Below are 57671 nucleotides of genomic sequence, written 5' to 3'. Positions count from 1 at the left end.
ATCTGTGTTTAGATCGCCTTAGTCGTCAAATGGTGGAGAGCCACACCAACGAATCGGATCCTACTTTGTTAACTCAGTTGGTTAAGGTGAGGAGTTGGGTATCCGAAACCAAAACCGGTGATTTGGGTGATTGCGACGAGATTGCAGAAGATAGCCTCATTATTCCAACCATTACGTCCACTAATGATAATTGCTTGGGGAAAGAGTGCCCTAGCTACACCGACTGTTTTGTACTTAAAGCCAGAAAAAATGCGATGGATGCCGATGTTGTGGTAGTCAATCATCATCTATTTCTTGCAGACCTTGCGATCAAAGAGACGGGCTTTGGTGAACTGATACCAGAAGCGGATGTTTTTATTTTCGATGAAGCTCATCAACTTCCAGATATTGCGAGCCAATATTTTGGTCAATCTGTCTCCAGCCGACAAGTTCAAGAGTTGGCAAAAGATATCGAAATAGCCTATCGGACAGAAGCCAAAGACATGCGTCAATTGCAAAAGGTGGGTGACAGGCTTACTCAATCGGCTATGGATTTACGTATCGTTTTAGGTGAACCAGGTTTTCGTGGAAATTGGCGCGAAGCGTTAAATTCACCAGTGGTCGCGAGGGAATTGACACGCTTGCAAGATGCACTGGACCTAGCCGTTGATGTTCTCAAAATCGCCTTAGGTAGAAGCCAACTGCTTGATACTGCTTTTGAACGGGCGAATACGATAAAAGGTCGAATTAATCGAGCTTGTGATGTCTCCATTATGGGGTATTCATACTGGTTTGATACCACGCCACGCCACTTTAGTTTGCATATCACCCCACTGTCGGTTGCCGATAAATTTCATGAGCAGATTGAATTAAAACAGGGAAGTTGGATTTTTACCTCAGCGACGTTAGCAGTGTCTGATGATTTTAGTCACTTCACCTCGCGACTTGGATTAAAGCCAACCGCGCAGTTTTCGCTGCCTAGCCCTTTTGATTATCAGCAACAGGCGAGGCTATGTGTTCCTCGTTATTTACCCGAACCTAACAGTGTAGGGCTTGCCGATAAATTAGTTGAAATGCTTGCACCATTGATTGAAGAGAACCAAGGCCGCTGTTTCTTCTTGTGCACTTCCCATAGCATGATGCGAGAGTTGGGCGAACGGTTCCGTGACACCCTGACGATTCCTGTTCTGCTGCAAGGTGAAACCAGTAAACAGAAAACACTGGCGGAATTCATGGAGCTTGGTAATGCACTATTAGTGGCCACCGGAGCATTTTGGGAAGGTATAGATGTTAGAGGTGACACACTTAGCTGTGTTATCATCGATAAATTACCCTTTACGGCACCTGATGATCCTTTGCTAAAAGCAAGAATTGAAGATTGCCGATTGAAAGGTGGGGAGCCTTTTGCACAGGTTCAATTGCCCGATGCCGTCATCACCTTGAAGCAAGGGGTTGGGCGATTGATTCGAGATAAAACCGATCAAGGGGCTTTGATTATTTGTGATAATCGATTAGTGACGAGAGACTATGGTGGCACTTTCCTAGCTTCTCTTCCGCCTATCCCACGAACACGAGATTTAGGTGTTGTAAGAGATTTTTTAAGTGAGATCTCCACCACTGAAAATACAACTTTAGACATAACAGATAAATAACTTGAGATATTGATGAGCGCGAAAATTCTTGCTTTGGACACATCAACAGAAAACTGTTCTGTTGCACTTATGGTAAACGGACAGACTTACGTTCGTAGTGAAATCGCACCGCGAGACCATACAAAAAAGATCCTACCAATGGTGGATGAAGTACTCAAAGAAGCGGGTATTTCGCTGAACGATTTAGATGCACTTGCGTTTGGGCGTGGGCCAGGTAGTTTTACCGGTGTAAGAATTGGTATCGGAATTGCGCAAGGATTAGCGTTTGGTGCCGATCTTCCTATGATCGGAATTTCAACGCTTGCCGCGATGGCTCAAGGTACATACCGTGTGAATGGGCATACCAATGTTGCTTGTGCGATTGATGCTCGAATGAGTGAAGTTTACTGGGGACGTTTTACTCGTCAAGATGATGGTAACTGGGGTGTTGCGGATTCTGAATGCGTGATCCCTCCAGCGGATCTAGTAGAACACACTCAATCCGATTCATTAACTTGGGGTCACTCAGGTACTGGATGGGACGCATATAGCGACGAATTCTCTGGTTTAGCACTTCAACTTGAAAAAAGTGACGTTCTTTTCCCTGAAGCTCAAGATATTGCTTTCCTAGCGCAGTTCGAATGGGAAAATGGCAATACCGTTCAGGCTGAAGAGGCAAGCCCGGTCTATTTACGAGACAAAGTGGCGTGGAAAAAGCTTCCAGGTCGAGAGTAGTCTATATACTGTAAGTGAGGGCGAGCAAAACTTGTCTTCACTTTCATTTTCGACTTTAGTTAAAACTATAGCCGAGAGCTTTGCTGCATAGGGTATTTATGGCATCAATTAATGGCTTACCTCCTTCGATTGTCCCTAATACAAAGAAAACGACAAGAAAGAACGAGGTAAAAAAAGGACAAGGTAGTACTTCAGTTGGTCAACCAACTAAAGTGGCGAATGCTGTTGCCAACTCAATTAAACATGTCAGCGAATCTGATATCCGTGATGCTCAAATCCAATATGATCTTCCCCCTGAAGGTCGAGCAAGAAAAGCTATGGAACAGTATATGGGTGTGATGAACCAAGCAAAAAGAGAGGAACTTGCTCAGCTGCTTGGCGTCGATATATACATCTAATCACTTTTTATTTTATACATAGGCGATGATTATGCTTATTTCTCAATCCATTCGCAGTTGCTGCATATTACTCTTTTTTGCCATGCTTTCTGGTTGCTCTTCTTTACCTGCTGAGTTAGTTAGCCGGACGGAAACCCCGATTTTAACCTACCAAAACTGGCTTGATACTGATCCGGACACAAAGGCTGATATCCGCATTGGTGGCGTAATTGCGCAAGTAACGAATTTAGAAAACCGCTCTCGAATCGAAGTAGTGAACTTGCCACTTAACTCTGTAGGTAAACCCGATTTGGATGCGGAGCCAAAAGGGCGATTTGTTGCGTATGTCGATGGCTACCTTGAATCGCTTAGTTATGCTCAAGGCCGTCTCATTTCGTTGGTAGGAACCATTGATCAACCTGAATCTGGAAAAGTGGGAGAGTATGACTACACCTTTCCGGTCATGCAGGTTTATGGAAAGCGTTTATGGCGTGTAGAAGAGCGAGTTGTAGTTCAAGACGATATTATGCATTTACACTCTTGCCGTAGTTTATATTGCCGTAGCTTCAATTATGGGCCCAAACAAGGTCGTATTGTTCAAGAAGTAAAATAATGTCGTTTAAGAGTTAAGAGTTAAGAGTTAAGAGTTAAGAGTTAAGAAGCACGAGCCAATTGACGGCTTTCGCATAGCATATATAGCCGTAGGAATTTTTGTGTATCAGTCCACGCAGTACCCAACCGCCAGCGGATCAATCTCTGCCATTGAAATAGGGGAACCATCGACCGCGCTGGTAACCCTCGTCTTTATCCATGGTTGGCTAGATAATGCAGCCAGTTTTGTGAGTGTGTTTGAGCAACTTGCGTCTGTATCGCATATACACGCGATTGCTATTGATTTGCCGGGGCATGGTTTATCAAGCCATAAATCAGCATCCAGCTATTACCCCTTTCATGACTATATTGATGATATTTACCAAGTTTTGCACAAAATATCGCCAAACAAACTGGTGTTGGTGGGACATTCACTTGGTGCATTGATAGCAAGTTGTTATAGTGCCGCCTTTCCTGAACAAGTGGCGGGATTAGTTCAAATCGAAGGCAAGGGGCCTCTTTCTGAATCTCCTCAAAAGAGCGTACAGCGTATGCGAAATGGGGTTCTAAGTAGGCAACGACAACAGCGGAAGCCTTCTCGCCCTTTACGCAGCCAAGAAGATGCCATTATGCTGCGGGCACATGTCAATGAACTGCCACGTGAAACCATTGCACCTATCGTGAAGCGGGGAACCGTACTTAAAGATGGTCATTGGCATTGGAGTCATGACCAGCGGTTAAAGTGCGACTCAATATATCGAATGTCGCCTGAACATGCACAAGTCATTAACATGGCGATTCAATGTGAGCAGCTGATCATTCTCGGTGATAACGGTTTTGACTATTTGTTGAATGATAGCGACACCTTTCATAATGTTCGAGCGAAATTAGTTACAATTCCAGGTGGGCATCATTGTCATTTGGAATATCCAGAACGTGTTTCAGAGCTAATTCTTGGCTTAGTTAACAAAATTTAAACAAGTGTTTGAGTGTTTCGTGCTCAAGTGCTCCGGCTGTGCTGTAATAGTCTGCAATTGATTAATCGCGGCAATAAGACCGTCAGCCCAATTACGAGGAATTTTATTGTGGATAAACCTTGGCTAACACGCTATCCAAATGACGTACCAGAAACAATTAACCCAGATCAATACCATTCATTAATCGATATGTTTGAGCAGTCCGTACAGAAGTATGCGGATCAGCCAGCATTTATGAATATGGGTTCGGTGATGACTTTCCGTAAATTGGAAGAGCGTAGCCGAGCATTCGCTGCATATTTGCAAAATGATTTAAAATTGCAAAAAGGCGATCGTGTTGCGTTGATGATGCCAAACTTATTGCAATACCCAGTAGCGCTATTTGGTGTACTACGTGCGGGTATGATTGCAGTCAATGTGAACCCTCTTTACACCCCTCGTGAGTTAGAACACCAACTCAACGATGCGGATGCAAAAGCTATTGTGATTGTCTCAAACTTTGCAAGCACGTTAGAAAAAGTGGTGGATAACACGCCAGTTAAGCATGTTGTCCTGACCAGCTTAGGACAAATGCTACCAAGAGCGAAGGGAACCATCGTTGACTTTGTGGTGAAATACGTCAAAGGAATGGTGCCAAAATACGATCTTCCTGGTGCAATATCTTTCCGAAAAGCGTTACATAAAGGCCGTCGCCTTCAGTATGTAAAACCGTTCATGACGGGCGATGATATTGCATTCTTACAATACACTGGTGGCACAACTGGTGTGGCGAAAGGTGCAATTCTGACTCACCGTAATATGCTGGCAAATGTCCTACAAGCTAAAGGTGCATACGGGCCAGTGCTTACTGAAGGACGCGAAACCGTCGTCACGGCTCTTCCGCTTTACCACGTGTTTGCGCTGACGGTGAACTGCTTGCTGTTCATTGAGATTGGCGGTAATAACTTGTTGATCACTAATCCACGAGATATCCCTGGCTTTATCAAAGAGCTGCAAAAGAACTCTTTCACTGCGATTACGGGTGTGAATACACTATTTAATGCGCTAGTGAATAATGAAGATTTCCATGAGCTTGATTTTAGTAACCTGCGTTTGGCTGTTGGTGGTGGAATGGCAGTGCAACGAGCGGTTGCTGACCAGTGGAAGAAAATCACAGGTGGTTACTTATTAGAAGGCTACGGGCTGACAGAGTGTTCACCTTTAGTTGCCGCTTACCCTTATGATTTAACTGAATATAATGGATCGATTGGCTTACCGGTTCCTTCGACTGAAGTTCGAATTGTTGATGAAGAAGGTAATCATATTGGTAATGATCAAGTGGGCGAATTGCAGGTTCGTGGCCCGCAAGTGATGCAAGGTTACTGGCAGCGTCCTGAAGCAACTAAAGATGTGATCGATCAAGATGGCTGGTTATCCACTGGCGATATCGTGAAGTTTGATGATGATGGTTTCTTGCATATTGTTGATCGTAAAAAAGATATGATCTTGGTTTCTGGTTTCAATGTTTACCCGAATGAGATTGAAGATGTAGTTGCTCTACACGGCAAAGTGCTTGAAGTTGCGGCAATCGGTCAGCCACATGATGTTTCTGGCGAACTGGTGAAAATCTATGTGGTTAAACGTGATCCTAGCTTAACCAAAGAAGAGATTATCGCACACTGTAGAGAACATCTAACGGGTTATAAAATTCCTAAGATTGTTGAATTCAAAGAAGACCTACCAAAAACCAATGTTGGTAAGATTCTACGTCGCGTGCTTCGAGAAGAGAATGACGCGAGAATCGAGCAATCTTCAAAACCAGCGGCTTAGTTTTTATAGACAGATACCTTTATGAGTAGTGTCTATAGAGAAGCCTTTGTGTAGCGCGACGATTTGAGTAATAAGTACAACACGCTACATAGGTTTAATGATAAAATGCCGGCCGCTAATGCCGGCATTTTTTATTGCTCTTATACAGATAAGAGTTTCGAGAGAGTATTTGTGAATTACCAAATCATTACCGAGTTGAAAGATCTAGAGCGAGTTTGCCAACAAGCCCGTGAAGTTGATGTTGTGATGCTAGATACCGAGTTTGTCCGCACCAGAACCTTCTATCCAATCTTAGGCTTGATACAGTTATTTGATGGTAAAACCTTATCACTTATCGATCCGGTTGCTTTGGATGACATGACACCATTCGTTTCACTGCTGCAAGACACATCAGTTCTGAAAGTGTTGCATGCTTGCGGTGAAGATCTAGAAGTGTTCCAAAACTCATTTGGTTGCACGCCATTCCCAATGGTCGATACACAAGTGATGGCGGCATTTTTAGGCCACGGCTTATCGACAGGTTTTGCGACATTAGTGAATGAGTTTATCGGCATTGAATTAGATAAGAGTGAGTCAAGAACCGACTGGGTTGCTCGTCCTCTTACCACTCGCCAACTCGAATATGCGGCAGCGGACGTATTCTACTTAATGCCGCTTTATGAGAAGTTACTTGAAAAAGTAACCGAGGCAGGCTGGTGGGAAGCCGCGCAACAAGAGTCTGATTTATTGGTCTCTAAGCGAATCAAAAACATTGACCCTGAAATGGTTTATACCAATATCAAAGGGGCATGGCAGCTTACACCACAGCAACTGGCTATTCTGAAGCCGTTAGCAACATGGCGTTATCAAGAAGCGATTCGTCGTGATTTAGCGTTGAACTTTGTGTTTAAAGAGCAAGAACTGTGGACGGTTGCACGATACTCAATGAAGAACCAAAGACAGATGGAACAAGAAGGGATCGACCCTCGCTCTATTCGTCGCCACGGTGCAAAAATAGCGTCAATTATTAGTGCGGCAGAGCAAACGCCAGAAGATGAATATCCAGATGCTATTGAACGTTTGATGGACTACCCGGGCTACAAGCAGATTTTTAAAGTGCTTAAAGATGAAGTAAAGCGAGTGTCACAATCGTCAGGGCTATCACCAGAGTTTTTGGCTTCAAAGAAACAGCTAAATCAATTCTTGAACTGGGTTTGGAAGAAAAACCGAGATTCAGCGAAGTTGCCGGATGTGATGCAAGGTTGGAGATTGGAGATTTTAGGTCAACGTTTAGATAAGTTGCTTGAAGCTTAATTGTACTGAACCCAGAACATAAAAAAGGGTGAAAATGTCGATGACGTTTTCACCCTTTTTGTATCTGTGACTTTTAACGCATTACGTTATTTTGAACGTATTTACTCGCGGTACGCCAAATTACTTTTCGTCGTCTGGTAATTTAACATTCAGTTCTAAAACCGAAATGTCATCGCCTTTGTGCTCAAATGAAAGGTCAACCATTGATGGGTCAACGTCAACGTATTTAGCGATCACTTTAAGAATATCTTCTTTTAGTTGAGGCAAATAAGATGGTGCGGGATCATTATGACTACGGCGCTCTGCAACAATAATTTGCAGGCGTTCTTTCGCCAAGTTAGCGGTTGTCTTTTTTTGTGGACGGAAAAACTCTAATAATGACATGACAAATTAGCCCCCAAATAGTCGTTTGAAAATGCCTTTCTTCTCTTCAACTAGGAAGCGAAAATCTACTTGCTCACCCAATAGACGGGCAACAGCATCGTCATAGGCCATACCAGCATCAGATTGTTCATCAAAAATAACGGGCACACCTTTATTTGATGCATTGAGTACTGCTTGGCTTTCAGGAATAACCCCTAGCAATGAGATATGTAGGATCTCTTCTACATCTTCTACGCTAAGCATTTCACCTTGATTAACACGAGCTGGGTTGTAACGAGTTAGCAAGAGGTGCTGTTTAACAGGTTCTAACCCTTCCTCCGCTCGGCGAGACTTAGAATCAAGAATGCCCAAAATTCGGTCTGAATCGCGAACAGAAGAGACTTCTGGGTTAGTCGTGACGATTGCTTCATCAGCAAAGTATAGCGCCATTAACGCACCTTGCTCGATACCCGCAGGAGAATCACAGATAATAAAATCAAAGCCCATCTCATCCAGTTCAGCGAATACTCGTTTTACGCCATCTTTTGTCAGCGCATCTTTATCACGAGTTTGGGATGCAGGAAGAATGAAAAGATTCTCAGTGCGCTTATCTTTGATCATCGCTTGATTCAGAGTCGCTTCACCGTTGATCACGTTTACGAAATCATAAACAACGCGGCGTTCACAGCCCATGATCAAATCAAGATTTCGTAAGCCAATATCAAAATCAATTACCGCGGTTTTCTTGCCTTTTAAAGCAAGGCCCGATGCGATAGCGGCGCTGGATGTCGTCTTCCCAACCCCACCTTTACCTGACGTTACAACAATAATGCGTGCCATTATTTTATCCTTAATAATTTAAATACTGAGTACATCTAAATGGAGAACGTCATCAGTCATGCTTAGCATCACTTTTTTCTGCCAGTACTCACTTTCAATTTGATCGCTGAGCCAGTAATTTCCTGCAATGGAAACCAGCTCGGCTTGTAAATCGTTACAAATCACTTTTGCTTCTTTTTGACCGCTTGCCCCTGCGATAGCGCGACCACGCAACGTCCCATGAATGTGAATGCTACCATCGGCAATCACCTCAGCTCCGGCACTGACATGGTTCAAAATAACCAGATCGGCATCTTTTGCGTAAACTTGCTGGCCTGAACGAATAGGCGTTCGGACAATTTTTGTGGGAGCCATTTTTGCAGGCGCTTGTGAAGGCGTTTTGCTTGCCGTCATCACTGCGAACCCAGCTTCAGAGGCTAAGTTTTGCTCACGTTTATCTTTGCAGCCAGTAACACCAACAGGAATCATCCCAGCGTTGGTGATGCCTTGCTTCAGTTCCGCGAAATCAATATCGCCTTGAACTTTACTAATGTTTATCACAACAGGAGCAGAAGCGAAGAAAGAGGGGGCTTGAGCCACTTTCTCATTTAAAAAATCAACCGTACTAGCAACTTGATTATCAGATAAATGCAAAACTGATAGAGTAAAGCTGCTACCTTTTAGGTCTGGTGTAGTAGACATCGAAAACTTAAGACCTCAGTGGAATAGGCATTGCCTGAAACTAGGCATGTCATGTTATATTCCCAATTCAAGCACAGCAAGTTATCTTGTTGTCAAATGAACGTTTTATTCTCAAAATTGTATAAAGATTGAGAATTCATAAAGAATCTCTGTATTGGCAGAGAGAATTACTAAAGAAGGCTTGTCATGCTGTGTTCTATTTATAAAAGCTCAAAGAAAGAAGGTACATACTTATACATCCCCAAAAAGGATGATTTTTCACAAGTTCCTGACACTTTGATGCAGATGTTCGGCAAACCTAGCTTTGTTATGGTTATCAAGACGGAAGGCCGTACACTGGCCCAAGTTGATATCGAAAAGGTGAAAGAGTCGTTAGCCTCGGATGGCTACTTCTTGCAGTTACCACCACCGCCAGAAAACTTATTAGAGCAACACAAAGAACGAAAAGCGCAACAACGTAAGAGCTAAAAAAATGAAAGCTAATTAGCTTAAGGAGCCCGTTTGAAATCAGTACTGTCTATCTTGCTTAGTGTAGGGATCGCTAGTCTCTCAACAACTTCGGCCTATGCCGATAGCGATTCCGTAGAAAAACCCAGTTTTGAGCAATATGTTGAACAATTAAAACAGCAAGGTCGTGAGCAAGGGATCTCTGAGCAGATTTTGTCACAAGCGTTTGCTGACGTGACTTACAAACCGAGAGCAGTAACAGCGGATCGTAATCAGCCTGAAAAGAAGCTGACCTTAGATGAGTATATTCCACGAGCAGTGCCAGATTGGAAAGTTAAACAAGCGAAAAACCTTTATAAGCAGCACTACGCCGAACTGAAAAAGATTGGCGATGAATATGGGGTTCAGCCTCGATTCATTGTCGCGTTATGGGGCGTGGAAAGTAACTTTGGTAAATTTACCGGTAGTTATAACGTCATCGATGCATTATCGACTCTTGCTTATGAGGGGCGTCGTGAAGCCTTTTTCCGTAAAGAGACCATGGCAGCATTAACCATTCTAAATGAAGGCCATATTGAGCCAGAAAATTTGAAAGGTTCATGGGCTGGCGCGATGGGGCAACCTCAGTTTATGCCATCTTCATTTTTAGCTTACGCTGCTGATGGTAATGGTGATGGCAAAAAAGATATTTGGAGTAGCGAAGCGGATGTTTTCGCCTCTGCTGCCAGCTATTTAAGCCAATCGGGTTGGGATGATACTTATACGTGGGGAAGGCAAGTACGAGTGCCTCACTCCATCTCTACCGAGCTACAAGGTCGTGATGCAGAGAAGGCCAAAACGCTGGAAGAGTGGCAAGCGTTAGGTGTGACTCGTTATAACGGTAAGCCTCTTCCTAAGCTGGATAAGGCAGAAATTTTCGATAAGTAGTTATTCTACAATCAAAATTTCTAACGCCGTTATCGAGTATTTTAACAAGCTAGGATGACCAGTTATTTACTACGATTGGTATAATCATCCGCTAGATCGAAAACACCGCTCACTATTCATGGGCGGTGTTTTTTTTGTTTAAATCGCGGTTATTGCAGTTATTACTATTATCGCTCAGTCGCTGCTTTGAACTCGGAACAAGAACAAGTGACAGTAGCGATGAATCATAGATTTAACGGCGGTATTGCTCACAAGCGATCATGGTATTTTCAATCAAGCTCGCCACTGTCATCGGGCCAACGCCACCTGGAACTGGGGTGATAAAGCTGGCTTTCTCTTTCGCGACATCGTACTCAACATCACCAACTAGCTTGCCTGACTCTTGGCGGTTGATGCCCACATCGACCACAACTGCGCCTTCTTTAATCCATGCGCCTGGAATAAAGTTCGCTTTGCCGACTGCGACCACAACCACATCTGCTTGGCGCACATGGCTTTCAAGATCTTTGGTGAAACGGTGGCAAGTTGTTGTTGTACAACCCGCTAGAAGTAGTTCCAGCGTCATAGGGCGGCCAACAATGTTTGATGCACCAACCACAACTGCATGTTTACCGCGCAGATCAATATTGTAGCGGTCAAGTAGGGTGATGATCCCTTTTGGCGTGCAAGAACGAAGTTTTGGGATACGCTGAGCTAAGCGACCGACGTTATAAGGGTGGAAGCCATCAACATCTTTTTCCGGAGTGATACGCTCTAAGATATGTGTGGTATCAATGCCTGCAGGAAGAGGTAGCTGTACTAAGATGCCATCGATTTCAGGATCTTCATTGAGTTGGTCAACTAAAGCGAGCAGTTCACTTTCACTTGCCGTAGCAGGTAAGTCATAAGATTTTGAGACGAAACCAACTTCATCACAAGCTCTACGCTTACTTCCAACATAGACTTGTGAGGCAGAATCTTCACCGACTAAGACTACCGCTAGGCCGGGAGCTCGCAGTCCGGCTTCTCTTCGCGCTTTTACACGTGCGGCGACTTCCGAGCGAACCGTTTGAGAAATTAACTTTCCATCAATGTTTTGAGCAGTCATGACTTTCCTTAGAAAATGGTCTTGAAATTAGAGATGTTAATAATTTTTAGCGCATTGTGGCAGAAATTGTTTTTTATTTCCATTAAGCAATCGTTTGCTTTGTTCTATTTTTCATCACATAAGCACCAGTTGAGCTTTTTTTGGTCATTCAGATCATAATGTTAGATAAAAGCGTTGCTTTAGCTCTGTCATCTCGTATAATTCACCCCACAAAGCGCCCTTAGCTCAGCTGGATAGAGCACCTGCCTTCTAAGCAGGTGGTCACAGGTTCGAATCCTGTAGGGCGTACCATATTGAAAGAACCGCTGTAAGTGTATGCTTGCAGCGGTTTTTTGCATTATGAGCTTTTATTTTACCTCTGCTGTTAATGCCTCTTCTCTCTCTGATTTTCCTCTTCGCTGTTATCTCGACATACAAATAACCACTGATAAATTAAGGATTTATGCATTTGATTTCATTTTAAATGTTTGGCATGTTGTCTTACCACCTGTTGATTTAATCTCTCTTTTAAAGCGGTACTAGAACGAAATGATTAACGGGTAAATCGCCATTAGCATGAGGCTGAATGGATTCTTTCATCAAAGGAGAAGATGATGAGCATAGAAACATGGATGTACTATTTACTTGCCGTTTTGATACTAACCGCATCCCCAGGGCCCAGTTCACTACTGTGTATGACCAAAGCGGTGAGTTCAGGTTTTAAGTTGTCGATCTTTACGGCCTTGGGAAGCTTAACCGCCATTACTGGAATTTTAACGTTGTCGTTTACCGGACTAGGGGTGCTAATTGCCTCATCTGAAATGGTGTTCAATATTGTTAAATGGACAGGGGCGGCTTACTTGGTTTACTTAGGTTGGAAAGCGTTGACCTCGACGCAAGAGTCTTATCAAATTGATGGTCAGGCTCAACCTGATAATGCGAAGCGCATCGCTCATTTTACGAGTGGTTTCATTGTCGGAGCCAGCAACCCTAAAGCCATTTTATTCTTTACCGCTCTTTTCCCACAGTTCATTGACCCTAACGCTTCATTGCTTGCTCAATATGCAGTATTTGCGACGACCTTTGCTTGTATGGAACTCTCTTGGCTGCTCTTTTATGCCTACCTTGGTTCTAAGTCCTCAAACTGGATATTAGCCAAAGGGAGAGCCAAGTTATTTAATAAGCTTACAGGCGGTGTATTTATGAGTGCAGGCATATTGCTTTCCACCACCAGTCGCTCTTAAACCCCTTACTCTTTAAGTTGTAGTGGATTCTTTAGATAATAGTGGATTCGATGTTGCTGCTTATGCTTAGCGGCAACATTTGTATTTATTGCTATGGTTAACCTCTAGTCAGCGTAAATTGTGATCATTGCCCTGCTTAGTCTCTAATAATTATATAAATAGGCATGATTAAACGTGTCGGCCAGATTTACACTGTGTTAATTCGATGTAATGAGAAAGGTTTAGGGATGCACACAAAGACTCACATACTGGTTGTTGATGATGATCAGGAGATCCGAGAACTACTCGAAGAGTATCTCACCAAGTCTGGATTTTTTGTGTCGTCTGTCAGTGATGGTGTGGAGCTAGCGCAAGCAATAGAAGTTAACGGTTATCCTGACCTGATTTTGCTTGATGTAATGTTACCGGGTGAAGATGGATTCACACTGTGTCAAAAAGTTCGAAAACACTCCAACGTTCCCATTATTATGCTGACAGCGGTGTCCGATGAGACCGATCAAATCATTGGTCTTGAAATTGGTGCTGATGATTATATCGCGAAGCCATTCAGCCCTCGTCAGTTAATGGCGCGAATAAAAGCCTTGCTACGTCGCGTTCAGGCTAGTGATGAGAAGCCGAGCGATGCACTTCCTAAGTTGATCACTTTTGGTGATTGGCAGCTCGATACTTTAGCGCATCGAATCATCAACCTTGAGAATAACGATGAGCATGACCTGTCAGGGAGTGATTTTTCTCTGTTGATGCTGTTTTTGTCGCGTCCTAATGAAGTCTTAGATCGAGACACCATCTCATTTGCGACTCGCGGCAGAGAAGCCTTACCGTTTGAACGCGGGATTGATGTTCAACTCAGTCGGTTACGTCAACGGTTGGGCGATAGCGGTAAATACCCTCATTATATTAAAACCATGCGTGGAAATGGCTACATTCTGGCGGTTCCAGTCAGTATTGAGCATTAACTTCTGATGTTAACCAACGGATGAGGAATTAACATGAAGCGCAAAGAGCCATTCAGTGTACTTCGCCCCAACTCTTTAGTGGCAAGAACCTTGTGGTTGACGCTTATTGCTGTGGTTCTGGCTCAAGGTGTGGCGACAGGAATTTGGTACCATCAGTCTAAACAGAAAGAGCTTGAGGGTATTCGTTCTACTTCTGCCAGTATGGCAAATATGTTTGCCTCAACCGTCACCTTTTTTCAGTCGCTTCCCGTAAAATATCGCCATATCGTATTGGACCAAATCCGAAATATGGGGGGCACTCGCTTCTTTGTCTCATTCAATAAAAACGAACTCATCGTTGAGCCGATTCCGGATACCCAATTGAAACTGGTCGCGATGGATTCAGTGAAACAAGTGCTGGAGAGTAAGCTCAATAAAGTGGAAACCGTGTTGGTTAACTTTTCACCCCCCGAAAAACTTCGCTTGTTGAAAAATGATATTTATCTTAGCGACCTCCCCAAGTCATGGGCGCACCACACTTTGACCTTAGAGCCATTGAACCCTCCTGTGCTGGTGGTTCAAATTCAGCTTGCCGAACATGAGTGGGTCTATATCGCGGCTTTACTTCCGGCTCCTTATGTCAGCTTAGATGACACCATTTTAGGGCGAGAACAGATGATGTTTTTGTTCTTCTCGACGATTTTGTTGTTAGTACTTACATACCTGATGATACGGCGTCAGGTGAGGCCATTAAAAAACCTAGCCAAAGCTGCGAATGAAATGAGTATGGATATCGATCAACCGCCATTACGTGAAGAAGGGGCGACAGAACTGGTCACCGCGACGCGTGCTTTTAATCGAATGCAGATGCGTATTAGGCGTTATGTGGCAGATAGAGAACATCTCTTTTCTGCGATCTCTCACGATCTCAAAACGCCTATTACTCGGTTGAGGTTACGAGCTGAATTGCTGGAAGATGAGGTAAAGCGAAACAAGTTCAATCGCGATCTTGATGAGTTAGAGATCATGGTGAAAGGGGCGTTGCAATGCGTTCGCGATACGGATTTGCATGAGAACAACGCCTATGTCGATCTCAATGACATGCTATTTTCGGTGATGGAATCCCATAATCAGAAAGCAACAAAGGTTGAGTTTGCTCGTACTGATATTGAACCGATTGTAGCGAAGCCTTTAGCGATTAAACGAGTATTAACCAACCTGATTGATAACGGTGTGAAGTATGGCCACCGAGTCAACGTAACGCTGGAAGAGTTCGATGACTGGGTCGCGATCACCATTACTGATCACGGCGAAGGGATCCCCGAAGATAAGTTAGAAGCCGTATTCGAACCTTATTTTCGGATTGCAACTGACAGTGAAGGTCATGGTTTAGGGCTTGGGATCTGCCGTAATATTCTTCATGGACATGGGGGAGATCTCATTATCAGCAACTCACTAAATAGCGGATTAATCGCGCAAGTCTTTATACCACGTAGTCTGGATGTCTAACGTAACAATTGTGTTACATAGGGCTTACCTTTTGTTTCAATCTTATCAATCAGATTAAGTAGACTCTCTATTGAACCGGACAAACATGGAAGAACATAATGAAACTCAATAAAACCCTACTTACTCTATCTCTTCTTGCAGCCTCAACATTCTCTCAAGCGGGTGAGGTGGAAGTGCTTCACTGGTGGACGGCTGGTGGCGAAGCGAAATCTGCAGCGGTACTGAAAGAGATGATTGAAACACAAGGCCATACCTGGAAAGATTTTGCAGTGGCTGGTGGTGGCGGTGAAAGTGCGATGACCGTTTTAAAAACGCGAGCAGTCTCTGGTAACCCACCATCTGCGGCGCAGATCAAAGGTCATGATATTCAAGAGTGGGGTGGCTTAGGTTTTCTAACGTCTCTCGATGCAACAGCGAAACAAGAAAAGTGGGATGATCTGCTACCAGCGGTTGTGACTAAAGTGATGAAATGGGATGGCGAATATGTGGCGGTTCCTGTCAACGTTCACCGTGTTAACTGGCTTTGGGCTAACCCTGTTGTCTTAGAAAAATCAGGTGTTACGGTTCCAACTACGTTAGATGAGTTCTTTGTCGCGGCAGACAAGATCAAAGCAGCAGGCTTCATTCCATTGGCTCACGGTGGTCAACCTTGGCAAGACGCGACGGTATTCGAAGCGGTTGCACTTGATGTTCTAGGCAGTGAAGATTACAACAAAGCGTTCGTTGATCTTGATATGGACGTGTTATCTGGCGACAAAATGGTGGAAGTATTCACCAAATTCAAAAAGATGCGTGACTACATCGACAGCAATTCTCCAGGTCGTGATTGGAACGTCGCAACTTCAATGGTTATCAATGGTGAAGCAGCGATGCAAATCATGGGTGACTGGGCGAAAGGCGAATTTACTGCGGCAGGCAAAGTGCCGGGTAAAGACTACATTTGTGCGCCAGCGCCGGGCACTGACGGCCAGTTTACCTTCAATATCGATAGCTTTGCGTTCTTTGAGTTAAGTGACAAAGAGAACCAAAAAGCTCAGCAAGATCTAGCAAAAACCATTCTTACTAAAGATTTCCAAGAAGTCTTCAACCTTAACAAAGGTTCAATCCCAGTACGTCTAGATATGGACATGTCTAAGTTTGACCAATGTGCGTTGGACTCAATGGCAACCTTTAAAGCAAGTGCTGAATCTGGCGACCTTGTTCCGAGTATGGCTCACGGCCTAGCGACGACAAGCTACGCTCAAGGCGCGATTTATGACGTGGTGACCAACTTCTTTAACGAGAAAAATGCCGATCCAAAACAAGCAGCCGCTAAGTTAGCGAAAGCAGTGAAAGCCGCTATCTAATCTAACTTGATAAGCAGTGACGAGCACGTGAGAGATGTATGTCTGCTTATTCCAAACCCCCAGGGTGGATAGGCTCGTAAGGAGTCTATCTACTCTTCATTCCCAATTCTGAAATGCGTGATGCTGATGTGGTGCCAAAAGGTAAACCATCGGTTCGATTGTGCAACAGGGATCAGTTATGGAGCATATTTTGACTAAGTCGACTCCAAAATCCACAAGGAACCAGCCTGCACCAAAGCCCAGTTTTGCTGACAGGTTACAACATTGGTTACCTAAAATAGTACTAGCGCCCACCGCGTTAGTGACCGTGGTGTGTATCTACGGCTATATTTTTTGGACGGCCGCGTTGTCGTTCACCAACTCTCGATTTTTACCCAGCTTTAACTTCGTTGGTTTAACTCAATATGAAAAGCTAATGGATAATGATCGCTGGATCACCTCAATCACCAATCTCGGTGTATTTGGTTTTCTATTCATGGCGATTGCTATCTTGCTTGGTGTTGGTTTAGCTGTATTGCTTGACCAGAATATCCGCCAAGAAGGGGCGATTCGTACTATCTATCTCTACCCTATGGCGCTGTCATTCATTGTGACAGGTACGGCGTGGAAATGGATTCTTAATCCGGGTCTTGGCATTGAAAAATTGATGCAAGATTGGGGATTTACTGACTTTAAATTTGACTGGTTAGTCGACTCTGAAATGTCGGTGTATACCTTGGTTATCGCGGCACTTTGGCAATCATCAGGCTTCGTGATGGCGATGTTCTTAGCAGGTCTGCGTGGCATCGATTTTTCAATCATCAAAGCGGCACAAATTGATGGGGCAAGCTTACCCACTATCTATCTTAAAATTATTTTACCTTGCTTGCGCCCAGTCGTTTTCAGTGCGGTGATCATCACGTCACACATTGCGATTAAGAGCTTCGACCTTGTGACCGCAATGACGGCAGGTGGCCCCGGTTATTCATCGGATCTTCCAGCGCTCTTCATGTACGCCCACTCCTTTACTCGTGGTCAAATCGGCCTTGGTGCTGCCAGTGCCATGATGATGCTTGCTGGTATTTTAGCGATTCTCGTGCCTTACCTTTACTCTGAACTTAGGGAGAAAAAGTCATGATGAACAACATTAACTTTACTCGAATGTTTATCTACTCGGCGCTGATTTTCTTCTGTTTAGTGTACCTAATGCCACTGTTTGTAATGGTACTAACTTCATTCAAAACCTTGCCTGACATTAAGGCGGGTAACTTGATGAGCTTGCCAAAAGAGTGGGTGTTTGATGCTTGGTATAAAGCGTGGGACACCGCTTGTACGGGTGTGAAATGTGAAGGTATTAAAGGCTATTTCTGGAACTCATTCCAAATGGTGATCCCAGCGGTCACGATCTCTACATTGCTCGGTGCATTCAATGGCTATGTGGTGACGAAGTGGCAATTCAGGGGTTCAAACTTGTTCTTTAGCTTGTTGCTCTTTGGCTGCTTTATTCCATTCCAAGTGGTACTGCTACCAATGGCAACCATGCTTGGCAAGATGGGTTTAGCCAACACAACCATAGGCTTGGTGATTGTACACGTGATCTATGGCATGGCGTTTACCACTCTGTTTTTCCGCAACTTTTACATCTCGATTCCCGATGAATTGATCAAGGCAGCAAAGCTTGATGGTGCAGGCTTCTTTACCATCTTCTTCAAGATTCTATTACCAATCTCCACACCGATCATAATGGTGACGGTGATCTGGCAGTTCACCGCAATCTGGAATGATTTCTTGTTCGGAGTAGTCTATTCGGGGGCAGAGACACAGCCGATCACCGTGGCATTAAATAACTTAGTCAACACCAGCACTGGCGTTAAAGAGTATAACGTCGATATGGCCGCCGCGATTATCGCCGCACTGCCAACGCTATTGGTGTATGTCTTCGCAGGAAAATATTTTGTTCGTGGTTTAACCGCCGGATCAGTAAAAGGATAATTATCATGGCGACATTAGATTTAAAGCAGATCCGTAAAACCTATCGCAACGCGGACAATGAAACACTTAAGGGCATCGACATTAGTATCGATTCGGGGGAATTTTTGATACTTGTCGGCCCTTCGGGGTGTGGAAAATCCACCTTGATGAATACCATTGCTGGGTTAGAGAGTATTAGCTCCGGCGAGATCATGATTGATGGTGTCGATGTAGCACAAGTTGAGCCGAAAGATCGTGATATTGCGATGGTGTTCCAGTCCTATGCGCTTTACCCAAATATGACGGTGCGAGGCAATATCGCCTTTGGGTTAAAAATCAAAAAAATGCCTAAAGATGAAATCGATGCAGAGGTCAATCGAGTGGCTGAAATGCTGCAAATTGATCAACTTCTGGATCGAAAACCGTCGCAACTTTCTGGTGGTCAGCGCCAACGTGTCGCGATGGGACGCGCTTTGGCTCGTCGTCCTAAGTTGTATCTGTTTGATGAGCCGCTTTCGAACCTGGATGCAAAGCTACGTGTTGAGATGCGTCATCAGATTAAACGTCTGCATCAGAAGCTCAATACTACGATTGTTTATGTAACCCATGATCAGATCGAAGCTATGACTCTGGCAGATCGCATCGCAGTAATGAAAGACGGTGAGCTACAGCAACTCGGTACGCCACAAGAGATCTACACCAAGCCAAACAACATGTTTGTGGCGGGCTTTATGGGGTCACCATCGATGAACTTCATCAAGACAATGGTAGATCTAGATGTCGAACAGAACCCAATCATTAAGGTGATAGGGACTGAAAACCAAGAGCACCATATTCGCTTACCACAATCGATGCGCGAGCAAGATGGCAAAGAGGTAGTGATCGGATTAAGGCCAGAACATATTACCGATCAAGCAGGGGATGATGTTTCCGCGTCTACCTTGCTTGACCTGAAATTAGAGGTTTTGGAACCCACTGGTCCAGATACTATCGCGATGGTGAAAGTGAACGATCAAGAGGTGGCTTGTCGTTTGTCTCCTGAGTTTGAAGTGGCCGTTGGACAAATGGCTTCATTGCACTTTGATTTATCAAAAGCGGTTTTCTTTGACGCACAAACTGAAGCGAGAATTGATTTCTAATTTGGAAGGTAAGCGGTAAATTGAATCAGAAGGCAACGTCGGAATTGAGATGTTGCCTTTTTTTGTTCTGCTGGGGCTAAGTTTTAAGTTTTAAGTTTTAAGTGCTAAGTGCTAAGTGCTTGGCCATGAACATTAACGGTTTAAACGGCTCGTTGGCAAATATGAGGGATATAGAGTTTTAGGTACGACTCCGTAAGACGAACCGCTTCATTGGCAAGTTCCGGTGTGATACAGCCGTGCTGACGATAAGATAATGAATAAATTTTATCAGCGACTTGTAACGAAATCGCAAACACATTGATGGGTTGCGATAATTGCGGAACGTCGAAGTACTGTCGATAAATCATCTCAACTTCATTACCCAGTATTAGATCGTGCTCAGTATCTGCATGGCCTAATTCGGTAAAAGTATGTCGTCCTAAAATCAACTTTCTCGCAATAGGGTTAGTGTTGTAATAGTTCACATAAGCTGTTTCAATCATGCGATTAATATCCGTCCAATGCGTCACTTTCTCGGCATCAATACACTGATGCAGCAAGGCGTCAAAATCCTTAAATACATCATCAAGCAAATTTTGGAACAGGTTTTCAATGTTTGGGTAGTGGTGATAGACGGTAGACGTTGCCATTCCGCACTCTTTCGCTACATCGTACATAGAGATATCTGTGGCTTCACGGCGTTCCATTAACTGGGCCACGGCATCATGGATTTTCAGTAGCTTCTCTTGCGTTGTTACTTTTCGCATACGACGGTGCTCACTATTATTGAAGCGGTCAAAAAACATAAAGGGTTGTGGGGAAAAAATCCATTCTATCAATCGGAAGTTTGACTCAGTACCTCTTTATGCCTTCCTCATGTTGGTTTTGCAAATACACAAAGTTAGAACACTATTGACGCTGAATATGTACTCTTTATTTGTTCCTCAAGTACACATAGAAAGAGGCGAATAAAATCCCCTTTACTGTATTGAAGTTTTCGCAGTGCATCGGGGATAAAAATCACAATTCGATGGCTGCTTTCGATTTCGCTTGGTAAGTTGTTCTTCCATCACATAATGCCGTAAGAATCATCAAATTCTTCAGATATGTGATCTTGAATTTGAAACTGGAACTTCAAAAAATAACCGTAAAAACAATTGATAAAAATCAAAGATTCCGGCGATGATGATTTTTTGTTCAATTTTTGTTGGGTTTATTTCATTTTTATTCAAGGTTCGTTTATCCAAAACCGATATTCAATTTTCATCCCAGTTCAACTTGTTGCTTTGCCGTTTAATTAATCCCGTATTAATCATTAAGGAATTAAGCGATGAGTAACGAAACGCAAGGAAAAATGGGGGTTACGGGAATTGCACTCTTTACATTGTGTGCAGTACTAGTAGTCGACACATTAACTGCGTCAGCCAGCATTGGTGTCAGTGCGATTGGTTGGTGGGTCTTAATGTTAATCTTCTTTGTGATCCCCTATGGGTTGATCACTTCTGAATTAAGTACAACATACCCAGGCGAAGGTGGTATTTACGACTGGGTAAAAGAAGCATTCAATTTTAAATGGGCGGTTAGAACAACGTGGTTCTACTGGATCAACGTTGGCTTATGGATGCCTGCGGTTTACATCATGTTTGCGGGAATGTTTGCCGAACTCTTTATGCCTGAGCTCTCTTTATGGGGCCAAATTGCTATTTGTATATTGCTCACATGGCTAACCGTTTGGATTTGTAATGTGTCTGCTGATATCGGTGTTTGGGTGACCAATATCGGTGCCGTCTTAAAAATAGTTGTCATCAGCACATTAGGTGTCGGCGGTTTTATTTATGCGATGAAAAATGGCGTAGCCAACGAATTTACCCTACCAGCAATGATGCCTTCGCTTGATTCTGCGGTCACTTTCTTACCCGCTATCGTATTTAATTTGATGGGCTTCGAACTGGTTGCGACCATGACAAAAGAGATGAAAGATGTACGCGACATGCCTAAAGCTGTCTTCCTTTCTATTGGTATCACTGCTTTCCTATACATTTTTGGTACTGTTGGCATCTTGATGGCTCTGCCAGTTGAAAGCATTGGTCTGGTTTCTGGTTTGATTGACACTTTTAGAACACTATTTGGTGAAGGTGCATTCGGTACGGCAATGGTTTATCTATTCGGTACATTCGCACTGTTAACTCTTATTGGCAACATGGTGAGTTGGACTATGGGTGCAAGCCGTGCCGCAGCGGAAGCCGCACAAGAGGGAGAGCTTCCAGCACCTGTCGCGAAAGTATCAGAGAAAGGCTCGCCAGTCGGAGCAAACAACATCACGGGTATGGTATCAACGGTTGTTATCTTGTCTTACGCACTGTTTGCACAAGGGAACGATGATCTGTTCTGGTCAATATTTGCTTTCTCAAGTTGTATTTTCCTACTGCCTTACTTGTTCATGTTCCCAGCGTACTTGAAGCTTCGCGTGGTAGATGGTGAACGTGAACGTCCATTCAAGGTGCCGGGTGGCATGGCGATGCAGTGGATTATGTCAATTGTCTGTTTTCTTGTGGTTTTCCAAGCGGTGGTACTTTTCATCTTCCCTGAAGCGTTAGATCTAACGGTAGCGGACTGGGGATACACAGGACCAGTTCTGATAGGCGTTATCGCGACCATCCTTATTGGGGAATGGATTCTACTTGGCGCGTTGAAACGTAAGAGAAAACAAGAAGTGACAGAAATACATCATCAAGATGCTCAAGCGTAATCTAGGAGAATGAGATCATGAAAAAAACATTAGATAGCACACCAAAAAATGACAATTTCAGAATGCCAGGTGAGCATGAGCCACATAATGAAATTTGGATGGCATGGCCGGAACGTACTGATAACTGGCGTGATGGGGCAAAACCTGCACAGAAAGTGTTTGTTGATGTCGCAAAGCAAATTAGCAAAAGCACACCAGTAACCATGCTTGCAAGTTCAGCTCAATACTATAACGCCGTGTCACGTCTGCCTGATGATATTCGCGTTTTGGAAGTGTCAACAGATGACTCTTGGATGCGTGATATCGGAGCAACATATGTCGTGAACGACCAAGGTGAACGTCGCGGTGTCGATTGGGAATTCAATGCCTGGGGCGGTTTAGTTGATGGGCTTTATTCACCATGGAATCGAGACAATCAAGTCGCTCAGAAGATGTGTGAGATTATCCGAGATTCTCGTTATAAAGCGCCAATTGTTTTAGAAGGCGGTTCTATCCACGTAGATGGTGAAGGGACGCTTTATACAACAGAAGAATGTCTACTTCATGAGAGTCGCAACCCTGAATTCAATAAAGAGGAGATCACCGCCGTACTTTGTGAACACCTCAATGTTGAGAAGATCATCTGGTTACCACATGGTTTATACAACGATGAAACCAACGGTCATGTCGATAATATTCTCCATGTCGTTAAGCCGGGTGAAGTCGTGCTGACGTGGTGTGATGACGAAAACGATCCTCAATATGCGATCAGCAGAGAAGCGTACGACAGCATCACCAGCCAAACCGATGCAAAAGGGCGCAACATCAAAGTTCATAAACTGCCAATGCCGGGCCCGCTATTTATGTCGGCTGAAGAAGCGGCAGGAATTGATATTGCAGAAGGGATGGAACGTGAAGCGGGTGAACGTTTAGCGGCTTCTTATGCCAACTACCTAATCACCAACAAGCAGATAGTCTTGCCACTGCTTGATGAACGATACGACAACGACGTAATTGCGATGTTAGAAAATATCTATCCGGGTTATGAGGTGAACGGTATCCCTGCGAGAGAAATCTTGCTTGGCGGTGGCAACATTCACTGCATCACTCAGCAGGTACCCAGAGTGTAACTATCGATTGAGCCATGAAAGTCAGTGGCATTGATAACTAAGAAATTAAATCCAAAACAATACATGAAACCGAATCGTCACGAGATCTACTCGAAAGAAAACGTGAACAACAATAAAAATAGGAACTTAAAATGAAATTACCTTCTTCTAGTGCAACTGAATTAAACAAATCAAACCTTGAACATATGGTGTCAATGAAAGACTTCTCTGTAGCAGAGATGGACAACATGATGGAGTTGATGACTCACTTAAAGCAGGCGCGAAAAGATAACGCGATTCCACAACTGTTCAAAGGCAAATCCGTTGGGATGATTTTTGAAGCGGGCTCAACTCGTACTCGTGTCTCTTTTGAAGTTGCGGCAACATTGCTAGGCGGCCACGCACTATTCTTGTCTCCAAAAGATATTCACCTTGGTGGTAAAGAGTCGATTGATGATACTTCACGCGTACTTTCTCGTATGTGTGACATCATCATGGCTCGTACTAACAGCCCTGAAACACTTGATGGTTTACTTGAAATGTCGACAGTGCCAGTGATTAATGGCCTCGATACTCGCTTCCATCCAACACAAATGTTGGCCGATCTTTTCACCATCAGAGAGCACATCACAGACGGACGTAAACTCTCAGATTTAACTTTGGCATTCATGGGCGATGCAACTGATGTATGTCGTTCATTGATGCTGACTTGTGCTAAGTACGGCATGGGCTTCAAGCAGATTGGTCCTAAAAAATACCACATGGAGCAAGAGTGGATCGATATGGCTCTGAACTTCTGCGAAGAGTCTGGCGGCACGATTGAAATTACAGACGATGTAGAACGAATCAGCGATTGTGATGTGGTGTACGGTGATAGCTTCTACTGGGTTACTCAAATGGATGAGAAGGAAGAGCGTCTTGCGGCATTTATGCCTCACTATGTGATCACCGAAGAGTTAATGGCGAAAGCTCGTCCTGGTGCGATGTTACTTCACTGCTTACCAGCAAATGATAAAGAGGAAGTGACTCGTGGCGCTCTAGAAAGTGAATACTCAGTGGCGTTTGATGAAGCAGAGAACCGACTAACGGCTCAAATGGCTATTTTGGTGTACTTCACTCATAAAGACGCGGTGATCCCAACGCAAGAGACGATTAAGCACCACGAAGATAAAATTAACGGCTTCTTAAAAACGTTATAACCGCCGTTGCTTTTAAGTGTAAAGAAAACAGCGCCACATAAATCGCCCCGTATTCATATCGAGTCACGGGGCGTTTTTTTGCGCGTTAGCGATAGGCCAGTGAAAAGAGGGTTCTATCTATGTCAAAAAGTTCCAAGCTGCGTAATGAAGACAAACTGGTTAAGAAGGCGCTTGATATTGGTGGGAAGATGGCAAAGATGCAAGGCTTTAACCTACCGCAGTCACCACAACCTGATAGAGTAAAAGCGATTTACCTGTTTTTGGTCGATGCCAAACAGATCACGCCGTTACCTGATGGCAAACTCGACGGTGCAAACATCAAGCACAGGTTGGCTCTTTGGGTTCATAATGCGTTGCCAGACAACGACCCTCTAAAGTAAAAGTTACCATGATGCAGCCATGTGTTCATTTGTGAAATCGACTACGTCATTGGACACAAAACTGTCCAATGATCACGGGTAAAGTAATTGGCGAACAAGTTAGTTGTACATTAGAGCTTTAATTTTGGTAATGCTTGTATCCGTTTCGACCTTGTTCCTTAACTTGATATAGTGCCCTGTCAGCTTCACGGAATATTTGAGTGAAGGAGTCTAGTGAATTGTTTGTGGTGGTCGCTCCAATACTCAATCTAATGGGGATTGCTTTGATAGACAGTGATTTCATTGCACTATTTTGAATGCGCTTCATGAGTTTAATCGCTTCATTTTCGGAAGTGTTTGGGCAGATAATCACAAACTCATCCCCACCCCATCGGCCTAAATAATCGGCTGCTCTGATGTTGTTTTTGAGGTGGTTTGTTACCGTTATTAGAGCTTTGTCTCCTAACAAGTGTCCGTATGTATCATTAAATTTTTTAAACTTATCGACGTCGATAATAAGAATAGACGTGTTTGATTGTGTCTTTTTACTTTTATCGAGTACAGATTGAGTGATGTGTTCAAGACCAAATTTATTATATGTACTTGTGAGTGGGTCCTTATTGAGTTGCTGCTTTTGATGCTTTAATCGAGAGTGAACGCCAATTGCTACCAAGGCTACTCCTGTTAATGCGAGTACATCACCGAATAAAAAATCAATTATTTGACGGTTATTTAACCAAGCATGCAACACTTGAACTTCTTCTATGCACTCAAAAGCTTTGTTCAACATGAATAACAAGAATCCGAACTTCTCAATAGGAATAAACGATTCATACCCACTAATGAATACAATCATCACGGCGATAAGAGTAGCGTACTGAAAAATGAAGCTAGTAAAATCTACTATGTGAAATAGCAGTAAGAATGAAGGAGTGATTAAACTTAAAAAGATAGCAATGAATTTATCCATACGACAGACAAGATACCTAAAATGTTCTATTTGGAGAGTGCTTTAGTGCTTATAAGTTTCGATAGCGATGTCGCAGCATGTAAACTTGAAATTATGAATGAAATATGTGTATAAGTTCACATTCATTCAGCATGAAGTTCGCCGCTTTCTATACCTCATTATTTTATTGGTGCAGATTTTAGTGGATGAGTAAACTTGGCCACTAGGTTAGAGGTGTTTGTAATACATTAAATAATCCATGAGATGATAATTTAGGAAAATGTGTAACTCAGAAATGTCCCCAGACTCTCTACAAACGATCGGCTCCAAGTGTGCCCAACTATTTCGAATTGAAATTCCCGAACTATCAAAAACATTAAGCTAATGAGACCTATTATCATTTACCTGTCTATGCTGTTATGTTATAACATAACGCAAAATTGGTGGGCAGCAGCCTGCTATTGCTAATTTGAGGGAAATGATATGAAACCTGACATCCACCCGCAGTATCGTACTGTGGTATTTCATGACACGAGTGTTGATAAGTATTTTTTGATCGGCTCGACCTTACAAACAGACCGAGAAATTAAGTGGGAGGATGGCAAAACTTATCCTTACTACACGGTTGAAGTGTCGTCCGAGTCTCATCCATTTTATACAGGCAAGCAGCGTGTCATTCATAAAGAGGGTCGTGTGGCTAACTTTACTCGTCGTTTCGGTAGTTTGAATTCAGTAAAGCAGGGAGAGAAGTAACATGAAAGTATTAAATTCACTAAAGAGCGCCAAGAAGAGAAGCCCCGATTGTCAAATCGTCAAAAGAAAAGGGCGAATTTACGTTATCTGCAAATCAAACCCTCGCTTTAAGGCGGTTCAAGGTAAGAAGAAAAAGAATTAAGATTAGATAGTTACAAAACAATATCACAATAAATCGCCCCGATTTCATAATGAAGTACGGGGCGATTTTTTGCGAGTTCACAATACGAACACTCAACCAATCATGGTATGTCTGTGGTTCAATGTTCTATTTTTTGTTAGGACGAAACTTCCTGCCATCTTTAATATTCAGTACCATCAAGCTTAGGTTTACTGACCCTGCCATCAATTCTAAAAGTTGCACACCATAGAAAATCGAATCAAATTCACCGGCTTTGGCCCATTGGTTCAAGAAATACGCCGCAGGAATAAGAATCACAATCCCATTAAATGCAATGATTGGCATGCGTTTACTTTTCCGTTCAATCACTTTGCCTCTACGCTGCTTTGCCATTGCAGCTCCAGTTGCGCCAGCTGTCGCAATTGCGGGAACTAAGATAAATAGCCCCGGAAAAACGATCAAAGATTTCACTAATTGAATCGATTCTTTAGTACCAAAAATTTCAACCAATAGCGTTGAAGTAAAGAAGGTAGCAATACATAACGTGGCTGTGATTGCAGCAATACGATGGATGATAGGTTTCATAATTCGACTCGCTTAATTGGCAATTTGTTGTCAAAGTTAAATTTAGAATGATGTCATCATGTTGTCAACTTTGGTTTGTGTGGATAATAATGAATAGATTTTATTTGGTGCTGATTTCTCATGTTTTAATGAGATTATAATATTGAATTTAATGGATTTCTATTGACATTGACGCATTGGTTATGAAATGAAAAATAAAAGACTGTGGATCATTCATTGACAATTGGTTGTCGTTGTTGGTATTTTGGCATTGTGTTGTCAATTTGATGCGGTATTACGCCTATTCACAACGAACGAATCTGGAAATGGCTGTCGAGGGATCACTCTCGTCTTGAGCTAAACCTCTAATATTGATTGTTTTTTGAATTTGTACTTAGCAGCATATAAAGTAGCAAATAGTTAAAATTGGTTGGGCATAACATGTATATCGATCCGAAAGGTGAATCTTTCACTAATGTGGTTTTGGAAATCTTTAAAGTAAACGGAATGCTAAACGCTGAAGGCGATGAAATGGGCAAAGAGTTTGGAATGAGCAGTGCTCGTTGGAAAGTGCTCGGTGCCATCATTAAATTAGAGCAAGCAGTAACGGTAGCTGAGATTAGCCGAACGATGGGGCAAAGCCGCCAAGCCACTCAGCGATTAGTGGATGTAATGGTAAAAGATGGCTTATTAGACATGCGAGACAATCCAAACCATAAACGTGCGAAGTTGATCGATTTAACTGATGAGGGGAAGCGAGTCTACAATTTCCTTCATATTAAGCAGTTATCATGGGCAGCAAAAAGCTCAGATGAACTTGAGTTACGAGATCTGAAAACGACACTCGCTACACTTCAAAAAATGTCTCAGTATTTCGATAAATAAACAAAACTGAACAGTCTAAGAAAGCAGACACCCTTGTTCGTCGGCATTGGTTTACTGTAATTTAGCGTGCAAATGCCTGACTTGCTAAAATAGATAGGCTTTCCTTTATGGCTTATCTATTTGTTGTACTTCACTATTAACTTCCAATCCTGCACTTGATTCTTGTTCTATTACGACTAACTTTATAGCCAATCGCAATAATATCTGTATTTAGTATTCTATTACTCTATAAAGCTGACCTATAACAGCGTAGGATCAAGCCAACTTTAGCCCCAAAACTAGGCTGCACTTAGATGCATAAATGTAATTAATCATGAAACTAACAGCAAAACCATCACAGAATAACGCTCTACTTATTTCTATAACGACGCCGGAATTTAAAGGTGATGAAGCAAAGGAGTCCCTTGCTGAGCTTGCTCGATTAGTAACCACGTTAGGATTTAAAGTGGTTGGAACTCAATCACAGCATCACAAATCAACGCAGAAACAGAACGTATTGGGAGCGGGTAAACTTGCTGAAATCGCCCACCTTACCGGTTACCAAGGCTCGATTGAAGAAGTAGAAGACGAAGATTTTATTGATGAATCGTTTGATTTTAGCTCTGGTATTGATGAATTAGATTTTGATAATTTGCCATCTGAAGGGTTGGAGTACGGAACTGCTGATGTTGTGGTATTTGACTGTGATTTGAGTCCGTCTCAACTGCGTAATGTTGAAGCGCATTTGGGTGTCGAAGTGTTTGACCGAACTGGCGTTATTATTGAAATCTTCAGTCGTCACGCGCACACACGTACCGCTCGTCTGCAAGTTGAAATTGCTCGTCTAAATTACCTAGTGCCTCGACTGCGAGAAGTAGCTGAGGGAGATAAAGAACGTCAAATGGGTCAGGGTGCCGGTGAAACTTCACTAGAGCTTGACCGCCGTAAAGTTCGCGATCAAATTGCCGCACTTAAACGTGAACTGGTTAGCGTACAAGATGAAATGAAAAACCGACGCACTAAACGCGCGGAGCTTTTCACTGTAGCTTTAGTTGGTTATACCAATGCCGGTAAGTCTTCGATGATGCGTGCGATGACTGCAACCGAAGTGGTAGGTGAAGATAAACTTTTCGCAACGCTTGATACTACGGTTCGTGCTCTTCAGCCAATTACTCAACCGCGTATCTTGGTTTCAGATACGGTTGGTTTCATCAAAAAATTACCACACGATCTGGTTGCTTCATTCCACTCAACGCTAGCGGAAGCGCATGATGCGTCATTGCTACTCTATGTTGTCGATGCGTCTGACGCGACATTCCGTGCTCAGCTTGATGTGGTACATGAAGTATTAGCCCAAGTGGGTGTTGAAGACAGCGAAAAACTATTAGTACTAAACAAGTGCGATAGATTGAGTGAAGAACAGCAGTTAGCGCTGATTGAAGAGTTCCCAGATGCGATGCTGACTTCAACTCGTGATCCTCTTGATATTACTAAGCTGCACAAATACATCGTAGGTGTTGCTGAGCAAGGGATGCTCGAAGAAGAGATCACTATCCCTTACTCTGGACAAAGCATCATTGGTGAAATTCGCTCTAAAATGAGTGTGGTTAAGGAAGAGTATGATTACGAATGTATCAAATTAACCGTTCGCTCAAGTGCGATTGACTTAGCGCGATTGAAAAAGCGTATGCAAAATATTTAAGTGACCTATTTATCATTCTGTGATCACCATAGAAATGCCGCTTTCTTAAGTTAGCGGCATTGTCTTTTCACCCTTTCGTACTATCTATCTCGACTCATTACTAATACTTTTGTTATTAACTTCTATACTCAAAAAGTAAATCCATTATTTATGTGAATGTTTGGGTGGTGGTTATGAAACTTATCTATTTAGTGAGTGCTATCTCACTGGCTATGTTCTCTTCAGGATCTCTCGCGGTTGTTAATCAAGGTTATGATCTCAAAGATCATTATATTGTGGTGCTTAACGGTAACACTCCGGACTCTCGTGCTAGTGAAATTGCTCAAGCGGTCGCGAAAGGAAAGGGAGTTGTCGGGCACCGTTATAACACTGCAATAAAAGGCTTCTCTGTTCGTATGCCTATACAAGCTTTAAACGGTTTGAAGCATCGTTTTCCTGATATCGATTATATTGAACCTGATATGGTTGTAAATGCGATGCCACGAGGCGGAAAGCCAGATAAAGGAGGAGGCGATAGTGAAAGCCCAAGAGCGACACAACAGACTCCGTGGGGGATTGATCGTGTCGGAGGTTTTGTCGACATGACCGGCTCCGATTCAGTGGCGTGGGTCATTGATACTGGGATTGACAGTAGTCACCCAGATCTGAACGTTGATAGAAGACGAGGGGATAACTTTGCTCGCGGTAAGAAAAATAACACCAACGACGGTAATGGACACGGTACTCATGTTGCAGGAACGATTGCTGCAAAAAATGACGGATTTGATGTGGTTGGTGTTGCCGCAGGTGCAACGGTGATCCCTGTTCGAGTGCTAGATAATAATGGTAGCGGCACAATGTCTGGCGTGATTGCGGGTGTCGATCATGTTGCGGCTAACGCAAGTGCTGGTGATTGCGCCAATATGAGTTTAGGTGGTAGTGGTTTTTCTGCGGCTCTTGATAGTGCCATAAAGTCGGCAGCGGACGATGGCATATTCTTCTCTGTTGCGGCTGGTAACTCTAGTGCCGATGCACAAAACTTTACGCCTGCAAGTACAGTTCACATTAATGTATTTACCATTTCAGCGTTTGATAGCAATGATAATTTTGCCGATTTTTCTAACTATGGGCCTGATGTGGAATATGGACAACCGGGAGTGAATGTTTTGTCGACCAAGGCTGGTGGTGGGACGGTGGCCTATAACGGTACATCCATGGCGGCACCTCATTTCTGTGGCGTGATTTTGGCGAGTTCAGGTTCAGTTACAACTGATGGGGTGGTGAATAATGATCCAGATGGCAATCCAGATCCGATTGCAGTACGTAATTAATATGCATAAAGACTAGAAAAATAGCGTGATGTATATACGGGAAGCGGTACATAGACTCCTTCCTATTTGCCGTTTCCCTTTTTAATCACAGGCAGTGAACAGTAAAACAGTTAACAGGCAGTAAATCATAAATAAAAAGCGACCGATGATCCGGTCGCTTTTTTTGTTCGTTATTGGCCAATATAGCTGGCGGATCTTTCATGTAGTTGAATGAAAGAACCGTTACGCCATTCTTTGAGTTGGCTTCCAGCGTGCTAGCTCTGGGTCAAGCTTGATACCTTGTGAAGTCAGCAGGTTAACACGTGCTAAGTAAGCCGCACCGTGCATCAAATGCTTAGCAAGGTCTACCGCATTACGCTGTTGGTAATCGTCTAGGTAGCTGTCTTGTGCCCATGCGTTGAATGCGCCAAGTGCAGGGCCTGCCCATACTTGATAGTCCATCTCACGACCTTGTTCACCGGTGTTTGACCAACGGCTAGAAAGCCCCAAGTACCAACGGAAAATCAACGCCATTTTACGTTTCGGATTGCCTTCAGCACGTTCGATCTGTTTAGGGTCGCGCTCGTTAAAGTGAGCCACAGTGCCCGCCCAAATGTCATCCAGTGTTGAACGGAATACCTGCTTCTCTAGCTTTTGACGTTCTTCAACTGGAATTGCCTCAATCGAGTCGTAACGTGTGTATAGCTCATACAGTTTGTTGGCACGCATTGGGAATAAAGTGCCGCGCTTAACCACTTGCAGTTTCACGCCCATTTCGAACATGTCTGCCGCCGGAGCCATAGTCACGTCAGCCATTTCGGTTGTCGAAAGCAGCTTACGAGTGTGTTCGCTTGCGCCAGCCTCAACACACGCTTGGTTGATTGAACCAGTAACAATGTAAGCCGCGCCCATGTTAAACGTCGCTAGAGCAGCGTCAGGCGTACCTACGCCACCACCACAACCGACACGTAGCGGTGTTTTGAATTGGTACTGAGCTTGGATTTGCTCTTTCAGTGCAAGAATCGTTGGCAGTAGGGTAACCAGTGGACGATTATCGGTGTGACCACCAGAATCGGCTTCTGCGGTAATGTCATCAGCCATAGGAACAAGCTGTGCCAGTTCCATCTGTTCTGCTGTGATTCGGCCTTCATCAACTAAAGCTTGCAGCATTTTCACAGGAGCAGGCTGCATGAACTTACTTGCGACTTCAGTACGGCTTACCTTAGCAATAACCTTGTTACCGATCTGAATCTCACCTTGTGCATCGCGACTAAGGCCAGCTGCACGGTAGTGAACGATTTGCGGTGTTAAACCTAAGAATGCAGAAGCCTCAACCGTTTTCACTTTGTGCTTCAAAAACAGCTCTACACTGCCGCGCTCTAGAGCGGGTTCGCTTGGGCTGTGAATCAGGTTAAATGCGTAAGGACCGTTTGGTAGTGCTGCTTGAATGCGGTTAATCGCTTGCTCAACGCGAGACGGGATTAAGCCCGCCGCGCCAAATGAACAAAGAATGCCAGCTTGGCCAAGAGCAATCACTAACTCTTCAGATGAAATACCGTTTGCCATTGCGCCCGCGTAGTAAGCGTATTTCACGCCGTGGCAGCGACGAAAATCTTCGTCGCCTAGGCTTTGTGTACCAAGAGCAGGAGCAAAGGCGCTAACAGGTTGGCTGTTCGCTGAGCTTGCTGAATCGCCCGATGCAATCTCAGATTTTTGGCTTACGCCTAAGCCTTTTTCTGGGTGGTTCACGACGTAACAAGCAAGGCTTAAGTCTTTCAATATTGTCGACATTGCTGCGTTATCAAAGCGAGTTGTGCTCTCTTCGATCTGCCAAGGCCACGGAGATAGCTTTTCGTTATTAATTGTAGTTTGAGTTGTCATTCTAAATTCTTTCCTAGTTCTCTGTCTCTAATAGCGGCTTATGCTTTCTTGATATCAGGGGCTTTATCGATAACAGGAGCTTCTTCGATGCAAATCGCGATGTCTTTCACTTCGTAAATACGCAGACCATCTTTGCTCAGGTTTGCGTCACCAACGATGATGCGTTTACCGTCTTCATCTTTAATCGCAGTGATGTGTACATCCAGTGACATCTGTTTGTTCAGAGGGTTAATCTGACCACGGTATTTCCATTTCACTTCAGATTGGATTTGACCAAACTTAGGATTGCGGAAGCCGGCACCAAGATCTTTATTTAGAGCGTAGGTTTGCATCAGTTCGATGATCGCTTCGACACCTAGAGAACCTGGCATTACCGGATCTTGATGGAAGTGGAACTGGAAGAACCAATCGCTTGGGTCAATTGTACGCTCAGCGTAAAGGTAACCCAGACCGTCTTTACCACCATCGCTGGTGATCTGCACGGTATCGATAAAGTTCAAACGACCGCCAGCCAGTTGGTAGTGCTCTTGTACTTCACCCGTAGCAGAAACAGGTGCATTGAAGTAACGCGTCGTTTTGTCTAGTAGGTTGATGTTTACATCCGGTGTACGGTTGTTATCAACGTGCCAAGGGTGAGTTACTTTACCGTTGTCCAAACCAAGTTGGTCTTTCAGTGCTGCGCCTTTAAAGTAACCAAATACCGCGGTACCTTGGTAGAAAGGCACGCCGTCAGTGCTCAGTTCAAAGCTGAAGCTCTGTACGATGTTGGTGCCCATCATAACGGTTGAAAGCAGACGAGAATCGTTGGTGATCGTTTTGCCACGTAAGTCGACATTACGCAGCATTTTGCCGCTGCCATCTAGGTTGCGGAAAAACAGTTCTTCACCTGGGAAGCCCAGTGTTGTACCCATGTAGCCAGAGATAAAGCCGTTTGGTTGCAGTGAAATCTCCATCAATACTGAGTAAGGCATTAGGGTCTGGTGGTTGTTTTCATCAAAGTACCATGCATTTTCTGGCACTTCGTACTCTGCGATACATGATGAAGGCTTCTTGAAGTCGCCACGCTTGCCATCAATTTCAACGACACGAGTGGTTAGCTGTAGGTCGCCACACGGAGTACGCGGTGGAATCATCCCACGGTAGATAGAGAAATCAGGACCGAAACATTTTTCGATATCACCAGTCGCGAATTCGAACATGTGATAAGGCGTGAATGGAACCGTATCGGGTGTGCGGTTCGGGTAATCAGGAGTTACCGGTGCTTCAACGTGTTGAAGAGGAATTACGCCTTTATTTGGCGCAGTTGCTAGGTCTTCAATTTGCGCCATCAATGGTGCATTCGCTGAAGCCTGTTGGTTCACTGCTGGTGTATGGCCCAAGCTTTTATGGTCCAAGCTTTCGATAACCGGAGTTGCGACAGCTGTTTCTAAAGAAGGCAGGTAACGAGTACATTCGCCGTCTTCTTTGATCATCACACCCAAGTTTTGGAAATCAACAATCACTTTACCGTTAAGCAAAATGTCGATGTTGGCTTTCGCGTATGGGCGAGGGCTTACGCCAATTTCAGTCACTTCCATGCGGTAAGTCAGTTCAGCCGATTGCGGTAGAACTTGACCACGACAACGTACTTGTTGAGGCGCGTTTTCTAGTGGTTGGAAACGACCGTTTTGAACAAGCGTATGCATGCCAAGGTGCATCATGAAGAATTGAAGCAGTTGACCACAACCTTCTGCCATTAATGAACCTGCCATTACAGAGTCATCTTTGAAGTGACAAGGGAAGTACCAATGTTCAGGCTCTAACTGCTTGTGACCTTCAATCAGACCAAGACCCCATGTGCCGCCTTGTGGTTCAACGCGGCTAACCTTTTCGATCATCATGAACTTCTCTGAGCTGAAGCATAAAGAAGGCTGGTGGCTATTGGATTGGTGAGTTGGACCAAAACACTCTGCAATGTTGGCTGTCAGTAGATGACGCAATTCTTGGTGGTTAAACTGCGTTTTAGGGCAGTGCAACATAGGGTCGAAGCGTTGCTTAGTTGCAAGCTTACGAGCCTTGATTTCATCTTCAGTGTGAATCACACCTTTGCCATCTGCTAGCTCTTCATCAGTGAAGAAGCCCGCACAGCCGTTATCCATTTTCAGGATCATCTTGTCGCCAACGAAACATTCGTACGAGAAGAAGAACAGCAGCGTGTCGCCATTGCGAGCAAAGTTGTTGATTGAGATGTCGTAACGCAGTGTATCGCCACCACGAGGCAAGTCGCCAAGGAAGGTCAGCGTGCAATCAAGTAGGCGATAAACACGCTCACCTTTGTTTTCAAAATCGATACCTAAGTAGCTGATCAGCATTAGGTCACACTGACCAGATTCAACTGCAACAGCCCAAGGGATCTGACCATCAACAAGATACGGTGCATCAACTGGGATGTCGTATTCGGTAGTCATTGTGCTTGGCTTGTACTCGTTCACTGTCGCGTTGAGCTTGGTTACACGAGATACCAATAGGTAGTCGGTGGTTGGTAAGCGAACGCGACGCGAGTAGCTATCAATGATCGCGTAGTCAGGGCCAAATACATTCGCAATATCACCTTCCGCGTATTCAACCAGATCATCGTAATCCCAGATACATGGCTTACGGATAGGTTTTACTGGTGCTGGCGTCGCAAGTGCGTTAACTGGTGTTGACTGAACCTGAGTTGATTGAGCTTGAACAGGCTGAGCTAATGTTTCGGCTGAGCTATCTAAACCAGACGTAATTGCGTTTAGCTGTGCTTTTAATAGCGCATCAGCCATCTGCATGCCTTGGGCACGTGTGTGCAGGAATGCTTTGTGTACTTGCTGAGCTGCTTGCTGATTTTGAGCAAAAGCTTGGTTGTATGGTGTTACAGACGGCTGTGATGCTGCATCCGTATTAGCGTCGATATTCGATACGCCATTTTTAGCGGATAGGACATGAGTCATATTGCTGTGGTTACCTGTTAGCTGACTGTGGCGAGTTGGCGCCAGAGTAGGGGATACTGATGTAGGAGTTTGGATGACTGGCTCTACCGCGTTTTGCGCTAATGCTTTCTTCTCTAACTCTTTTTGTGCAAGAGCTGCTTGAATGCTTGCAGTCGTTGGAATTGACACCACTCCTGCCGCTTGTTTACCAGAAGCTTTCTGTTGAATGTGCGCTAGGTTAGCGATTGGTGTCTCTGCGATGTGTTGAAAAATATCGCGACCACCTAGGGTCACTTGTTTAACCAATTGACGTTTAGCATCACTTGCCAGTTCACTACTTAAACGAACGGACAGTGACTGAGATTCAACATTCGATTGGCTTAGTAACAGCTGTGAACATTGTCCTTCGCTGATGTTGGCAACAATCGCGTTCTTAGTGCTGATATTTGGATTCAGAGCTGCAAGGTTCAGGTTGAGCAGGCCGTGTAGCAGGCTTGCCATCCCAGACGCTGCAGAGCAGTGACCAACACGTTGACTCGCTTGAATTGTCTTAGTGCTGCTTCCTAGATTGATAGGTGTTTGCTCTTGTGACAAAGACTCTGATGCATGGTTAAGCTCAAGCAGAGAAACATCATTCGAGCTCATACCAACTTGAGTCAGTAATTCATCAGAAACGGCGTTGCTATACTCGCTTGAACCAAAGGCCAATGCGTTGATGCTGCCGTAAGCCGTATCTTGGTTGCTCGCTACCCGGTTTTCTTCAACAAGAACAATCGCACCTGCGCCTTCGCCCACATTCCAACTGCCGTCTTGCGTCTGTCCGAATTTTGGAGCAAGCGACACTGGGCTCACGCTGTTCTTCAGAATCACATGTTCTGCACTGCCACTAAGGTCAACGGCTGCAATAACGACGGCGTCCATGGATTCTTGCGACATTAGGTTTTGCGCGACATCGATACAGCGAGCAACCGACTGCTCAGCGGCTGAAATCGTAAACGCTGGGCCGTTAAAGTCCCATAATGAAGAGATACGCGAAGCCATGATATTGCCGATGAAACTGGTGTATTGGTTCAGCTTGGCTGCGTCCATCACACTGTCCATCGCGATGGTTTCTAGCGATTGGTATTCGTCTTGTGTTAGCTCAATACCCATGTTGGCAAAGCTGTCAGCCAGTTGGCTATGCAGGTTTACGCGTCCACGGAATTGGTGCATCTCAAGCTCTGTTTCCATCGCAACGAGTACTGCAACCTTTTGGCCTGCTACAAGCTTGGCATCTTTGATGGCTTCGTCTGCAACTTTCATCAGTAGCAACTGCTGAGAGATCAAACGGTCATCTTCGTTTGGCGGCACTTTAAAACGTAGGAAATCGAGATCGAATTGGTCGATGTACGCTCCGTTTGGAATTCCGTGTAAACCAAATTGATTCAGTAGCTCTGGATGTTGGTCTAAGCCTTTCCAGCGTTTCTTAGGCAAAGCAATGAAAGCATCGTTGTTGGTCTCAATCGCAGTGCTTAGCGCATTGATGCTTTGAAGAGAACCGAAGTGCGATGCGAGGCCAGTAATGCTTAGATTAGGCGATTGTAGATTTGGAGAAGCTGACTCTAGAGTCTGGGTTACATGACCTGTATCTGAATACGCTTCAAGCAATAAGTGAGCGTTACAACCACCGAAACCAAATACAGAAACACCCGCGCAGCGCTCTGAGTTACCCGCTTTACTTGGCCAAGGTTGCACTTGTGTTGGTAGCGTCTGTGAGCCAAATAAACCTTCTGGTGAAGACAGTGGCTTGTCTAAGTTAATACTTGGTGGAAGAACGCCCTCTTTCATCGCGAAGATCATCTTCATGATCCCAGGCATACCTGCCGCAGTCAGTAAGTGACCGAGGTTTGACTTTGCAGAGCCAATCAATGGCGGGTTAGAACCATTCAATTTCTCAGTAAAGAATCGCTCCATTGAGGTCAACTCAACCTTGTCACCTAATGGTGTGCCGGTTGCGTGACACTCAATCACTTCGATGCTGTCTGGTGTTAAATTCGATGCCTCATAAGCGCGTTCAAAGGCTTGTACTTGCCCTTTGCTGTTTGGACTTAATACGAACTGACCACGGCCATCGTTCGACAAGCCAATACCGCTGACGACTGCGTAAATGTTGTCGCCATCACGCTCTGCATCAGCTAAGCGTTTTAGCACTAATACACCAGCGCCTTCGCCAGCAAACAGACCTTTACTGTTGCTATCAAACGGAACCGACACACCGTGGTCTGGGTAAGCGTGGAAGATTGAGAAACCCATGTTGATAAAGAATGGGTCAGCACCGGATACCGCGCCCGCCAACATCATGTCGGCTTTGCCCGTGTTCAGGTAATCACATGCTAACTTCAATGAATACACAGAGCTTGCACATGCTGCATCTAGGCTAAGTTGCACGTTGCCTAAACCTAATGCATCAGCCACTAATTTAGAGGCGTTATGTGCAGCTGCACCATTGATCGGATTGAGGTCTTGAGCGGTTTCATTGGTTGGTAGCAGTGAAAACTGGTCATTAGCCAATTTATCTTTGAGTGCTTTCTCGACCACCGAGTGATACATCGGCAGAAACAAGTCGTTTGAGCGTGTGGTTGGGAACGAAAGGGCACCCATGATCACGCCTGTGCGCTCTAAAACATCGGCATTCAGATCAATGCCTGCGTCGGCTAACGCCTTACGACTGGTATCCAAAGCCCATAGGAAACTCTGGTCAACACCGTTGAACGATTCTGCTGTTAATCGGTAGCCATTGCTATCGAAATTGAAGTTTTCGATGTAGCCGCCTTTGTCACAGTAAAAGCGATCTGACTCACCTTGCACGCCCTGAAAGCTTTCAGGTTTAGCACCTAACTTTTCAGCGCTTAATGTGGTCCGAGAATCTTTTTTATTCAGCAAGTTTTGCCAAAAGTCTTTTGGCGTATCCGCTTCTGGGTATTGGTTAGCAATACCAACAATCGCGATCTTATTGCACTTCACTTGCTGTTTATTCTTAGCCTGAGCCTGAGCTTGATCTTGAGATGGCTTCGATTGAGAACTCATACTAGCTCTCCTTGATGATTCACTGCGCTGCCTTGAGATACACCACTTAATTGCTTAGTGGTGATCTGTTGTTTTAGCCCTTGAATAAGTGGCTCGACAGACAATGGGATTTGATGAGTAATGAGCTGACCAATGCATTTGATGAGCGTGACAATATCGTCACCGCCTTTGGCATTGGAAGCGATTGTGCAGTATTGGTCGGCTACGTTGTCGCTACGATTGATCTTGTCGATCAATGTGCTGGTTTGACGATCGGCACCTACTTCTACAAACAGATGAGTACCTTGCTGACGCGCACTCTGGATCAGCGCGGTGAAATCTAACGTTGAACAGAAGGTGTCGGCAATCGAAAGGGCGATACTATCGCTGTCAATATTGATTGGTGCGCCAGTCGGTAGACCTGCTGCGCTGATAAAGCGGATATGCTTTGGCAACTCGTCGAACAGTGGTTGCGTGTAAAACTCTCGCACTTGGCTGTGTTGGCTCAACGCTGGCGTGGTGTGCATGGCAGTCACACGATTCGCGGCAATGCCACGTTTACCCAGTTTCTTGAGCAATGCACGACATGTGGTTTCACAACCGGCCAGTACGCAAGTATCACCTTGGATGATAGCGAGATAAGCACGTGGAAACTCTGGTAGCAGAGCCTCAATCGCTTGCGCATCACTGCGAACTACAAAGCTATTCCATTGGATACTTTCGTCGCTGTTCAGCTGCCAATCTTGACGTACTGCGGTGAGTTCGCCAGAAATAGCCGTGGTGAAAATAGGGCTGGTTTGAGTCATCTCAATCAGCGCATGTGGGTTCTTCCAAACATTTAAGCTGGCCCACATGGAAGCTTCACCCTTGGAGTAACCCAAAGCGAAGTCTGGCTGCACTTTGAATTCATCACATAGCAGTTGTGTTAACAGATAACTACTGCCCACACCTGCAATGGCCAACTCACTAAGAGACATTTCTTGCGAGTCGTCAGCGTAGGTTTTGTCAGCCTGCAGCATCTCTTTCAAGTTACCTTCACGTTCTAAACGAGCAAATAACTGTGGGAAATGGTGGTGAAACTCGCGCAACATGCCGGGATAAACCGTGCCAACACCAGGGTAAACAAATGCAACGCCACCTTTGCTTTGAGGCTTCGGTGAGAAACAACTGCCCGCAGGCGTTTTGTAGTGGCTATTGTCTGCCATTACTTTTGGCAACGCATTTTCTAGCGCTGTGATCTCTTGTAGTGCAGCATCAATTGAAGCCGCTTGAATTACGATGTTCGCGCCAAGATCAGCATTGTGTTGAGCGTTTTGGAAGTGGCTTAGGTTTGAATGCATCAAGGTGGCGATAGCAAGTTTGCTGTCTGCCGCTTCGTTAACGCATTTAAGCTCTTCTCTTAACGAGATTAACTGAGAAACCAACTCGGCTTGTTCGTTGCCTGAAACCACAAACATCAAACGCTCGCTTGATAGCAAGGGTTTTGGTTCTTGCAAACCGGTCGCTTGAGTCAATATCAGGCTGGTGGCTTTTTGGCTATCGTCACTGAAAGTTAACGCAGCAACACGTGCTTTGTTCGGCTCAGTGAACCAATAGTGGCTGGGTAATGAATAGCTCGGCAATGAACGGCTCGATATCGCATTAACCATATTCAACAACTCATTAAACTGCTGCGAAGCAGATAGGGTTGAGTATTGTTGTTGATGGCTTAAATCTGAAGCGGGGCGGCGTGACATCTCTAGAGCAAGCTGAACGCTATCTCCATTATCTAGATCGAGAGTTTCGGCAAAGCCCGCTAAATTCGCGTGTGGGTGAATCTTATTCTGAGCAGCACTCAACGCACTTAACATCAACAATGATGGTGAATGAGAATCCAAACAGAGTTTAACAGCAGTACCTTGATTAACAGTCTCAATCGCACGGCTAAGTGCTTGATTAAAATTGCCATCAACCACAACAGTTATCATCTCTGGGAACGAGGGGAATAAGTCGGCAGAAAGCTCAGCCGCGTTTGCTGGCTGAGCTAAAAGAGCGATGCGCAATGGCATCGCTTTATTAGTAGGAACAGTCACTATGACAATTGCTCCTTTTCTGCGTTTTTAGTCGCCTCTTTCTTTGATACTGCTGAGCTAGATTTCGGCAAAAATGCGTCATTTAAGCTCTTGCTGATGGTGACTTTTGCACCTTTCATTACTGCGCTTAAACGACCATCTTGGTGGTAAAGCGAGATATCAGCTTGCAGCGAACGAGCCGTGCTTTTTATCACGTTCAGCTCTAGCCAACCTTGGTCACCATTGTGCATCGGTGCGTAACAAACAAACTCACCAATTGCAGACGGTAGACTTGCCGCGCCGTACTTCAGTCGAGCCCAAACCAGCATTGCTTGCAACAGATAATCTTCAGCAAATGGCTGGCTATCGCCAAAACCTTGCTTAGGAATAAATGATCCGCAGTCGCTGTTTTCAATCTGAGGCAATTGGCACTGAGCCAGTAAGCCTAAGTCGTCAAAGCGTTCAACTGAGGTAATACCTTGCAATCTTGGTCCATGAAACAGAGTGCCGTCGCTGTATAGAGCTTGTGCCGTTGTTACAGGTGCTGAAGTGTTGGCTTCAAAGCGATTTTCTGACGCTTGTTGAACATCTTCAGACACTTGCACAGAGGCAACTTGCAACTGAGCTTGATACTGTGGTCGCCCTTGGCAACTGATCACTGCTTTTAGCTGATCTTTTGATTTAGCATCAGAAGAAAGAACCAGTTTCAGCTCTTGCACTTCATCAGTATCAAAAATCACACCCTTAAGCAGTTTATAGTTGTGAACGCTAACGTTCACACCTAACAGTTGCTCTGCGACTTCACGCATCCACTGGATGGCACACACTGTCGGTAACACAGGGTTACCGGCAATGCAGTGATCTTGAATGAAAGGCAATGCCTTTGGATCAAGATGACGTGTCACAGTGATGCTTGTATTCAGCGGACTCTTTGCAAGATGCACAGACTCCGCATTAAGCTTTTTTACAGCAGCTTCCTTGTTGTCAGAACCTTGCATGCTCGTACCAACCAGCAGTTGAATGCCAGTTTCGTTCAGTAGTTGAGAACTAAACAGCTCTGCACCTGCTTGAAGAGGAATTACGTATACACCACGTTCAGTAAACATACGTTTCAGTGCCGCGTTGACCATACCGCCGTCCCACGGTCCCCAGTTGAAGCTCATCACTTTCGCTTGAGGGTTACGAGCAGATAGTTGTAGAGCCGCTTTGTTTAGGATCTCGTTAGACATCGAGTAGTCACTTTGGCCAGTGTTTCCGTAGAAACCTGCCGCCGAAGAGAACATCGCAATCAGTTTTAGCTTGCTGCTATCAAGACCACCAAGAACCGCTTCTAGTCCGCCCACTTTCGTGCCGTAAACCATGTTCAGTTCATCAAGCGTTTTGTCTTGAATATGCTTGTCAGCCAGTACGCCTGCACCGTGGATAAGACCTGTGATACCTTCGAAATTCGCCAGCGTTTTTGCTACTGACTCATGGTTCGACACATCTAGGCTTAGGTATTCAGCGCTCGCGCCAATTTCGTTGAAAGCGGCAAGTGCTGCGTTGATTTCAAGGCTGCTCAATACCGGTTTTAGCAAGGCATCAACTTTCTTTGGCGTTGGCTTATCACCCGTCGCTTGTAGGTGTGCAATTGCAGCAGGTTTTAGCTCTTTCTCTTGCTTGCCTTGTGCCCACTGAGGTAGCTCAGCTGAAGTAATATGCTTACTACGACCTGCAAGAATGAAGTGAGACTTACATTGCTTAGCAAGCGTCAGTGCACATTCAAACGTCACGCCTTTAGCGCCACCCGTCACGAGAACTTTGTCGCTCTTGGTGAGTTGAGCGCCTGTGTTTTTAGTTTGTGCAGCACCTGGTGTTGCCGCAATCAATGTTGCACGACCAGATTCACCGTTTTCCGCATGGCTAAGGCCGATTTCAACCGTGTTGGTGTCGATATCGAACAGTTCACCAGTGATAGCTTCAGCTAGGTGACGAGCATCAATAGAAGCGTCAGCATCCAATGCACGGCAGAATACGTTTGACCATTCATGGCTCAGTGTCTTAGTTAGACCAGATAGAGCGGCTTGGTTAAGTTCTGCATTCGCTAATTGCTTAGTATCTAGGTAACCAAAGCCACCATCGATACGGCTTAGTGTGAAGAACACGCTACGACCAGAAACGGCATTCAGCTGACCATTTAGGTGCTTGGCGAATAAGAACGCTGTGGTTAGTGAAGCTCTTGAGTCTGCATTCAAGTTAACCGCTTGCTCGTTGCTTTGTTTCGTATCAACGATAGCTTGTAAATGAATGAAGCCAGCAATCACTTTGTTCGACGTTTTAAGGTCTGCTTCGATGTCGTTAATAACCGCAGTCACACCCGCATCATCGACGCTGTTGAGTGTGTAGCTTGCGATTTCACTGTTTAAAGGTGATGCGGCAGAAAGAGCACTACGCACTACAGCAACTTGAATGCCGTTAGCGGTCAACTTTTCTGCTAGAACACCGGCGTTGTGACCATCATCTGTGATCACGACACAAGCGTCTTTTGAGAAACAATCGACGAGTTTATCTGCCGCTGGTAGCTTTTTTAGCGCCACCTCATTGTGTGGAGGAAGTTCCGCTGTCGCTGTTTCTGCGATAGGCGTTACTGATTCAGCTTTTGGAGTCGCTACGGGTGCAGCTGCGGATAGCTTGCTTTGCATATAAGTAACGATTTCACCAAGCGTACGACACTCAGCTAGGTCTTCAGGGTTCAGTTCTGGCAGCGTTGGTAGCTGGTCTTGAACTGTACCTAGGATCTCAACGCGTTTGATTGAGTCGATACCAAGGTCTGCTTCCATGTCCATCGCGAGGTCGAGCATTTCTGCTGGGTAGCCTGTTTTGTCGGCAACCACTTCCATCATTGTTGACTGAACATGAGCAGGGTTTAGGTCGTTGCTTGTGCTTTCTACAATTGCCTCTACTTCTACAGCAGGAGCTACTGCCGCTGCTTCCGAACTAGGAGCTAACTTGCTGTTCATGTAGTCAACAATTTCACCCAGAGTGCGACACTCAGCTAGGTCTTCAGGATTCAGCTCTGGCAATGTTGGTAGCTGGTCTTGAACCGTACCAAGGATCTCAACACGTTTGATTGAGTCGATGCCAAGGTCAGCTTCCATGTCCATTGCTAGGTCGAGCATTTCTGTTGGGTAGCCCGTTTTATCAGCCACTACGCTCAGCATTGTGCTTTGAACTTGTTCTGCGTTTAAACCGTTTGATACTGCTTGCGCAGATACTTGAGCCGCTACTGGAGCAGAAGCAGGAAGTTTACTGTTCATGTAGGCTACGATTTCGCCTAGAGTGCGACATTCAGCTAAGTCTTCAGGGTTTAGCTCTGGAAGAGTAGGCAGTTCATCTTGAACCGTACCTAGAATTTCAACACGTTTGATTGAGTCGATACCAAGGTCAGCTTCCATGTCCATTGCTAGGTCTAGCATTTCAGTCGGGTAGCCCGTCTTCTCTGCCACTACTTCTAACATGGTTTTTTGAACGACAGCCGCATCTAGACCATTGCTAGCTGTTGCCGGAGCAACTACTGCTGCTTGTGAAGCCACGGGAGCAGAAGCTGGAAGCTTGCTGTTCATGTAAGCAACGATTTCGCCAAGAGTACGACACTCAGCTAAGTCTTCAGGGTTTAGCTCTGGAAGAGTAGGCAGTTCATCTTGAACCGTACCAAGAATCTCAACACGCTTGATTGAGTCGATACCAAGGTCTGCTTCCATATCCATTTCTAGATCAAGCATTTCCGTTGGGTAACCTGTCTTTTCAGCAACCACTTCTAGCATGGTTTGTTGAACGACTTTCGTATCAAGACCATTAGATGCTTGAACAGGAGCGGTTGCGCTTGGCTGTGCTGCCACAGGCGCTGATGCTGGCATCTTACTGTTCATGTAAGTAACGATTTCACCAAGAGTACGACACTCAGCCAAATCTTCAGGGTTCAGCTCAGGTAGGCTTGGCATTTCGTCTTGAACGGTACCAAGGATCTCTACGCGCTTGATTGAGTCGATACCAAGGTCTGCTTCCATGTCCATTTCTAGATCAAGCATTTCCGTTGGGTAACCGGTTTTCTCAGCGACCACTTCTAGCATCACTTTTTCAGCATCGGCTGATTGTACTGCTACTGGTGCAGCTACAGGAGCCGGTTGCGCTTTAACTGGCACTGGAGCTGCAACAGGTGTTGCTGCTTGAGCCACTACTTGTGGTGCAGGAGCAGCTTTCTGTACTGGCGTAACTTGAACAGACTGAGCTTGAACTTGAACTGGTGCGGCTTGGACAGGAGTCGCTTGTACTTGAGCTACAGGCTGTTGAACGATAGCTGCTGGAGTAGTTTGAGTAGCTGGAGCTTGAATCGCTGGCTGAGCATTTACTGGCGCAACGAAGGTTGGTTGTGCCGTTTGTGCTGAACCTTGCGTCAGCATATTAAGTGCAGAGCTGTTGCTGTGCGCTTGCATTTCTAGATAATGAGCGTGAGCTTTTAGCGTTTCAGCTTGGTGCTGGTGGAACATCTCCATAGAACGTTGCAGGTTCTCAGGAATTGCTACGCCTGCCGTTGCCATTTTCGCTTGCTCAGACATTAGGGTGTTGAACGTGTCACCGTATTGCTGAGGAATCGCCAAGAATTGCTGATGTACTTCTGCTGCTTGTTGTTGAGCATTGAAGAACGACTGCAATGAAGACTCATCAACCGTTACTTGAGCTGCAGGCTGAATAGTCGCCGATGCAGGTTGTGACACTTGCGGCTGCTGAGTTGCTGTTGCTACTTGTGCACTTGCTGCTGAAGCAGCTGACTGTTGTACATTTGAAGCTTGAGGAGCAGCCACAGGTACTTCAACGATTTCTGTTTTGATCACTTCTTTTTCCACGATTTTCTCGACTTCAACTTTCACTTCAACAATCTCAGTCTTTTCGGTGACGTTGCCTGAAGCCAATGATTGATCCATTTTCTTACGAGTAGCGGGGCTGATGTAGTTGGTTGCATTCAGCTTGATGTTCATTGGTGATGCCTTTGCAGGTTCAGCAATGTCAGCTTGGTAAGGGTCAATGTTGTCTAATGAAACACCTGCCACGCACAGTTGAACTGCAGCTAAACGAAGCTGTTGGTCACTGTCGCCTTTAGGGCTTGGGTTGATGCTGATTGCGTAAAGCTCTTCGTTCTTATCAGCCAATGTTTTCTCAACCAGCTTTTGAAGAATGTTCTTCGGACCGAACTCAACGAATACACGCGCACCGGCTTCATACATCGCTTCAATTTGCTCGCTGAAACGAACCGATTGCAGCATGTGTTGCTTGAACGCTTTCTTGATCGCTTTCGCGTCTTTGCTGTGCAGTTTGCCCGTTGCGTTCGAGTAAAGCGGCAGCGTTGGAGCGCTGAATGAAGCTTTATCAATTGCAGCAGCAAATGGTTTTTGAGCGTGAGCAACAAGCGGTGTGTGGAAAGCGCCAGAAACAGGCAGAGCAATCGCTTTGAAGCCTTGTTCTGTTAGCGCTTGTGCTGCTTGTTGAACCGTCGTAGTTGGACCTGCAATAACCAGTTGAGTCGGAGCGTTGTAGTTGGCAATGCTCACGCCTTCGAATTGGCTGATGCAGCTTTCAACGGCTGGAAGCTTGTCTGCATCTAGGATGACCGCAAACATAGTACCGCTGTCACCTTGTTCAGGTGTCGCAGCCATTGCATCGCCACGAGCGAAAGCTAGCTGGTAATAATCGTCTTGCGAGATAACACCCGATGCGCATAACGCGCTTAGCTCACCAAAGCTGTGGCCTGCCACCATGTCGGCTTTGAAGCCAGCTTGAGTCATGATGTCGAACTGACCCATAGACACAGTACCAATCGCATTTTGTGCGTTGGCAGTGTTGGTTAGCACCGCTTCTTGAGCTTTGGTTGCTTCTGGTGTGAAGGTTGGAATTGGGAATAGAATTTGCGACAGAGCCGTTTTCTTGTGCTGACCAAATACTTGATCCGCTTGAGCAAGCTGTTGACGCATCTCAGGGTAGTGACATGCAAGCTCGCGACCCATGTTTAGGTATTGCGAACCTTGACCTGCAAATAGCGCTGCTACTTTACCTGCGCCGTTTTCAGCAATCAGTGCCGACTCACGGTAGCTAGTACCGTTTGGCATCTGCCAATGTGTTTTGGTTTGGCTCTCAAGCATAGAAACCGCTTGAGTCAGTTGCGCTTGAAAGTCTGCTTGGTCAGTCACGACTAAACCAATACGAGCATGCTTAGCGTCAATTTCGCGTAGAGCGTGTTGCTCAGCAAGCGCTTCCAGTTTGAACGCAGCATCGGCAGCTTGAGTTGAAACCTGCTTGAGCTCATTGATCAGTGCTTGACGAGATTCCGCGCTGAATAACAGAGTTTGTGGTACTTGGCGCTGACGGTATTTGTCACCGCGAGCGTGCTCTGGCGTGTACTCTTCCAATACAACGTGGAAGTTAGTACCACCAAAACCAAATGAGCTGATACCTGCACGGCGCGGTGTGCCGTCGACACGTTTCATCCAAGGACGCGTTTGTGTGTTTAGGTAGAACGGAGAGTTCTCGATATCCAACTTAGGATTCGGAGCCGACACGTTGATCGTTGGCGGCAGTACTTTGTGGTGCAGTGCTAATGCAGCTTTGATTAAACCTGCAGTACCCGCGGTTGATTTAGTGTGACCAATTTGAGATTTCACAGAGCCTAACGCAATGTGTTGCTTCTCTTCATTGTTCTCACTGAATACCGAGTTTAAGCCACCAAATTCAGCCACATCACCTGCAGCAGTGCCTGTACCGTGCGCTTCTAAAAGGCCAAGCGTGTGCGGTGCGAAACCAGCATCATCGTAAGCACGTTTAAGCGCTTTTGCTTGTCCTTCAGGGCGAGGCGCGTAAATACTCTTGAACTTACCATCCGAAGAAGAACCGACACCTTTAATCACTGAGTAGATTCTGTCGCCGTCACGCTCTGCATCTTCAAGACGCTTCAGAGCAACCATACCGATGCCTTCACCAATCATCATGCCTTTTGAATCGATGTCGAAAGGTTGAATGGTTTCATTAGTGGTAAATGCTGGCGTTTTAGAGAAGCTCATGTACATGGTTGGCGAGTTATCAGTACACACACCACCTGTGATCATCATTTCACTGCGGCCTTCAACCAGCTCACTAAGAGCCATACGCATTGCGGCTAGAGAACCTGCACACGCAGCATCTACCACACAGTTAATGCCGCCAAGGTCAAAGCGGTTAGCAATACGACCTGAAATTACGTTACCCAATGAACCAGGGAATGAGTTCTCTTCCCAGTGGATGTATTGGTCTTGGAATTTTTTGATCAGCATTTCGCTGTCTTCGTCGTTGATGCCGCTGTTCTTGAATACTTTTTTCAAAACAGGGTATTGCAGACGGGCATTTAGGCTTTGAGCGATCTTCTGACCGCCACCAACACCTAGCGTGATACCGATCTTATCGCGATCGTAGCCTTCAGGCAGCTTGGCATCTTCAAGAACTTCTTTTGCCACGATCAGAGAAAGCAACTGTGACGTATCAGTCAGTTCTAGAATGTTTGGCGGAAGGCCGAACTCCATTGGGTTGAAGTCCACTTCAGGGATGAAACCACCGCGCTTACAATAAGACTTGTCTGGCGCAGTACGATCTGAATCGTAGTAATCTTCTGGACGCCAGTGAGTCTCTGGCACTTCGGTAATGGCATCAATCTTTTCGCTGATCAAATCCCAGAATTTGTTTAGGTAGCGAGAGTTTGCAAACATGCTTGCCATACCAACGATAGCAATTGGCATGTCTTTAAGGCGTTTATTCAGTCGAGTGTCGTCGACTGATTCAGGGGTGTTTGTTTCGGGTTGGCTCATTATGAGTCTCCACTTGAAATCACTGAGGGCGATGTCTTATTTAGAGGCGGCGCTTTGAATTGGATAGAAAATAAATCTGAAACAGACTTGAGCAAACGCAGCCGAAAAGTCAGGTTGTTGAAGTTAAGCAACCAGTTTGAAATTGGGTTTATTGAGCAGTAATGCTCGCGAGAAGGTGAAAGCATCACAAGCGAGTTAGGTTTCTAGGATTGGGAGTCATGTCCATTAACGTCCTGTCTATTTTATTGCGAAATACAGGGGGAGATATCGCAATGTAAATTAGATGATTTGACCAATGGTTGAGCAGGCTACCCGAGGTGAGTTGTCGATACAATGCTCCCAAAGCCCACTATGTTCTGTTCAGACCAGATGAATTACTCTAATTTTTGTAAATATAAGATTTAATATTTATAAGTTATTGAAAATTAATGTCTTGTTGTATGTTTTTAGTGTTTTTGCTCTAAATTGTAGCTTTGTGAGATCTAGCTATCATTTTTGATAGATAGTTTGTAGCAGTGTTTAGTTCTTAAGGAGTTGTTTGTTTCTGATATACAATTACTGTAACTTCTTTGAATCGCTGTTTTTAGTGTGGGTCTCTTATGCTATTGGCTTAGCGATAAGTTTTTGTAGGCTAGCGGCTAAAAATAGCATTGTGCAAATATTGGTCGTTTTATAGTTTGGGGAAAGTAAGGTTTTATGTCTAATTCTGTGGTTGATTTGTGGTTGTGCCTAATAGAAGAACTTGATGAGAGCGAAGCATTAACGGCAGAGCTTAAAGCATGGTTAACCGACGATGAGATAGCAAAAGTGAGCCGCTATAAAATGGAACGAGATCGTCTTAGAGGTCTGTATGTGCGCTGCTTTTTGCGTGCGATTTTGTCCCGTTATGCCAACCGTCATCCCAACTGGTGGCGTTTTGAATATGGCGACAAAGGGAAGCCTCGTTTAAGTGCTGACCAATTTTCCAAAACTGGAATTGAATTCAACATCAGCCATAGCCGTGATTATTTGTTGGTGGCCGTTTGTTTGAATAATTCGGTTTTGGATCCCATAGCGTTGGGAGTCGATATTGAACATTCACGAGACAACACCAATATCCAATCGATCATGACTCACTATTTTTCGCACTTAGAAATAGATCAATTAATGGCTTTGGATGAATCTCAGCAACCTACGAGATTTTTTGATTTATGGGCATTAAAAGAGTCCTACATTAAAGCTACTGGCACAGGGCTCGCGACATCATTGAAAGGTTTTTCTTTTGATTTTTCTAAGGTCACTGAGCGGACTGAGGCAATGAGAACCGTGACGAATTCGAGCAAAGAGAGAGTTGGGCAGAGTCGTCAGTTACGCCTATTTCAAGGGCTTGAACTTCATCTCTTCGAAGATCCCGATCGTGAGGGCGCGAAAAAAACGTCTACACGAGATAAACAATGCAATAACCTTTACTGGAAAAGTTTGCTTGGCCGAGTAGATGACCAATATCGATTTGCCGTGACGCTAGGTGCAGAGGGTATAGCCGGAATAAAACTCAACATGATTGAGTTTCAAACTTCCGACTTATTTTCACAATTGGAGGCATTTAAATCGAAGGACCCAACATAGCGTTTAAAACGACATCTGGTACTGGTTGAAGTCGTTTTCCTGTATCTAAACAGACCATTTCAATCTCCCCAATCACTGCGGGTTTTGTTGCCTCTTTACGCCACACTTCTTGTCGCCATAATGTCTTATATTTGCCATCTAATTCAAAAGAGGTTCGAATATCGCAAATTTCAGCAAACTCAACCCCGTCTTGAAAGGTCATATTGGCTTTGTAGACGGCGAAACCTAATCCTTGTTCATTCCATAGTTGCGCCAGTATGTCACTCCCTAATACATGCTCCCGAGCACGCTCAAAATATTTCAGAAAATTAGGGTGATACACAACACCTGAGTGATCGGTGTCTTCGTAATAAATTTGTACGGGGTGGTGGTAAATTTTGCTCATCTCGACGATCTCTTCAAGTAAGTCAGTCGTTGATACGTAATATCTCGCCGAAGCGATGACAATCAATATGGTTAGCGGCACTTTACCTTAAATTTCTAAATTACTTCAATATTCTAAGAGCGTGGCTGCCTTGGTCAGACCTCCATTTTATGTCAATAGGCGAGATCTCCCCCATACCATAAATTTTAATGGGTCATTTCCCACCCATGGAATTACCCATGTTGATGGCTGGCATGAATTGCTATCTATCCGATCCTTTGTGGTTAAAGGGTTGTTAATGGTTTGTATAAAGTTGGCGCGTAAATTGCCTTGTAAGGATTACACAGTACCCATAGATGGGGCTGTTTTGATCAATCAAGGAGAATAATAATGTTTAAGCCTCTTACTCTACTGTCTTTATCGGTACTTGCTGCTACTAGTTTTAATGCTGCTGCTAACTGTGACCCAGGCGAGATCGTGATTAAATTCAGTCACGTAACCAATACTGATAAGCACCCGAAAGGCATTGCGGCATCATTGCTTGAAGAGCGTGTAAACACGGAGATGAATGGTAAAGCTTGTATGCAGGTTTTTCCAAACTCGACTCTTTATGATGATAACAAGGTACTGGAAGCCCTTCTCAATGGTGATGTTCAAATGGCAGCTCCGTCGCTGTCAAAATTTGAAAAATTCACTAAGAAATACCGTATTTTTGACCTTCCATTCCTATTTGAAGATGTCGATGCCGTTGACCGTTTCCAAAACTCTGAAGCGGGCGACACTCTGAAGAATGCGATGAAACGTCGTGGCCTAAAAGGTCTTGCATTCTGGCATAACGGTATGAAGCAGATGTCGGCAAATAAGCCATTGATTACCCCTGAAGATGCAAAAGGGTTGAAGTTCCGTGTTCAAGCATCCGATGTTCTGGTTGCTCAGTTTGAACAGCTAGGAGCTAACCCTCAGAAGATGTCATTTAAAGAAGTCTACGGCGGCCTGCAAACTAAGGTTATCGATGGTCAAGAAAATACTTGGTCAAACATCTACGGTAAGAAATTCTTTGAAGTACAAGATGGGGTGACAGAAACCAATCACGGTATCTTGGATTACCTAGTCGTTACATCAAATGATTTCTGGAAAAAGTTACCTGATGATGTTCGTAGCCAGCTAGACACGATCGTTAAAGAGGTGACGGCAACTCGTAATGCGGAATCATCGAAGGTGAACCTTGCAAACAAAAATAACGTGATTGAAGCGGGTGGCGTGGTACGTACTCTTACTGCTGATCAGCGTCAAGCATGGGTTGATAAGTTGCAACCAGTGTGGAAAAAGTTTGAGAAAGACATCGGTTCAGATTTGATCGATGCTGCTCTTGCGTCTAATAAAAAATAGTAAAAACCTAGAGCGGCACTGAGTTTGTGCCGCTCTGAATAATTGTGTCGTTCATAACAATAACAAGAGTGACGTATCTAATGGAGCAGTCTCAAATGGAACAGTCTCTTTTTTCTAAAGTCGGAAAATTTACCGATGCAATTGAGGAAACTCTGATTGCATTCTTTTTAGGTGCAATGACCTTACTAACTTTTGCCAACGTAGTTTTTCGCTATGTTTTCAACGGCAATATTCTATGGGCGTTGGAGCTAACCGTATTTATGTTTGCGTGGATGGTTTTGGTCGGCGCATCTTATGGTGTTAAGAAGCACTTTCATATTGGGGTGGACGTGGTTATCAACATGGCCCCTGAAAAATTACGAAAGGCCTATGCAGTGATTGCAGTAACGAGTTGTTTGGCCTTCTCTGTTTTGCTGCTAATCGGTTCTTGGAATTATTGGTATCCGTTTGCAACAGAACGCGCTTGGTATGAAACCGATGACATCCCAATGCCAGAGATGCTGCAATTTATGTCGGACTGGTTAAATGAAGGCGAACGTTACGAAAAATTGCCGCGATTTATTCCTTATATGGCACTGCCTATTGGTATGGCTCTGCTTACGTTTAGATTCACGCAAATTGCTTTCCAAGTTTTCACTGGCAAATTAGATCGAATGATCGCAGGTCATGAAGCGGAAGAGGGCTTAGAAGCATTGAAAGCGCAAGTCTTGGAAGGAAGCGATGAAGATGCGACCTCACCTCTAAAGTCGAACGGTAAGGAGAAGTAGACCATGGCAATGTTATTTCTATTTTTGATGGTAATTGCGTTCATGCTAGTCGGTGTGCCAATTGCTATATCGCTAGGTCTATCGAGCATGATCTTCCTATTGATGCACTCAGATGCCTCTTTAGCGTCGGTCGCTCAAACCCTATTTAATGCATTTGCTGGCCACTACACACTATTAGCGATTCCATTCTTTATTCTGGCCTCTAGTTTTATGTCTACTGGTGGGGTAGCAAAGCGTATTATTCGTTTTGCTATTGCAATGGTCGGTTGGTTCCGCGGTGGTCTTGCAATGGCTTCTGTTGTCGCATGTATGATGTTTGCAGCCTTATCAGGGTCATCACCAGCGACGGTTGTCGCAATCGGTAGTATCGTGATTGCCGGAATGGTGAAGAACGGTTATTCAAAAGAGTTCGCGGCAGGGGTTATCTGTAATGCGGGTACATTAGGGATCTTGATTCCACCTTCTATCGTGATGGTTGTTTATGCAGCTGCGACGGATGTGTCGGTTGGTCGTATGTTCCTTGGTGGCGTGATCCCAGGGTTGCTCGCGGGTGTCATGTTGATGATCGCCATTTACATTGCCGCACGAATTAAGAACATTCCGGCTCAACCCTTCGTCGGGTGGGGAGAAACCTTCGCTGCGGCTAAAGATGCGAGTTGGGGACTGCTGTTAATTGTTATTATTCTTGGTGGTATCTACGGAGGTATTTTCACGCCAACAGAAGCGGCGGCAGTTGCGGCGGTGTATGCGTTCTTTATCGCAAACTTCATCTATAAAGACATGGGACCGTTTGCTGATAAGAAAAACACCAAGCCAGCCTTAGTGAAAATTGTCCAAACCTTTGTCCATAAAGACACCAAAGATACGCTTTATGAAGCGGGTAAATTGACGATAATGCTGCTGTTTATTATCGCTAATGCACTGATTTTAAAACATGTACTGACGGAAGAACGAATTCCTCAGATGATCACGGAATCAATGCTCTCTGCGGGTCTAGGTCCAATTGCATTCTTGATTGTGGTGAACGTGTTATTGCTGATTGGTGGTCAATTCATGGAGCCATCGGGTCTGTTGATCATTGTCGCGCCGTTAGTCTTCCCAATTGCGATTGAACTGGGTATCGACCCGATTCATCTTGGTATTATGATGGTGGTTAATATGGAAATTGGGATGATAACCCCACCTGTTGGACTCAACCTCTTTGTGACTGCCGGGGTGGCGAAGATGTCGATGATGAATGTAGTGAAAGCGGCACTTCCGTGGGTTGGTGTTATGTTCCTATTCCTCATGATCGTGACTTACGTTCCTTGGGTTTCAACATGGCTACCAACAACATTAATGGGGCCTGAAATCATCACGAAGTAGCTAAGTAGCTAAGTAGCTAAGTAAATAAGTAACTAAGTGGCTAAGCAGTTAGGTAACTAATCACTGAGTAGGACAAAAGTTACGAGTAAATAAGTCCACTTAAATTTGATAGCTTGGATAGCAAATAAAAAAATGCCCCGCCAAATTGGTGGGGCTAAGAGTATCTAGGACAGTAAGAATAAAGCACTAATAAGGACAATATTCATGGGGTGTCTTCGCGGGGTTATTGTAGTCAAAATACTATTTAAGGCAGTGGATAAATAACGTGTAAGACTCAAAAGTAATAACCGATTTCGCTTTGATGAGTTAATACTAGCGGGAGAAAGATGAATATAATGTGAAAATAATATTCATCTTTATGTTTATAGAAAATTAGTCATTCTTATAGCGATCTTTATCCAAATTGTAGCGCTGCATTTTGTCATATAAGGTTTTTCGAGCAAGATTAAGCCGTGACATCGTATCTTTAATACTGCCTCCACACTCAATCAGAGCTTGTTCTATGGCTGATTTTTCAAACTCTGATACTTGGTCAATCAGACTTTGTTGCGCGAGTGAGGAGCAGGATTGTTCTCCAAGTTGAGCGAGTTTTCCAAGCAGTACGAAACGCTCGGCGGCATTACGTAATTCTCTCACATTCCCCGGCCAGTCATGGCTAAGCAGTGCTTGGAGATCGGATTGAGGTAGTGCGGTCGCCGTCTTTCCATATCGGGAAGCAGCGACCAACAAAAAGTGGTGAAAAAGTGCCGGGATATCCTCTTTTCTCTGTCTTAAAGGGGGCAAGTCTAGGGTGACGACATTGAGTCGATAATAGAGATCTTGCCGAAATGAACCTTCAGCCGATGCTTGTTTTAAATCGACTTTAGTCGCGGCAACCACTCTGATATCTAAAGGGACAAGATTGTTTGAGCCCACACGCTCAATGACCCTCTCTTGCAGTACTCGAAGTAGTTTAATTTGAGCTTGCATTGGCATGGATTCAATTTCATCAAGGAAGAGTGTTCCACCTTGTGCGTATTCAAATTTTCCTATTCGCTTACTATCGGCGCCTGTAAAAGCGCCTTTTTCATGACCATAAAGTTCGCTCTCTATCAGGTTTTCAGGTACAGCCCCGCAGTTAACCGCCACGAAATTTTGCTCCCTTCGGCTGCTCTGTTCATGCAGCGAACGCGCGATTAGTTCTTTACCCGTTCCTGTTTCACCGAATAACAGAATATCGGCACTGGTATCAGCAATGTGGGTAATGGTATCGCGCAAAACTTGAATGCTTTCAGTGTTGCCGATGATACGTGGGCCTAGCGCCTGACTGGCTTTCAAGGTTCGTTTGAGCTGTTGGTTTTCTATGGTGAGTTGACGTTTTTCAATCGCACGTTTTACCGTATCAATTAAATGTTCAGGTGCGAATGGTTTTTCAATGAAGTCGTAAGCGCCATCATGCATCGCTTGAACAGCCATTGAAATGTCACCATGGCCTGTGATCAAAATAACGGGTAGCTCTGGATCTTTGTATTTGATCGAGTTGAGCAAGTCTTGCCCTGAAATCCCAGGAAGACAAATATCCGTTACAACCACATGAGGGAGGCCATCTTTATCAGCTGCAAGCAGTGCCTCTTCCGCATCAGGGAAAAATCGCGCTTCGATATCTGCAAGTTCAAAACTTTGCTCAATGGCGTGTCTTAAATCGGGTTCATCATCTATAAAAAATACGTGACACATATTTCTTCCTTTAATTATTATTTTTGAGTTGGGAAGGGGAGGTGTTCAGTAATTGAACTGTAAATCGGGCACCACCCAGCGGTGATCGACTGACAAATAAATTACCATTCATACTTTGCATAATCTGTTGGGAGATAGACAAACCTAGACCTAAACCATTTTTCTTCGTGGTGTAGAAAGGTTCAAATAAGTTGTTCATTTTATCGCTATCAATGCCGGAACCATTATCCTCGATGTGAATATTGATATGCTCATCAGAGGGTTCAATCGAGAGTGATAGCTGTTTGGGTTCAATGTTGTCTAAAGCTTGAATACCATTCGTCAGCAGATTAATGAGCACCTGTTCTAACTGGATTGGATTGATGACGACAGATTCATCTCGTTCTAATAGCTGGCAATCAAAATTGACTCGGCTTGATTTCAGTTGTGGTTTGAGCAGCTCTTTGGCGGAGAGTATTACCGGGTTAAGTTGAACATCGATCAATTCGTTGGCTGAACTTCGTCTCGCAAATGACTTGAGCTGCTGGCTTATTTTCGCCATTCGCTCTGTTAGTGACGAAATACGAGTAAGGTTTTCAATGGTTTTATCTGGTTTATCTTTCATTAAAAACAGTTTGCCGTTTTCTGCGTAGCTACGAATGGCCGCAAGGGGGTTGTTCAGTTCATGGCTGATACTTGCAGACATTTGTCCCAGAACCGCGAGTTTCGCGGCTTGAACCAGTTCGTCTTGAGTCTGTATTAAGGCTTCTTCCGTTTTCGCTCGTCGGTGAATTTCAGCATGCAGTTCAGCGGTTCTCTCCATGACTTGAAACTCGAGCTTTTGGTTCGCCTCAATATGCACTTGATCAATTTGACGCTGCCTCTGTTGACGGTGGGCGATCAATTGATAAATCAGAAAAAATACGGCGAAGATCAAAGTCAATATAGAGACAAAACCCAAGGTATCCCAAAGCACTAAAACTTTTGGAGACATGACGCGAATCGTAAGGTGCTCACCGGGCAGTGAACGAGATGAAGTAATAAAGTCTCCCTGAAATCCAACTTGATGGGGTTGGGTTAGCTCGGTAGAAGTAAGATAAAGATCGCCAGAAAAATTCAAACTGGAGATATTGGTATCCAAATATTGTCGGGACGCTAGAATCTCGTTCTTTTTGGTGTCAGCCAGAGGCGATAAGCTGTGAAATAGCCAATCTGGATTACTCGACATAAAGATCACGTGATTTTTA

General features: G+C 44.6%; 42 protein-coding genes, 1 tRNA gene and 1 pseudogene (2 of these 44 only partly in view). 30 read left to right on the top strand and 14 right to left on the bottom strand.

Annotation, left to right across the window (positions count from 1 at the left end):
* The 7 genes from F0249_RS06050 to rnd all read left to right on the top strand — a co-directional run.
* Positions 1-1631: the 3' portion of an ATP-dependent DNA helicase gene (locus F0249_RS06050; protein ID WP_171756144.1), read on the top strand. It extends 319 nt beyond the left edge of the window; 1631 of the gene's 1950 nt are visible here — the last part of the coding sequence; its start codon lies off the left edge, out of view; the stop codon is at positions 1629-1631.
* Positions 1632-1643: 12 nt separating this feature from the next.
* Positions 1644-2345, top strand: a complete 702-nt coding sequence (gene tsaB / locus F0249_RS06045) for a tRNA (adenosine(37)-N6)-threonylcarbamoyltransferase complex dimerization subunit type 1 TsaB (protein ID WP_171756143.1) — start codon at positions 1644-1646, stop codon at positions 2343-2345.
* Between the two features lie 98 nt (positions 2346-2443).
* On the top strand, positions 2444-2743 hold the full coding sequence (locus F0249_RS06040) for a hypothetical protein (RefSeq protein ID WP_017051327.1): 300 nt from the start codon (positions 2444-2446) through the stop codon (positions 2741-2743).
* A 25-nt stretch (positions 2744-2768) separates the two neighbouring features.
* Positions 2769-3335 (top strand): Slp family lipoprotein, encoded by a 567-nt coding sequence (locus F0249_RS06035; RefSeq protein WP_113795855.1) that lies wholly within the window; start codon positions 2769-2771, stop codon positions 3333-3335.
* A 100-nt stretch (positions 3336-3435) separates the two neighbouring features.
* Complete coding sequence (locus F0249_RS06030; protein WP_136993961.1) at positions 3436-4290, top strand: alpha/beta fold hydrolase; 855 nt, start codon at positions 3436-3438, stop codon at positions 4288-4290.
* 108 nt (positions 4291-4398) lie between these two features.
* Complete coding sequence (gene fadD, locus F0249_RS06025) at positions 4399-6099, top strand: long-chain-fatty-acid--CoA ligase FadD (RefSeq protein WP_017051325.1); 1701 nt, start codon at positions 4399-4401, stop codon at positions 6097-6099.
* 171 nt (positions 6100-6270) lie between these two features.
* A complete protein-coding gene (gene rnd, locus F0249_RS06020) occupies positions 6271-7392 on the top strand; it encodes a ribonuclease D (RefSeq protein ID WP_171756142.1) in 1122 nt (373 codons plus the stop codon).
* A gap of 120 nt (positions 7393-7512) precedes the next feature.
* Here rnd and minE read toward each other — a convergent pair whose 3' ends face one another.
* From minE to minC, 3 genes are read right to left on the bottom strand one after another with little or no spacing between them, the layout of a single operon-like run.
* On the bottom strand, positions 7513-7776 hold the full coding sequence (minE, locus tag F0249_RS06015; RefSeq protein WP_017051323.1) for a cell division topological specificity factor MinE: 264 nt from the start codon (positions 7774-7776) through the stop codon (positions 7513-7515).
* Positions 7777-7782: 6 nt separating this feature from the next.
* The gene (gene minD, locus F0249_RS06010) at positions 7783-8595 is read right to left on the bottom strand and encodes a septum site-determining protein MinD (protein WP_017051322.1); all 813 of its coding nucleotides are present in this window, start codon (positions 8593-8595) and stop codon (positions 7783-7785) included.
* Positions 8596-8613: 18 nt separating this feature from the next.
* Positions 8614-9276, bottom strand: coding sequence for a septum site-determining protein MinC (minC, locus tag F0249_RS06005; protein ID WP_017051321.1), 663 nt, complete (start codon positions 9274-9276; stop codon positions 8614-8616).
* 186 nt (positions 9277-9462) lie between these two features.
* On the opposite strand from minC, the gene F0249_RS06000 reads away from it, so the two are divergent.
* Both F0249_RS06000 and F0249_RS05995 read left to right on the top strand, forming a co-directional pair.
* Positions 9463-9744 carry a YcgL domain-containing protein gene (locus F0249_RS06000; protein WP_017051320.1) on the top strand — a complete coding sequence of 94 codons (282 nt, stop codon included), beginning with the start codon at positions 9463-9465 and terminating at the stop codon, positions 9742-9744.
* Positions 9745-9813: 69 nt separating this feature from the next.
* Positions 9814-10629: pseudogene (locus F0249_RS05995) on the top strand (lytic transglycosylase domain-containing protein); the annotation flags it as partial.
* Positions 10630-10882: 253 nt separating this feature from the next.
* On the opposite strand, the gene folD reads toward F0249_RS05995, so the two are convergent.
* Positions 10883-11737 (bottom strand): bifunctional methylenetetrahydrofolate dehydrogenase/methenyltetrahydrofolate cyclohydrolase FolD, encoded by an 855-nt coding sequence (folD, locus tag F0249_RS05990; protein WP_136993956.1) that lies wholly within the window; start codon positions 11735-11737, stop codon positions 10883-10885.
* Positions 11738-11951: 214 nt separating this feature from the next.
* On the opposite strand from folD, the gene F0249_RS05985 reads away from it, so the two are divergent.
* The 8 genes from F0249_RS05985 to F0249_RS05950 all read left to right on the top strand — a co-directional run bounded on the left by F0249_RS05985 (position 11952) and on the right by F0249_RS05950 (position 19839).
* Positions 11952-12028, top strand: a tRNA-Arg gene (locus F0249_RS05985).
* Positions 12029-12330: 302 nt separating this feature from the next.
* Positions 12331-12960 (top strand): LysE family translocator, encoded by a 630-nt coding sequence (locus F0249_RS05980; RefSeq protein WP_171756140.1) that lies wholly within the window; start codon positions 12331-12333, stop codon positions 12958-12960.
* 227 nt (positions 12961-13187) lie between these two features.
* Positions 13188-13916 (top strand): response regulator, encoded by a 729-nt coding sequence (locus F0249_RS05975; RefSeq protein ID WP_171756139.1) that lies wholly within the window; start codon positions 13188-13190, stop codon positions 13914-13916.
* A gap of 33 nt (positions 13917-13949) precedes the next feature.
* Positions 13950-15404, top strand: coding sequence for an ATP-binding protein (locus F0249_RS05970; protein WP_171756138.1), 1455 nt, complete (start codon positions 13950-13952; stop codon positions 15402-15404).
* A 98-nt stretch (positions 15405-15502) separates the two neighbouring features.
* A complete protein-coding gene (locus tag F0249_RS05965; RefSeq protein WP_171756137.1) occupies positions 15503-16750 on the top strand; it encodes an ABC transporter substrate-binding protein in 1248 nt (415 codons plus the stop codon).
* 178 nt (positions 16751-16928) lie between these two features.
* Positions 16929-17867, top strand: coding sequence for a carbohydrate ABC transporter permease (locus F0249_RS05960; protein ID WP_171756136.1), 939 nt, complete (start codon positions 16929-16931; stop codon positions 17865-17867).
* On the top strand, positions 17864-18721 hold the full coding sequence (locus F0249_RS05955) for a carbohydrate ABC transporter permease (RefSeq protein ID WP_171756135.1): 858 nt from the start codon (positions 17864-17866) through the stop codon (positions 18719-18721). Before F0249_RS05960 ends, F0249_RS05955 begins: the two co-directional genes overlap by 4 nt.
* Positions 18722-18726: 5 nt before the next feature.
* Positions 18727-19839, top strand: a complete 1113-nt coding sequence (locus F0249_RS05950) for an ABC transporter ATP-binding protein (RefSeq protein WP_171756134.1) — start codon at positions 18727-18729, stop codon at positions 19837-19839.
* A 140-nt stretch (positions 19840-19979) separates the two neighbouring features.
* Here F0249_RS05950 and F0249_RS05945 read toward each other — a convergent pair whose 3' ends face one another.
* On the bottom strand, positions 19980-20585 hold the full coding sequence (locus F0249_RS05945) for a TetR/AcrR family transcriptional regulator (protein ID WP_029203448.1): 606 nt from the start codon (positions 20583-20585) through the stop codon (positions 19980-19982).
* A 563-nt stretch (positions 20586-21148) separates the two neighbouring features.
* Between F0249_RS05945 and F0249_RS05940 the strand changes: the two genes are divergently transcribed.
* The 4 genes from F0249_RS05940 to F0249_RS05925 all read left to right on the top strand — a co-directional run bounded on the left by F0249_RS05940 (position 21149) and on the right by F0249_RS05925 (position 25234).
* Complete coding sequence (locus tag F0249_RS05940; RefSeq protein WP_171756133.1) at positions 21149-22567, top strand: APC family permease; 1419 nt, start codon at positions 21149-21151, stop codon at positions 22565-22567.
* A 17-nt stretch (positions 22568-22584) separates the two neighbouring features.
* Entirely contained in the window at positions 22585-23676 is a 1092-nt protein-coding gene (aguA, locus tag F0249_RS05935) for an agmatine deiminase (protein WP_171756132.1), read from the top strand.
* A gap of 131 nt (positions 23677-23807) precedes the next feature.
* Positions 23808-24854 (top strand): ornithine carbamoyltransferase, encoded by a 1047-nt coding sequence (argF, locus tag F0249_RS05930; RefSeq protein ID WP_017053345.1) that lies wholly within the window; start codon positions 23808-23810, stop codon positions 24852-24854.
* A gap of 119 nt (positions 24855-24973) precedes the next feature.
* Positions 24974-25234, top strand: a complete 261-nt coding sequence (locus F0249_RS05925; protein WP_171756131.1) for a DUF5062 family protein — start codon at positions 24974-24976, stop codon at positions 25232-25234.
* Between the two features lie 118 nt (positions 25235-25352).
* Here F0249_RS05925 and F0249_RS05920 read toward each other — a convergent pair whose 3' ends face one another.
* Positions 25353-26183, bottom strand: coding sequence for a GGDEF domain-containing protein (locus F0249_RS05920; RefSeq protein WP_171756130.1), 831 nt, complete (start codon positions 26181-26183; stop codon positions 25353-25355).
* A 462-nt stretch (positions 26184-26645) separates the two neighbouring features.
* On the opposite strand from F0249_RS05920, the gene F0249_RS05915 reads away from it, so the two are divergent.
* Positions 26646-26915: a type B 50S ribosomal protein L31 gene (locus F0249_RS05915; protein WP_017053343.1), complete on the top strand. Its 270-nt coding sequence runs from the start codon at positions 26646-26648 to the stop codon at positions 26913-26915.
* A gap of 1 nt (position 26916) precedes the next feature.
* Positions 26917-27057 carry a type B 50S ribosomal protein L36 gene (ykgO, locus tag F0249_RS05910; protein ID WP_171756129.1) on the top strand — a complete coding sequence of 47 codons (141 nt, stop codon included), beginning with the start codon at positions 26917-26919 and terminating at the stop codon, positions 27055-27057.
* A gap of 126 nt (positions 27058-27183) precedes the next feature.
* Here the strand turns inward: ykgO and F0249_RS05905 are convergent, their stop codons facing one another.
* A complete protein-coding gene (locus F0249_RS05905) occupies positions 27184-27621 on the bottom strand; it encodes a hypothetical protein (RefSeq protein WP_171756128.1) in 438 nt (145 codons plus the stop codon).
* 420 nt (positions 27622-28041) lie between these two features.
* Here F0249_RS05905 and F0249_RS05900 point away from each other — a divergent pair, with 420 nt between their 5' ends.
* The 3 genes from F0249_RS05900 to F0249_RS05890 all read left to right on the top strand — a co-directional run bounded on the left by F0249_RS05900 (position 28042) and on the right by F0249_RS05890 (position 31476).
* Positions 28042-28485 (top strand): MarR family winged helix-turn-helix transcriptional regulator, encoded by a 444-nt coding sequence (locus F0249_RS05900; RefSeq protein ID WP_216599536.1) that lies wholly within the window; start codon positions 28042-28044, stop codon positions 28483-28485.
* Positions 28486-28798: 313 nt separating this feature from the next.
* On the top strand, positions 28799-30166 hold the full coding sequence (gene hflX / locus F0249_RS05895) for a GTPase HflX (RefSeq protein ID WP_171756127.1): 1368 nt from the start codon (positions 28799-28801) through the stop codon (positions 30164-30166).
* A gap of 173 nt (positions 30167-30339) precedes the next feature.
* Positions 30340-31476, top strand: coding sequence for a S8 family serine peptidase (locus F0249_RS05890; RefSeq protein ID WP_171756126.1), 1137 nt, complete (start codon positions 30340-30342; stop codon positions 31474-31476).
* Positions 31477-31698: 222 nt separating this feature from the next.
* Here the strand turns inward: F0249_RS05890 and pfaD are convergent, their stop codons facing one another.
* The 4 genes from pfaD to F0249_RS05870 are packed head-to-tail and all read right to left on the bottom strand — an operon-like array spanning position 31699 to position 49239.
* The gene (gene pfaD, locus F0249_RS05885; RefSeq protein ID WP_171756125.1) at positions 31699-33336 is read right to left on the bottom strand and encodes an eicosapentaenoate synthase subunit PfaD; all 1638 of its coding nucleotides are present in this window, start codon (positions 33334-33336) and stop codon (positions 31699-31701) included.
* Between the two features lie 38 nt (positions 33337-33374).
* Positions 33375-39344, bottom strand: a complete 5970-nt coding sequence (locus F0249_RS05880; RefSeq protein ID WP_171756124.1) for a beta-ketoacyl synthase N-terminal-like domain-containing protein — start codon at positions 39342-39344, stop codon at positions 33375-33377.
* Positions 39341-41395: a PfaB family protein gene (locus F0249_RS05875; RefSeq protein ID WP_171756123.1), complete on the bottom strand. Its 2055-nt coding sequence runs from the start codon at positions 41393-41395 to the stop codon at positions 39341-39343. The genes F0249_RS05880 and F0249_RS05875 overlap by 4 nt, the downstream gene beginning before the upstream one ends.
* On the bottom strand, positions 41395-49239 hold the full coding sequence (locus F0249_RS05870; RefSeq protein ID WP_171756122.1) for a type I polyketide synthase: 7845 nt from the start codon (positions 49237-49239) through the stop codon (positions 41395-41397). The genes F0249_RS05875 and F0249_RS05870 overlap by 1 nt, the downstream gene beginning before the upstream one ends.
* A gap of 696 nt (positions 49240-49935) precedes the next feature.
* Between F0249_RS05870 and F0249_RS05865 the strand changes: the two genes are divergently transcribed.
* A complete protein-coding gene (locus tag F0249_RS05865; RefSeq protein WP_171756121.1) occupies positions 49936-50844 on the top strand; it encodes a 4'-phosphopantetheinyl transferase superfamily protein in 909 nt (302 codons plus the stop codon).
* Here the strand turns inward: F0249_RS05865 and F0249_RS05860 are convergent.
* Positions 50822-51229 carry a thioesterase family protein gene (locus F0249_RS05860; RefSeq protein ID WP_171756170.1) on the bottom strand — a complete coding sequence of 136 codons (408 nt, stop codon included), beginning with the start codon at positions 51227-51229 and terminating at the stop codon, positions 50822-50824. The two genes, F0249_RS05865 and F0249_RS05860, sit on opposite strands and share 23 nt — an antisense overlap.
* A 369-nt stretch (positions 51230-51598) precedes the next feature.
* Between F0249_RS05860 and F0249_RS05855 the strand changes: the two genes are divergently transcribed.
* The 3 genes from F0249_RS05855 (at position 51599) to F0249_RS05845 (ending at position 54729) form a co-directional block, all read left to right on the top strand.
* Positions 51599-52597, top strand: a complete 999-nt coding sequence (locus F0249_RS05855) for a TRAP transporter substrate-binding protein (RefSeq protein ID WP_113795880.1) — start codon at positions 51599-51601, stop codon at positions 52595-52597.
* A gap of 80 nt (positions 52598-52677) precedes the next feature.
* Complete coding sequence (locus tag F0249_RS05850) at positions 52678-53364, top strand: TRAP transporter small permease (RefSeq protein ID WP_113795881.1); 687 nt, start codon at positions 52678-52680, stop codon at positions 53362-53364.
* Positions 53365-53367: 3 nt separating this feature from the next.
* A complete protein-coding gene (locus F0249_RS05845) occupies positions 53368-54729 on the top strand; it encodes a TRAP transporter large permease (RefSeq protein ID WP_113795882.1) in 1362 nt (453 codons plus the stop codon).
* 372 nt (positions 54730-55101) lie between these two features.
* Here F0249_RS05845 and F0249_RS05840 read toward each other — a convergent pair whose 3' ends face one another.
* Together F0249_RS05840 and F0249_RS05835 are read right to left on the bottom strand one after the other, a co-directional pair.
* Complete coding sequence (locus F0249_RS05840) at positions 55102-56445, bottom strand: sigma-54 dependent transcriptional regulator (protein ID WP_171756120.1); 1344 nt, start codon at positions 56443-56445, stop codon at positions 55102-55104.
* A gap of 10 nt (positions 56446-56455) precedes the next feature.
* Positions 56456-57671: the 3' portion of an ATP-binding protein gene (locus F0249_RS05835; RefSeq protein ID WP_171756119.1), read on the bottom strand. The gene runs 587 nt beyond the window's last position; 1216 of the gene's 1803 nt are visible here — the last part of the coding sequence; its start codon lies off the right edge, out of view; the stop codon is at positions 56456-56458.

It is taken from the genome of Vibrio sp. 03-59-1 (assembly GCF_013114135.1).
GTDB classification, from domain to species: Bacteria; Pseudomonadota; Gammaproteobacteria; order Enterobacterales; family Vibrionaceae; genus Vibrio; species Vibrio cortegadensis.
Note: the sequence above shows the minus strand (reverse complement) of the source record. Positions and strands in the feature narration are given on the sequence as shown.

Coding starts and splice junctions, on each gene's coding strand:
- F0249_RS05870 (WP_171756122.1), bottom strand. CDS start 49,239: ATGAGCCAACCCGAAACAAACACCCCTGAATCAGTCGACGACACTCGA.
- F0249_RS05865 (WP_171756121.1), top strand. CDS start 49,936: ATGTCTAATTCTGTGGTTGATTTGTGGTTGTGCCTAATAGAAGAACTT.
- ykgO (WP_171756129.1), top strand. CDS start 26,917: ATGAAAGTATTAAATTCACTAAAGAGCGCCAAGAAGAGAAGCCCCGAT.
- argF (WP_017053345.1), top strand. CDS start 23,808: ATGAAATTACCTTCTTCTAGTGCAACTGAATTAAACAAATCAAACCTT.
- folD (WP_136993956.1), bottom strand. CDS start 11,737: ATGACTGCTCAAAACATTGATGGAAAGTTAATTTCTCAAACGGTTCGC.
- F0249_RS05880 (WP_171756124.1), bottom strand. CDS start 39,344: ATGAGTTCTCAATCGAAGCCATCTCAAGATCAAGCTCAGGCTCAGGCT.
- pfaD (WP_171756125.1), bottom strand. CDS start 33,336: ATGACAACTCAAACTACAATTAATAACGAAAAGCTATCTCCGTGGCCT.
- F0249_RS06000 (WP_017051320.1), top strand. CDS start 9,463: ATGCTGTGTTCTATTTATAAAAGCTCAAAGAAAGAAGGTACATACTTA.
- F0249_RS05960 (WP_171756136.1), top strand. CDS start 16,929: ATGGAGCATATTTTGACTAAGTCGACTCCAAAATCCACAAGGAACCAG.
- F0249_RS05925 (WP_171756131.1), top strand. CDS start 24,974: ATGTCAAAAAGTTCCAAGCTGCGTAATGAAGACAAACTGGTTAAGAAG.
- hflX (WP_171756127.1), top strand. CDS start 28,799: ATGAAACTAACAGCAAAACCATCACAGAATAACGCTCTACTTATTTCT.
- F0249_RS05965 (WP_171756137.1), top strand. CDS start 15,503: ATGAAACTCAATAAAACCCTACTTACTCTATCTCTTCTTGCAGCCTCA.
- tsaB (WP_171756143.1), top strand. CDS start 1,644: ATGAGCGCGAAAATTCTTGCTTTGGACACATCAACAGAAAACTGTTCT.
- F0249_RS05950 (WP_171756134.1), top strand. CDS start 18,727: ATGGCGACATTAGATTTAAAGCAGATCCGTAAAACCTATCGCAACGCG.
- minE (WP_017051323.1), bottom strand. CDS start 7,776: ATGTCATTATTAGAGTTTTTCCGTCCACAAAAAAAGACAACCGCTAAC.
- F0249_RS05945 (WP_029203448.1), bottom strand. CDS start 20,585: ATGCGAAAAGTAACAACGCAAGAGAAGCTACTGAAAATCCATGATGCC.
- F0249_RS05845 (WP_113795882.1), top strand. CDS start 53,368: ATGGCAATGTTATTTCTATTTTTGATGGTAATTGCGTTCATGCTAGTC.
- F0249_RS05900 (WP_216599536.1), top strand. CDS start 28,042: ATGTATATCGATCCGAAAGGTGAATCTTTCACTAATGTGGTTTTGGAA.
- F0249_RS05860 (WP_171756170.1), bottom strand. CDS start 51,229: ATGAGCAAAATTTACCACCACCCCGTACAAATTTATTACGAAGACACC.
- F0249_RS05980 (WP_171756140.1), top strand. CDS start 12,331: ATGAGCATAGAAACATGGATGTACTATTTACTTGCCGTTTTGATACTA.
- F0249_RS05940 (WP_171756133.1), top strand. CDS start 21,149: ATGAGTAACGAAACGCAAGGAAAAATGGGGGTTACGGGAATTGCACTC.
- F0249_RS05915 (WP_017053343.1), top strand. CDS start 26,646: ATGAAACCTGACATCCACCCGCAGTATCGTACTGTGGTATTTCATGAC.
- F0249_RS06040 (WP_017051327.1), top strand. CDS start 2,444: ATGGCATCAATTAATGGCTTACCTCCTTCGATTGTCCCTAATACAAAG.
- F0249_RS05840 (WP_171756120.1), bottom strand. CDS start 56,445: ATGTGTCACGTATTTTTTATAGATGATGAACCCGATTTAAGACACGCC.
- F0249_RS05890 (WP_171756126.1), top strand. CDS start 30,340: ATGAAACTTATCTATTTAGTGAGTGCTATCTCACTGGCTATGTTCTCT.
- F0249_RS05970 (WP_171756138.1), top strand. CDS start 13,950: ATGAAGCGCAAAGAGCCATTCAGTGTACTTCGCCCCAACTCTTTAGTG.
- F0249_RS05850 (WP_113795881.1), top strand. CDS start 52,678: ATGGAGCAGTCTCAAATGGAACAGTCTCTTTTTTCTAAAGTCGGAAAA.
- F0249_RS05920 (WP_171756130.1), bottom strand. CDS start 26,183: ATGGATAAATTCATTGCTATCTTTTTAAGTTTAATCACTCCTTCATTC.
- minD (WP_017051322.1), bottom strand. CDS start 8,595: ATGGCACGCATTATTGTTGTAACGTCAGGTAAAGGTGGGGTTGGGAAG.
- aguA (WP_171756132.1), top strand. CDS start 22,585: ATGAAAAAAACATTAGATAGCACACCAAAAAATGACAATTTCAGAATG.
- minC (WP_017051321.1), bottom strand. CDS start 9,276: ATGTCTACTACACCAGACCTAAAAGGTAGCAGCTTTACTCTATCAGTT.
- F0249_RS06035 (WP_113795855.1), top strand. CDS start 2,769: ATGATTATGCTTATTTCTCAATCCATTCGCAGTTGCTGCATATTACTC.
- F0249_RS05905 (WP_171756128.1), bottom strand. CDS start 27,621: ATGAAACCTATCATCCATCGTATTGCTGCAATCACAGCCACGTTATGT.
- F0249_RS05855 (WP_113795880.1), top strand. CDS start 51,599: ATGTTTAAGCCTCTTACTCTACTGTCTTTATCGGTACTTGCTGCTACT.
- F0249_RS05955 (WP_171756135.1), top strand. CDS start 17,864: ATGATGAACAACATTAACTTTACTCGAATGTTTATCTACTCGGCGCTG.
- F0249_RS05975 (WP_171756139.1), top strand. CDS start 13,188: ATGCACACAAAGACTCACATACTGGTTGTTGATGATGATCAGGAGATC.